Below are 54,772 nucleotides of genomic sequence, written 5' to 3'. Positions count from 1 at the left end.
ACCGACCGCCACTACTGCCCGTGTTGGCCCCGCCGCTGCCGCCCTTGCCGCCGTCGGCGCCCGCCGCATCGACGCCATCTGCGGTGTTGGCGCCCCCGGTGCCACCGGAGCCACCCTGACCACCGACACCGCCCTGGCCACCCTGACCACCACCGACACCGTTGATGCCGGCACCACCGTCACCACCCCGGCCGCCGGCTCCGCCGGAGCCGCCCTGCTTACCTATTTCGGGGGCGTCCCCGGACCCGCCGGCCGACCCGATGCTCCCGTTGCCGCCGGTGCCGCCGGTGCCGCCGGTGCCACCCAGGCCGTTTGCCCCGCTTGACCCGCCATCGGTCCCGGAGCCGCCTGAACCGGCGGCACCACCGCTGCCGCCCTGCCCGCCGGCACCCCCGGTAATGCCGCCCGGTCCGGTGGCGTTACCACCATCACCGCCCATGCCACCTTGGCCGCCGCGCCCGCCATGGCCTCCGGCACCGCCGCCGGTCCCGTCAATGCCCGCGCCCCCGTCGCCTCCTTGCCCTCCCGCGCCTCCGGCGCCGCCCTGTTGGCCGTTGCCGGGCCCGAAAATGCCGCTCGTACCAGCCTTTCCGGTGCCGCCGCCGCCACCATCGCCACCGGCGCCGCCACGTCCGCCCGTACCGTTGGCGCCGGCTCCACCACCGTCGGTTCCGGCGCCGCCCGCGCCGGCCTGACCGCCGGATCCACCTCGGCCACCGTCCGCACCGGTGGCAGTGGCACCAATCCCGGTGTTGCGACCGCCGGCACCGCCGGCGCCGCCTTGACCACCGTCACCGCCGGCGCCGCCCTGGCCGCCACCTACGCCATTGATGCCCGCACCACCGCTGCCGCCCCGTCCGCCGACTCCCCCGTCGCCGCCCTGGCTTCCGTTGGTTGGCACACCACTGGATGCACCGGACTGACCTGCGCCGCCGACACCGCCGCGCCGCCGGCACCCCCGGACGCGCCGGCATTGGTGCTATTGCCACCGCTGCCACCATTGCCGTAGAGAATTCCGCCCGGCTGTCCCGGTTGTCCGATCGGCCCACTGGCCCCGTCAGCGCCGTTACCGATCAAGGCGCGGCCTACCAGCGCCTCGGTGGGCGCGTTGATCACCGCTAGCAAAGCCTGCCCGGCCGATTGCACGGCCGACGCGTTGGTCGCTTCAGCGAAGGCGAAGCTTCCCGCGCTCGCGCCCAGGGACAAGACAAGCCGATGGTGAAACGTCATGGCTTGTGCACTGATCACCTGGTATTGCTGGGCATACGCTCCGAACAACGCCGCGATCGCCTCCGACACCTCGTCGGCAGCCGCAGCGGTCACCCCCGCCGTCGGCACAGCCGCCGCCGCATTGCCTGCGCTCAACGCCTGTTCGATGACCGCAAGATCGCCAGCGGCCGCAGCCAGCAGGTCCGGAACAACGAAAAGTGACATCGACGGACTCCTCGCATCCGGTCATGCCCTTCGCAGAACGGGGCAGAAATTTAGAGACCAAGTCTCAACACACCGTGAGACTATCCCTGAAGCCGTTTCATGGGAAGCTTTCCGGAGAAAATTTTCGACGCGCCTGCCCGGAGCGTTCGCCCTCATGACACATCTCCGCCACGCGGACCGTCAGATGATCGGGCGGGAGTGCACGGGCTTCCCGCTACCGAGCCAGCGAAATGCGAATTACATTCTAGGATAAGCTTTCCCGTAGCAACAGACCTTACCCTGAGCGCACGATGACGGGTCGCTGACACCGCCGTTTTCGGAGCCGCGGTGACCCTCCCGGCCATGCCGTGGGTCTCTGAGTCACGTTCACCAACAACCGCGAGTGCCCTCCGCTGCAACACTGGCGGCCTGCGCGCCCGCGAGGTTCAGCATCCAGCGCGCGAATATGATGAATTTCTCACCGGAAGGAGATACGCCGTGGCGCAGCGGGCTTACTGGAAGAGGACCGGCTTCACCTTCGCCATCTTGGCGCTGGCAGTCACCATCGCGCCGGACCTACTCGTGGTAAGGACGCCATCAGGGACCGCGCTGGCCGATGTGTGCGTCAACGCCGGCCGGCGCATTTCCGTCAGCGGCTGCACCAACATCGCCGACGCCGTCGCCCCCTACGCCCCGCCGCCGACGGACTATGCGCCGTTGCCGGAGGACTATCCGCCTCCCCCGCCGCCGCCGCCAAATATCAACGTGTGCGCGAACGTCGGCCGGCGCGTCAGCGTCAGCGGGTGCGTCTAGGGCCTGCCGTTGCCCCGGCGGATTTCCTGTAGGCACTGCAGCCTGGTTTGCCCGGTCTGCTCCATGCACACCCGAACCGGTGTCTCCTGCTCGGTGGGCGGCGGGGTCTCATTCGGTTCCAGGCTGGCGCTGACGGTGGGGCTGGCCGCCGTGCCCTCGGTCAGCGACCAGATGCTGGTGTTGGTGCCCTGAATCATCGAGCAGTAAGCCGTCGCGCCGGTCTTCGTGGTGCCGAGACTGCCCAAAGGGAAACAGTCGGCACCGATCGCGACGACCGGGATCTCCGGCGCGGGAGTCACCGTCGGGGTGGCCCCTGCCGGGCTCGTGGAAACCGACGTAGGTGCCGGTGTTTGCGGAGCGGGTGTCGCGCGCTCCTCCTTATCGGCGCGCAAATACTCCTGCAACGCGAACACGACAGCGATGACCAGCAGGATCCCCAGCAGCGCCGGCACGATGACGGCCGGTCGCAGCAGGGAGCGCCTTGCCCCTGAAGCGGCCACCGCGGGCAAGGACAGGCTGGTTTCATCCGGGTCGCCCGTGCCGCCACCCAGGTTATGGCTCAGGGCCCGCGCGAAATCGATGCACCGCAGATAGCGATCCTTGGGGTCCTTGGCCAGCGCCTTGGCGAAGACCGGATCGAGGTTGGACAGCTCGGGGCTGCGCTGGCTGATGGCCGGGGGTGAGGCGCTGAGATGCTGGCTGATCACCACCGCGGGATTGGAGTGCTGGAACGGGGGCGCACCGGTGAGCAACTGGTATGCCGAGGCGGCAAGCGCGTACTGATCGGCTCGCCCGTCGAGGTCGCTGCCCATCAGCTGTTCGGGTGCCGCGTAGGCGACGGTGCCTACCGTCATGTTGGTCGCGGTCAATCCCGTCGACTCCCCGACCAGACCGGCGATGCCGAAGTCGGCCAACAGGATCCGCCGCTCCGGCGAATCGGGTTGCGCGATCAAAATGTTGGCGGGCTTGACGTCGCGGTGCAACAGCTTGTTCAGGTGGGCATAGTCGAGCGCCTCCGCAACCGCGGTGATGATCTCGACGACTTCCGGGCCGGGCATGCCGTTGGGGTACCGCTCCTCCAGCAACTCCCCCGCGTCGGTGCCGTCGACGTAGTCCATGTCGATCCACAGCTGGCCGTCGGTCTCGCCGCGGTCGTGCACCGCGACGATGTGCGGGTGCCACAGCGTGGCCGCGGTGTCGGCTTCGCGGTGGAACCGTTCCCGGTACTCCTGGTCGGCCGACACCTCCGCCTTGAGGACCTTGAGCGCGTCCTGGCGCGGCAGTCGAGGGTGCTTGGCCAGATAGACCTCACCCATGCCGCCGGATCCCAACCGCTTGATGACGGTGTATCCGGCAAACGTCGATCCTTCGTCGAGCGCCATGGCCGCATAGTAGCCCGCGGGACGATCGTGGAAACCGACCACGGGCCCGAGCACAGGCATCCTCGGCGTTTTCATCGGCGCACACCGGGTAGTTTGGCGTCCATGCCCCAGCGCGACAACACCTTCCCCGACGACGTGCCCATCGCCGACGCCGCTGAGCAGCTGCGGTCCGCGACCGATCCAACGGAAGCTGACGAGTACGAGGTCGAGCCGGGCGAGTTGCCGCTCGAGACGAGTCCTGCGGACTGGCAGGAGCAGCAGGAAACTGTGGTGATCGACGACGAGTTGGAGAGCTCCGACTAAGTTCCGGCGGCGGCCCCTCGCAGGTCCTGTCAGCTAATAGTGGTGCCGCAATCGCGGCGCGGCGGGTGTCGCCCAGGTGCGGCAAAGTGGTACGGACTGTAAATGGCCAGTCAATCTCTGGTAAATACCGCTCCGCCCGCGTCGCGAACCCGGCGGCATCCGGCATAGATTCGAAGGGGCCGGTCGATCAGAGGGGCGCCCGGGCCAGTCCCACCTTTAGGAGGCGTCATGCCCACAATCGAGACGCTCCGCCAGCAGTTGCGAAATTACGCCGTCGAATTGCGTCAAGTGGCCTACACCCTGCCCAACGGAGTCGGCGAGCACGATCTGCTCCGGTTGTCCGACCAGATGCGTGCCACAGCAGATCAGGCGATCAACACAGGGGTCTAGCCGGCCCGCTTCCGAAATCAGCTGACGGTGACCGGGATTCCGTTGAGAACGCCGTTGCCCGACGGCTCGTCGATCAGGGTCGGAGGCGAGAGCACATTGGTGTTTACGCCAGGCGAGCCGTTGGCCACCGACAAGCGCGTACCCGCCTTGTCGTGACCCCAGCCGTGCGGCATTGACACCACACCGGGACTTATCGCTTCGGTGATCTCGACCGGCACCTTGATTTCGCCGGACTCCGACTTCACCGTGACGATGTCCTCGTCGGAGACACGGTACCGGGCGGCGTCCGCAGGATGCATCAGCAGCGTGCAACGGTCGCGGCCCTTCATCAACGCGGGCACATTGTGCAGCCACGAGTTGTTCGAACGCAGATGCCGTCGATTGACTAGCACCAGGGGGGCGGCGGGACGTTCCAGCCGGGCGGCCAGTCGCGAAAGGTCGTCCAGCAGGTACTGCGGGGCAAGCCGAATCTTCTTGTCCGCGGTCCCGAGGATCCCGGGTAGCTGGGGCACCATCGGCCCGAAGTCGATTCCATTCGGGTGGGCCTTGAGCAGGTCAAGGGTGAGACCGCCCGGGTTGTCGCCGTACCGGTCGCCGAAGGGGCCCGTGCGCAGGGTCAGATCCAGCATTCGCTCCGGGCCGCCGTGCTGGTAGCGCTGCCGAATGGTGGCCCCGTCGAGCCCTCGGGTGAATGCGAGATAGTCGAAGAAGCCGTCGTCGATGGCGTCGACGTCGACATCCTCGGCGGGCGTGCCGGTGCACAGTCCGGTGAGTCGGATCAAGATCTCCCACTCGTGTGGCCGCTCGCCCGGGTCGAACACCGGCGCCGAATAGTTGGCGAAGCTGCGAATCGCGAACTGCAGCACCAGGTCGTCGTGGTGCGGCTGCTCGAGCGGTGACAGCCCGGGCAGGAGCACGTCGGCGTGGCGGGTGGTCTCGTTGAGCCAATTGTCAACGGAGATCATCGCTTCCAGCATCGGAAGAGCCTCGTCGAGCTTGTCGCCGCCGGGCGAGGAGAGCACCGGATTGCCGGCGACGGTGATCAGCGCCTTCAGCTGCCCCTCCCCCGGAGTCGCGATCTCCTCGACCATGCAGGACACCGGAACCTGGCCGAGAACTTCCTTCGCCCCGCGCACCCGGGTGTGCCAACGACCGAATTCCGGCGCGCCGTCCTCCAGGCCCGGCAACGGTTGCGTTGTGATGGACCAGGCCGCCGGCCGCGGGAACATCGCGCCGCCCGGTGTGTCGAAATGCCCGGTGAGGATGTTGACGACGTCGACCAGCCAACTGGCCAGGCTGCCGAATTCCTGGTTACACAGTCCGATTCGGCCGTACACCACGGACTTGGCGGTACCGGCCAGTTCGCGGGCCAGCTCTCGGATGCGCTCTTCGCCGATGCCGGTGACGGCACTCACTCGGCCCGGCGGCCACTGCGCCGCCACCCGGCGCATCGTGTCCACGCCTTCGACGTGCGGCCCGGGCGCCACCAGATCCTCGGCGAACAGGACATGCGCGACGGCAAGCAACAGTGCCGCGTCGGTGCCGGGCACGATCGGTAGCCACTCATCGGCGTGATCGGCGGTGCGGGTCCGCACCGGATCGATCACGATCACCTTGCCGCGCTTGCGAATCGCGTCGATCAGGCCCATCACGTTCGGCGCCGCAAGCAGTGAACCCTGCGACGCGGCAGGGTTAGCGCCCATGATCACCAGCAGGTCCGTGCGTTCGATATCGGGCACCGGGAAGTTCCACCAGCCGCCGTACATCAGATGCGACGAAGGGTTTTTCGGCCACTGGTCGACCGTTCCAGGCGAATAGGTGACCGGGATGCCGGACATGCCCAGCAGCACGCCCGCGTAACGGGCCAGCGAGAACGAGTGCGCCAGTGGGTTGCCGGTGTACGCCGTGACGGCGCCGATCCCATACTTGCGGATCACCGGCGCCAGCAATTCGGTGCAGCGCCGAAATGCGGCGTCCCAGCTGACCTCGTGCCACCGCCCGTCCACTTTGATCAGCGGTTGCCGAATCCGGTCCGGGTCGTCGTGCAACGCGGCCAGCGCGGCGCCCTTGGGGCAGATGTGTCCGCGGCTCCACACATCGTCCCGATTGCCGCGAATGCCGGCGACTTTGCCGCCTTGGACGCGGATATCCAAGCCGCACATGGCTTCACACAATGGGCAGGTATGCAGGTACTTGCCGTCGACAGGGCTGGTCACCTCCCCCACTCTATTCCGCTACCGTCAGTATCGGAAGTGCCTGTCGCGGCGGGGTCGCGGGAGCCGGACCCGGTGACGGCGGCATCCAGGGCTACGTTTTCCGCTCGGATCCGCACCTTGAGCACCAACGCGTTGGCGATACTGAAGGCGATTGCGGTCAGCCAGGCGGAATGAACCAGCGGCAGCGCCGCCACCTCGGCGGTGACCGCCGCGTAGTTGGGGTGACGAAGCCAGCGATAAGGCCCGCCGCTGATCAATGGAGCGCCGGGTATCACGATCAGACGCGGGTTCCAGCGCTTGCCGAGCACCGTGACGCAGCGCCACCGCACCGCTGTGCTGCCGAACACGACGGCGGCCATCGCCCAGCCCAGCCAGGGGATGAACGGGCGGTGGGCGACCCAGGCTTCCCCGATGCAGCTGAGCAGCAACAGCGCGTGCATGCCGGCCATCACCGGGTAGTGGCCCCGGCCGTATTCTCGGCCTCCCTGTGCGAACGACCATGCCGCATTGCGGTTGCCGACGAAGAGTTCCACACCGCGTTCCAGGCCGACGGCGACAATGAACAGCAGGTAGTACGCCACCGTCTCACCAGCCCAACAGCAGCAGTTCGAAGCTGAACCCGGGGCCCATCGCCAGCATGACGCCGAAAGATCCTTCGGGCGGTGGCGCGGCCAGCGTGCGGCCCAGCACATCGAGAACGGAAACCGACGACATGTTGCCGTTCTCTCGCATCGAATTTCGGCTGTGGCGCAATGCTTGCGGTGCAAGCCCGACCGCATTCTGAATAGAGTCGAGTACCTTGGGGCCGCCGGGATGGCAGATCCACGCGGAGATGTCGGCAGCCGAGAGGGCGTGATCGGCGAGGAAGGCGTCCACTTCCCCCCGCAGGTACTCGTCTGCCATCTTCGGCACATCGCGCGACATCACCAGCGCAAAGCCGCTCGAGCCGATGTCCCAGCCCATGACGTCGACGGAGTCCGGAATTACCCGGCTGCGTGTCGCCAAGATGCGTGCATCTGCATATGCGTTGGGGCGGTGCGAGGTTCGGCTTGCTCCGCAGGCGACGATGGCGGCGGCGCCGTCTCCGAACAAGCTAACCCCGATCAGCGCCGGAATCGACGTGTCGTCGCGCTGCAGAGTCAGCGAACACAACTCCACCGACAACAACACGGCGACGTCGCCGGGAAAGCCACGCAGGTAGTCGTGAACGCGCGCCATTCCGGCCGCACCTGCTACACATCCGAGACCGAACAGCGGAACACGCTTGACGTCTGGCCGCAGCCCGATGCGCGACAGCAACCGCGCATCGATGGTGGGCACCGCCACGCCGGTACTCGACACTGTCATGACAGTATCTACTTCGTCTGGTCGAATGCCCGCCGCGGCGAGCGCAGAATGTATGGCCCCCTCGGCCAGATTCGTGGCGATTTCAATGTAGGCGTTGTTGGCTTCGGTAAAGCCGGTCAGCTTCGGGTATCGCGAAAGTGGTAGTGCGAGACTGCGTTCGTCGACGCCGGAGGTCCGGGCGAAGCGCGAGAATTCCGGTGCGCTGACCCCGGCGAGCTCAGATGTTATCTGGTCCTGAGTGTGCCGGTGCGGAGGCAGGGCCAGCGCCGTCCCGACGATACGCGGCGCGCCCCGACTGGCTCGCGCTTGCTTAGCTGATGTGACGTAGCTTGTTTCGGTCATGTCCAGGCAGACGTGTGGCAACAGCCATTCAGTTCAGCCAGACGCGGTGACTTCTAACACAATTCGGCATTACGGCGCGTCTTCAGTACATTGACAGGCTATTGGGAGGGCATCTACAGCGGAGGCAAGGGTAAGCTCGTTGGACGGAAATCCGTTGTGCTGCTTCGTGTTTATTGCGTCAACCTTGACAGTTTCGAGATCTGTTGCAGTGCAGTAAATTACGGACTCTTAGCCGCACCGCGCACCCGTGCGTCATAGCCGGAGCGGGCATCCGTGTCCAGAGTCCGCAACACGCGCGCCCGGGTGAGACTGCCGCGCACGGCGGCTACCAGTCGGTCCGGCACCGTGGCGGCGGCGGCCTCGTATGCCCGCATCCATCGCGGCACCGCAACGGCGGCGCGCCGATGAGCGCAGGCTTGAACCACCGCCTCGGCGATGTCTTCGGGATCGACAGTGGGTAATACGCCACCCAGCTTGACTCCGGCCGTCAACTCGGTGCGCACGGCGCAGGGCAGCACGACCGAGACGGTGACCCCGGTCCCGGCGAGCTCGTCGCGCAGGGCCTCGCTGAACCCGACTACCGCATGTTTGCTCGCGCAGTAGGTCGCCAAGCCGGCTGCGGGGACCTTGCCCAGATAGGAACTGATGTTCGCAATATGGCCGTGGCCGCGCGCGAGCATGCCCGGTAAGGCGAGCTTGGTGCCGATGAGCACACCCCGGGTGTTGATGTCCAGGATCGCGTCGGTGATCGCGTCATCCTCGTCCGCGAAGCGGCCCGCGGGCATGATGCCCGCGTTATTCACGAGCACCGTCAGCGGCGCCCCGGCCCCATCGACCGCAGCAAGAAACGCCTCGAAGGATTCTCGGCGGCGTACGTCCAGACCGTAGCCCTGTCCGCCGACCCGGGCGGCGGCCTCGGCCGCCAGATCAGCGTCGAGATCACCGATGAAGACGCGGCTCCCCCTGGCGGCGAACGCTTTTGCGGTGGCCAGCCCGATGCCTCGCGCACCGCCGGTGATCGCCACGGCAGCACCGGCCAGGTCAATCGGCGGCATGGGTCCTTCTTAGCCGTCGATTGTGCATCTCGCGACGCGACACGCTGGTCGAGCTTCGCCCGTTCACCACTCGGCCGCTAAGGTCTGCGAGGTTTAAACCGGTGTAGAGAGGTAATCCTGCTCACAGGCGCGACCTGTGGGGCTGACGCGTGCCTTCACTCTTCGGTGAACGTATGTTCATTACTTAACTGACTCAACGAGTGTCCAATACCGTTGACAGCAATGGGATATTTTTCAGAATGCTAGTTTCAGCGTACATCTGTATACTGGATGTCTATGGCAGAACGCGGCGCTCAACCACAGGTCCCCCGCGGGCGTAGATTGTTCCTGCGAGCGGTGCGACAGTTGTTCAAGCCGCTGCAGCCAGACGACTACATCGAGATGATTAACCCGCTCTGGACGACCAAAGAGCTTCGCGGCAAGGTCGAGCGGGTCGAGCCGCAGGGCTCGGAAGCGGCCAGTGTGCTGATCCGTCCCGGCTACGAATGGCCCGGCCACAAGCCGGGCCAGTACGTGCGGCTGGGCCTGGTGATCGACGGTGTGTACCACTGGCGCGCCTACTCGCTGACTTCGGATCCGGAGCCCGTCGACGGCCTGATCAGCGTCACCCCCAAGAAGGTCGACAGCGGCGTGGTCTCGCCCTACCTCGTCGAGAGAATTCAGCCCGGGGAGCTGGTCCGGCTCGGCGAGATCGAAGGCGTGTTCACCCTGCCCGAGCCGCTGCCCGCCAAAATGCTCTTCATCAGCGCCGGCAGCGGCATCACCCCGATCATGAGCATGCTGCGCAGCCTCGACCGTCGCGACGAGATGAGCGACGTGCTGGTGATCCACTCGGCCCGCACCCGCGAGCAAATCATGTTTCTCGAGGTCCTCGAGGACCTCGACAACCGCCATGACGGAATGCGGCTGGACCTGCGCCTCACGTCGGATCGCGGGCGGCTCAAGCCCAGCGACCTCGACGAGGTCTGTCCGGACTGGCGCGAGCGCGAGGCGTTCTGCTCGGGGCCTGAGGAGATGCTCGACGCGCTGATCGAGCACTGGGAGAACAACGGTGATCCGGAACGCCTGCACTACGAGCGGTTCCAGCCGAAGATCGGTGGCGACGCCGCGGCCGGTGAGGGCGGCGAGGTGACCTTCCTCAAGAGCGACAAGACCGCCGAATGTGACGGCGGCACATCCATTCTGGAGGCCGGGGAGAATGCTGGGCTGGAGCTCAACTTCGGCTGCCGAATCGGCATCTGCCACACCTGCGTAGGCACGCTCAAATCGGGCAAGCTGCGTGATCTGCGCTCGGGCGACATCACCGAACCCACGGGACAGGACGTCCGCATCTGCATCAACAGTGCCGAAGGCGACGTCGAACTCGAACTGTGACGGAAAGGAACTCGCAGTGACCTCTACTTTGCAACGGCCCGAAAGCCCGTTCGCCCACCTGAGCGAACAAGAACGGGAGAAGATCGGGAAAGAACTCGACGCGATCCACGACGAGGTTTTCGCCGACCTCGGCGAACGTGACCGCAACTACATCAAGACAGTCATCTCCACGCAACGCCAGATCGTGGTGGTCGGGCGGGTCTTACTGCTCGCGTCCAGGTCGAGGACCGCGTGGATTCTCGGAACCGCACTGCTGGGCATGGCCAAGATTCTGGAGAACATGGAAATCGGCCACAACGTCATGCACGGCCAATGGGATTGGATGAACGATCCCGATATTCATTCCTCGGTGTGGGACTGGGACACTGCCTCCACCGCTGAGTCGTGGAAGCACTCGCACAACTACATCCATCACACCTATACCAATATCCGCGGCAAGGACAAGGATCTCGGCTACGAGATCATGCGGATCGATCCGAACCAGAAGTGGCACCCCAGGTATCTGGGCCAGTTCTTCTACAACGCGCTGCTGACCGTTCTGTTCGAGTGGGGCGTGGCCGTGCACGACATGGACATCGACGCCATCCGCGCCCGCGAGAAGCCTTGGTCAGAAGTCCGGAAGGACCTGAAAGGCATTGGCGTCAAGGCCCGCTCGCAAGTCAACAAGGACTACCTGGGCTGGCCGTTGATCAGTGCGGGAGCCTTCGCGCTGGCCCAGCTGGCCCTGCGCGGACGACTCGACCAGCCGGCCGAATCTCGCCTCGGGCGACGACTTCGCAAGATCTCCAACAGGGGCCGGATCGGTTCGATGGCAACGTTTTTCGACAAGGTGCTGCCCGGCGTCGAAAGCACCTACCTGCGCACCCTCGCCGCCGACGCCCTGGCCAATGTCATCCGCAATGTGTGGGCGCACGCCATCATCTTCTGCGGTCACTTCCCGGACCAGACCTACACGTTCAGCCAGGAAGAGGTCGAGGACGAAACCCGCGGGGAGTGGTACCTGCGGCAGCTGGTCGGCGCGGCCAACATCGAGGGCAGCCCGCTGTTCCACGTGATCAGCGGCAATCTCGGTTATCAGGTGGAGCATCACCTGTATCCCGACATGCCGAGCAGCCGGTATTCGGAGATCGCACCGAAGATCAAGGACATCTGCGAACGCTACGAGCTGCCCTACAACTCCGGGCGCTTCGGCAAGCAATGGTTCATGGTGCACCGTACCATCTTTCGGTTGGCCTTCCCGGGGGGTAAGCCGCGGCCGAAGCCCGGTCCGTACCGCGGTGAGAAGCGGTCCGCGGAAAATCCCGGTCCCGGCGAGGCTGCGAAGTACCGCGAGCGGGTCCCGGCCGAACACCCCGACGCCGGACCCGAGCACACGTCAGGCGGCGTCGAGGTCCAGCCTCCGCCACGCGGGAAGGACTGAATCGCCGGGGGTTTCAGCCGAACAGCGACGGGTCGGCGTCGAAAACCGATATCGGCTCGACGATCACTCCGTTGTCCGCGACATAGCGTTCCCACAGCGCGACGAGTTCGGCAAGCTTGTCCGGATGCTCTGCGGCCAGATCGTGGATCTCACCGGGATCGGCCGCGAGGTCATACAGTTGCCAGACCCCGGGGCCATACGGCGCGGGTAGGTGCAATGCCTTCCAGTCGCCCTGCCGAATCGCGCGCCGGCCGAACAACTCCCACCCGGTACCGGTCTGCGCGTCGTGCACGCTGTGCGCTCCGCCCGAGAGATACCCCACCATCGAGCGCCCTTGCATCGGTGCCACCTGGCGGCCGCGATAGCTGGCGCCGGGATGCTCGACGCCGGCCAATTCCAGCACGGTAGGCGCGATGTCCATGGCGGTCGTGAACGCGGTGCCGATCTCCCCTTGCCGCTCGAAGCCCGGCCAGGTGGCGAAGCCGACCACCCGGATACCTCCTTCGGTGGTGAAGGCTTTGTGCAGACGGGACGGCGCGGTGGCGGCCTGCGCCCAGCGCGGGCCGTACCAGATGTAGGAGCTGGGGCGGCCGAGGTTGTCTAGGCTGTTGTCGCAGTACTTTTCGATCTGCGCGGCGATCTGCGGGCCGCGCAGCGGCATCGCCTCCACGATCGCGCCCTCAGCGCCGTTGTCGGACAGGAAGATCACCACCGTGTTGTCCAATTCGCCGGTCTCGGACAGGTAGTCGACGACCCGGCCGATGTTCCAGTCCATCCGGTCCACCATCCCGGCATAGACCTCCATGCTGCGCGCCGAGCGCGCCCGCTCGTCGTCGGACATGTCGTCCCATTCCGGGGCGCCGTCGGCCACCACGGGATGCGCCTCGACATCGGGCGGACAGAGGCCCAGTCGCTTCAGTGCGGCCAGCCGTTCCTCGCGCAACACGTCCGGCCCGGCGTCGTAGCGGCCGCGGTAGGTCGCGATGGATTCGTCGGGTGCCTGCAGCGGCCAGTGTGGCGCCTGAAACGGCAGATAGGCGAAGAACGGTCGCTCGTCGTCGGGGGAACGTTCACCCAGATAACGCAACAAAGTGTCGGTGTAGTAGTCCGACGAGTAGAAGTCCTCGCCGACGGTGACGAAGTGGTCGTCCTCGGTGTATTGGGTTGGCACCGAAAGAAATCCGCCGCCTCCGCCGCCGTAGTGGCTGGCGCCGGCCGGCAGCAGCGCGAAGGAGCGCTCGAAACCACGTGCCCACGGCGACGTTTCAATGGTGGCGCCCAGATGCCATTTGCCCGACATCAGCGTCAGGTAGCCGGCATCGCGCAGCAGTTCCGGCAGCGCGACCACCCGGTCGTTCAAGTAGCCTTCGTAGCCCGGCGCGCCCTGGAAGCCGGGGACGGCCACCTCCAGCATGGTGCCGATGCCCGCGATGTGGTGATCGATGCCGGTGAGCAGCATCGCGCGGGTGGGCGAGCAGGCCGGCGCCGAATGGAAGTCGGTGAACCGGACCCCCTGATAGGCCAGCCGGTCCAGATTGGGGGTATTGATCTCGCCCCCGAAGGCGCCGAGGTCGGAGAAGCCGAGATCGTCGGCCACAATCACCAGAAAGTTGGGTCGCGTCACCTGGAGCATCCTGTCAGCTTCGGCACAAGATATGACCATGGCGCACGCTAATGGGTTGCTGACGGGTCGTGTCGCAGTAGTCACCGGCGGAGGCGGCGGTATCGGTGCGGCGACGTCGCGGCTGTTCGCCGAGCATGGTGCCCGGGTGGTCATCGCCGACATCGACGGCGAGCGCGCGCACCGGACCGCGGCCCAGATCGGCGGCTCGGCGCAGGCGGTGGTGACCGATGTGCGGGAGCCAGATGAGGTCCAGGCGCTGGCCGCCTCGGTGCGCGACGGCTACGGCCGGATCGACGTGCTGGTGAACAACGTCGGGCACTGGGTGCGGCACCCGGGCGGCTTCGCCGGTACCGACCCCGGCCTGTGGGCCGAGCTGTACCGGGTGAACCTGCACCACGTCTTCCTGGTCACCCGGGCTTTCCTGCCGATGATGATCGATCAACGAGCCGGTGCGATCGTCAACGTGTCCTCCGTCGAGGGACTGCGCGGCTACCCGGAAGATCCCGTCTACGCCGCGTTCAAGGCGGCCGTCATCCACTTCACCCGCAGCCTGGCGGTGCAGGTCGGCCGCGATGGCGTGCGCGTCAACGCGATCGGCCCGGACGTCACCGAATCGCTGCAGGTGCCCTACTCCCAGTGGCTCTCCGCCGAGGAACACCAGCAATGGCCCCAGTGGGTGCCGGTCGGGCGCATGGGTCTGCCCGAGGACCAGGCCCGGGTCATTCTGTTCCTGGCCTCAGACCTCTCGTCATTCGTCACTGGCCACACGATTCCGACCGACGGCGGAACGGGAGCCGCGGGCGGATGGTTCCGTTCGTCGCGGCGCGCCGGGCGGGAATGGACGAACCGCCCCATCGACCCTTAACCGAGCCGCTAACCAAGCGACGTGTGCATCAGCATCACGTCGTATGCCGACCACAGCGATAGGTTGAAGTACACGTCCTTGCCCGTCGTCCACGGGTGCATCATCGGCGCGTAGACGCCGCCCGGCATCTGGAAATTCGACACCAGCAGGTGCTCCGGGCCATAAGGTCCCTGCGGGGTGGGCGCGGTGCGAGCCACCACGTCGTTGGCGCCGTTGGTGTACATCACCAGGTACTGCTTGAGGTAGGTGTTGTACTGGGCGGACATCTCGGCAACCGGGCCCGGGATGACCGGGGTCGCCGCCGACGGCTTGTTCGGCACCCAGGAGTTCGAATCGCCGTTCCAGTACTCGTATTTGGTGAGGTCGGGAATGAACCGCGGCTGCACGCGCGACAGGTGTGCCGCGCCGCCGCGCCCGTTGGGTGTGCCGAAGGAGTACAGGTAGCCGTCGCTGCCCTTCAGGTAGGCACCCATCTGAAAATTCTCATTGCCCTCGACATACGGGACCCGCGCGGCGTCCGGCCCGTTGGCGCGGATGGTGCCCGGGTAGACCGACCAGGTCTGGCCGTTGTCGTTGGACATCGCGACGCCGGAGTAGTTCGTCCACCATTCGCCATCGCGACCCCAGTCCTTGATGGACATGAAGTTGATGTACTGGGTCTTGCCGACCGAGATGGCGGCGGTCGGGATGATTCCGGTTTCTTCCCTGGCGTATTTGATGCTGTTGATGACCTGCCGGGAGAAGCCCGGCTGCTGCGTCGGCGAACCGGCGTACCGGTTGTTGGGGTCACCGGCGGCGACGTGTAATCCGTGGGACAGATCTTGGTCGTTACTGCGGAACAACACGTTATAGCGCCACTGGTCGCCCTTGACTGCGCAGTAGCCGAACGTGTCACCGAAGGCCATCAGCACCTGATGGTTGGCGGGATCACCGTTGTCCCAGAGGATTCCGAGGTCGGTTCCGGAGATGCCGAATCGTTCGAGGGTCTTGTTCGGCCCGTCCGGTCCGGTCACCCACTCGACCAGCGAGGTGTTGGAGCCACCGAGCGCGCCGTCGGCTTCCGGCGCCCCGGCCGGCGGCGCCGGAGCCGGATTGGGCGGCGGAACAACGGCACCTTCTGGGGCCGGAGCCAGCTGGCCGGCCGCGGGCTGCTGACCCGCGGCGGGTGGCGCGGGAGCCGGTGGTGCGGGGTTGGCGCCCGGGACGAGCGCTTGTTGTTGCATCGGCGCGGAGTAGCGCTGTCCGGGTTGCAGCACGCGCTGCAGCGGTCCCAGGCGTGGCAGCGGTGCGCGGTCGTTGGCGCCGCGGGGCCGCTTGTTCATGGGCCCGAGCACCTTGCCCCCCGGATTGGTGACCACAGCGTTCGCCGGCGGTGGGACGTTAGCTTCGGGCGCGCTACACGGCAACGCATGCGCCTGCGGAGCGAGGCCGGGAACGAGACTGATTGGAAGGATGAGCCCGACAGCGGCCGTCGCTGCCAGCGATACCGAAACAAAGCGAGGAATCGCCGACATGTCACACCTTTCCAGAGGCCGGACGCCGCATTGACGTCCGCATGGGTTGATGTGACGATAGTGAGCAATGAGGTTTTTGTGACCGCTGAGCGGTCAATAGGTATGTGTCCGTGACCGTGTCGCAACCCTCGCCGGAATTCTGAAACAGACCTTCACGGAGGGTGTTTCGTCCCCCGCGGCAGACTGAGAGCGATCTCATGCTTAACCCGGCCCGGCAGCGGATATACAGAGCGCGACCGCCGGTGTTCCCAGTTCGGTCAAACCGTCAACGTCAGGAGGCACGGTGGTTACCAATGTCAGCCCGGAGCAGAGCGCAGCGCGTGGGGTCGCCGGCGGAACCGGCCAGCCCGAAGAACGCCCCGAAGTGTGGCCGGGCAAGGCTTATCCACTCGGCTCCAGCTATGACGGCTCCGGTACGAATTTCGCGGTGTTCAGCGAGGTGGCCGAGCGGGTCGAACTCTGCCTGTTCGACGACGACGGCTCCGAGACCAGGATTGCGCTGCCGGAAGTCGACGGGTTCGTCTGGCACGCGTTCCTGCCCAGCGTGCAGCCCGGCCAGCGCTACGGCTTCCGGGTCCACGGCCCCTACGATCCCGCCAACGGCCACCGGTGCAACCCGAACAAGTTGCTGGTGGACCCGTATTCGAAGGCGATCGACGGGTCATTCCAGTGGGACCAGTCGTTGTTCAGCTACAACTTCGGCGATCCGGACAGCCGCAATGACGAGGACTCGGCGGCCAACATGCCCAAGTCCGTCGTGATCAACCCCTACTTCGACTGGGGTGTGGACCGGCCGCCCGGCCACGAGTACGCCGACACGGTCATCTACGAGGCCCACGTCAAGGGCCTCACCCAGACCCATCCCGCGATCCCCGAGCGGATGCGGGGCACGTATTCGGCGATCGCGCACCCGGCGATCATCGAGCATCTGACCAGCCTCGGCGTCAATGCCATTGAGCTGATGCCGGTACACCACTTCGCCAACGACTCGACCCTCATCGAGAAGGGGCTGTCAAACTACTGGGGGTACAACACAATCGGGTTCTTTGCCCCCGATTTCAAGTACACCGCCAGCAACACACCCGGTGGCCAGGTCCAGGAGTTCAAGGCCATGGTGCGCACGCTGCACGAGGCGAACATCGAGGTGATCCTCGACGTCGTCTACAACCACACGGCCGAGGGAAACCACATGGGACCCACCTTGTCGATGCGCGGCATCGACAACGCCGCCTATTACCGGTTGGTCGACGACGACAAGCAGTACTACATGGACTACACCGGCACCGGCAACAGCCTCAACGTCGGGCATCCGCACACCCTGCAACTCATCATGGATTCGCTGCGCTACTGGGTGACCGAGATGCATGTGGACGGATTCCGCTTCGACCTGGCCTCCACCCTGGCACGGGAATTCTATGACGTCGATCGGCTGTCGGCGTTCTTCGAACTGGTGCAACAGGATCCGATCGTCAGCCAGGTGAAGTTGATCGCCGAACCGTGGGATGTCGGGCCCGGTGGCTATCAGGTCGGCAATTTTCCGCCTCAGTGGACCGAGTGGAACGGCAAGTTCCGCGACACCATCCGCGACTTCTGGCGCGGTGAAGACGCCATCCTCAGCGAATTCGCTTCCCGGATCAGCGGATCGGCCGACCTTTACGAGCACACCGCACGGCGACCGGTCGCGTCGATCAACTTCGTCACCGCCCATGACGGGTTCACGCTGCGGGACCTGGTGTCCTACAACGAGAAACATAACGAGGCCAATGGCGAAGACAACAACGACGGCGAGTCGCACAACCGGTCCTGGAATTGTGGCGCCGAGGGCCCGACCGACGACCCGGAGATCAACGCGCTGCGGGCCCGGCAGCAGCGCAACTTCCTGGCGACAACCGTTCTGTCGCAAGGCGTTCCGATGATCTGTCACGGCGACGAACTCGGCCGCACCCAGAACGGCAACAACAACGGCTTCTGCCAGGACAGCGAGCTGACCTGGATCGACTGGAACAACGCCGACAACGACCTCATCGAGTTCACCCGGACGGTGGCGTCCATCCGGGCCGCGCACCCGGTCTTCCGGAGGCGGCGTTTCTTCACCGGGGCCCCGGTGCGCATCCGAGGTTCCGAGGGACTACCCGACATCTCGTGGTTCCGACCCGACGGCTCGGAGATGAGCGACGAGGACTGGGATTCCGGTTTCGGCAAGTCGGTTGCCGTCTTCCTGAACGGACTGGGGATCCCGGGCACCGATACACGCGGACAACGCGTCACCGACGACTCCTTCGTGGTGTGTTTCAACGCCCACCACGAGCCAATCGAATTCGTCCTTCCCCCCGACGAATTCGGTCCAGCATGGATCGCCGTGCTGGACACCGCCACCAGCACCGGACAGGTGGACAGCAGCCAAGCACTGCCTCCGAAAGGCAGGATCACGATCGAGGCCCGCGCGGTGGTGCTCTTGCAGCAGACCGAGCGCGAGGAGTAACCAGGCGTTACAAGAACCTGTTCCCCCCGGCGCGAAGCGGCAGTATGCTCAGGCCGCCAACTGCGGCAGGCGCGCCGGGGAGTCGCGGATTGCTTGCACCTTAACGACAAGCAAGAAGGACAGGTTATGCGATCCCTTTCCGCAGCCGCCGCGGTTGCCGCCGCCGGATTATTGGTCGCCGCTTGCGGTGGCGACAACGACAACAGCACCCCGTCCTCTGGGTCGTCGAGTGCGGCAACCAGCTCGTCCAAGCCGCCGGTCGCCCAGGCGGCGCTGGGCAACCTGCTGCTCACCCCGTCGGAGATCGACAGCATCCTGGGCACCATGGGCATGGCGATCAAAGACAAGTCCGACAAGCTGGCCGACGACGGCAACAAGCAGTACCCGCAGGGCTGGAAGTGGCCCGCCGAATGCCTGTTCGCCTACGGTCCGGGCGAGAACCCGGTCTACGCCGGCAGCGGATTCACCGCGGCCCTCGGTCGCGATGACAGCGCCACCCCGGCCACCCCGGGCTCCAAGGACATGGACCCTGAGGCCGTGCAGTACCTGGTGGTGTTTCCCTCCGCGGCCGAGGCGAAGGCGTTCTTCGAGGCCTCGTCCAAGGCCTGGCCGGCCTGCGCGGATCGCCCGCTCGTCGTCCCCGCCGACCCTGGCGGTGCGGAAATCACCTGGAAAGTGGGACAGGTGAATTCGTCAAACGGCGTGCTGACGACCACCATCTCGGTCAGCACCACCGACAACGGCACGCCCGTTGGCGGAGCCTGCCAGCGGGCACTGACGGTGCGCAACAATGTGGTGATCGACGTCAGCGGATGCGGCCCCAAAGACCCCGGCGACGCCGGCGTCAAGCTTGCCACTGCGCTCGCCGGCAAGGTCGAAAAGGCCTGAGCTACCTCAGCAGCGGCCGGATGTCCACGTGGAAGCTGCCGGGGCCCGCGATCGCGGACAGCTGGTCGCCCGCGGCGACCGCGAGGTTGATGACGCCGTTGAACGCCTTGGCCCCGGAGCCATTGGCGGTGACGATGGCGAAGTTGCCGCCCGCCAGTCCCCCGGACTGGTCACCGGCCAGCGCGACGTTGCTGCCGCCAGCGACCACCGCGATGTTGAAGACACCGGCCCCGCCGGCCCAGACATCGTGGTTGCCGTCGCCGACCACCGTGGCGATGTTGGCGAAGTTGACCGGGCCGTGGCCGCTGGCCTCGACGAGGTGATTGCCGTCGCCGACAACCGTGGACACGATCCCGAAGTTCGCAGGTTGGTGGGCACGGACCGCGACGCCGGTGTTCCCGTCGCCGACGGCGGTGGCGACACCGCCAATGCTCAGCCCGGCGACGCTGGCGGCGACCGTGTTGTGGTTGCCGACCGCGGTCGCGGCGACGGCGATGTTGCCGCCGACGCCGCCGGCAGTGGCCGCGACCTGGGTGTTGCCGTCGCCGATCGCCGTGCCCAGTGTCGCGATGTTCGCACCGACGCCCGAGGCGGTGGCTGAGACGCCGTTGCCCGCACCGGCCGCGGTGGCCAGGGTCGCGTAGTTCTGCAGCCCGGTTGCCGACGCGGTGGCCGTGTTGCCGCCGCCGATAAAGGCGGTCGCCGCCGTCGCGATGTTGCCGGCGCCGTTGGCGGTGGCCGAGACGGCGTTGCCGTCGGTGATGGCGGTGCTCAGCGTGGCGATGTTGCCGCCGATCCCCACCGCCCGCGCCACGGCCGCGGTGTTGTTGTCACCGAAGACGGTGGCCAGCGTGGCGATATTGCCTCCGGCACCGCCGGCTTCGACCACTCCGCCGGTATTGCCGTCGCCGTACACCGTGCCCAGGGTCGCGATGTTCTCCAGGCCGAAGGCGCTGACCTTCATCGAGTTTCCGTCGCCGATCACCGTCGAGGCGACCGGCACGTTGCCCACCCCGGTCACGTCGACGGTGGCCGTGTTCCGGTCGCCGATGGCGGTGGCGATCGAGGCGATATTGCCCGAACCGGTCGCGCTGGCTGACACCGCCGCATTGTTGTCACCGATCACGGTGCCGAGTGTGACGATGTTGCCGCCGACACCGATCGCGTGCGCCCCGGTGACGGCGTTGCCGCTACCGAACACCGTGGCCAGGGTGGCGATGTTGCCGCCGGCGCCGCCCGCCTCGGCCGAAACCGCGGTGTTGCCGTCACCGTAGGAAGTGGCCACGGTGGCGATGTTGTCCACGCCGAATGCGGTGGCGACCAGACCGCTGTTGTCGCCGATGCCGGTGGCGATGGTGGCGATGTTGCCCAGGCCGGTCGCACTGACCTTGGCGGTGCTGTTGTTGCCGAACACGGTGGCCAGCGTGGCGATGTTGCTGCCGCCGCCACCGGCCTCGGCGGAGACCTGGGTGTTGCCGTCACCGATCGCGGTGGCAAAAGTCGCGATGTTGGCGCCCACGCCCGGCGCGCCGGCCATGACCCCGTTGTTGTTGCCGATGGCGGTTGCGACCGTGGCGATGTTCTCGACGCCGAACGCGTCGATCTTGGCGGTGTTGTTGTTACCGATCAGGGTGGCGATATTGGCGGTGTTGCCCAGGCCCGTCGAGGTGACCGACGCCGAGTTGCCGTCGCCGATCACGGTGGCCAGCGTCGCGGTGTTCCCGCCGCCGCCGCCGGCCGAGGCGAAGACCTGGGTATTGCCCTCACCGATCGCAGTGGCGAAGGTGGCGACGTTGAGGCCGACACCGGGCGCGCTGGCCGCGACGTTGTTGCCGTTGCCGTACGAAGTGGCCACCGTGGCAATGTTTTCCACGCCCAGGGCGCTCGCCGAGGAAGTGTTGTTGTTGCTGAACAGAACCGTGGACAAGGTGGCGGTGTTGCCCGCCCCCAGCGCACTGGCCTGCGCGGTGTTGTTGTCGCCGAACACCGTCGCCAGCGTGGCGATGTTGCCGCCCGCGATGCCGGCGTCGGCATCAACCTTGGAGTTGCCCTGCCCGATGGCGGTGGCGATGGTGGCGGTGTTCCCGCCGACACCCTTGGCCTCGGCGCTGACATTGTTGTCGTGGCCGTAGGAGGTGGCCAGCGTGGCAATGTTCCCGACCCCGATCGTTTCGGCCGCCGAGTTGTTGTTGTTGCTGAACAACACCGTGGACACGCTGGCGATGTTGCCGGCGCCCAACGCACTGGCTTTGGCGGTGTTGTTGTCGCCCAATGAGGTCGCGACGGTCGCGATGTTGCCGCCGGCCCCACCGGCGTCGGCGCTGACCTGGGTGTTGCCGCTGCCGAACGCGGTGGCGATCTGAGCGGTGTTGGCCCCCACGCCGACGGCGCTGGCGCCCACTCCGTTGTTGTTCCCGCCCGAAGTGGCGACGGTGGCGATGTTGCCGGCACCGATCACCTTCGAGGTCACCGTGCTGCCGTTACCCAACGACGTGGCGACGTTGCCGATGTTCCCGGCACCCAGTGCGCTGGCCGCGACGGTGGGATTGTTGGCGCCGAAGGCCGTGGCCACCGTGCCGATGTTCTCCGAGCCACTCGCGTCGGCCGAGACGGCCGTGTTGCCGCTGCCGCCGACGGTCGCGACCGTAGCGATGTTGTCGAGGCCGAACGAGCTCGCTCTGACGCCGTTGTTGTCGCCGAACAATGCGCTGGCCACGGTGCCGAGATGTCCGCCGCCGGTCGCGTTGGCACTGATCGCGTTGTTGTTGCCGATGACGGAGGCGGCGACGGTACCGATGTTGCCGCCGACGCCGGTCGCGGTTGCCGCGACCGCGTTGTTGTTGCCCAGCGCGGCCGCCACCACTCCTTCGTTGCCGCCCGCGCCACCGGCGGCAGCGAGCACATTGACATTGCCGCTACCGGCGACCGCCGCCACGACGGCGTTGTTCTCGACGCCGAACGCGTCGGCCGACACGGTGGAGTTGTTGCTGCCGAACACCGCGGAGACAATGCCGGTGTTCTCCACGCCGGTCACCTTGGCCGCCACGCCGGTGTTGTTGTTCCCGAAGGCGGCTGCCACGGTGGCGTTGTTCTGCACACCCTCGGCGGTGGCGGAGACGGTGTTGTCGTTTCCGAAGGCGGCCGCGACCGTACCGATGTTGCCGACGCCGACGGCATTGGCGAGGACGGTGTTGTTATTGCCGAACGCCAGCGCACCGGTGCCGATGTTGACCGCACCGGTGGCATTCGCGATCGAGTTGCTGCCTATCACCCCGGCGATGTTGAGCACGCCGCCGGTCGCCGACGCGCTGCTGCCGTCACCGAACGCGAACGCGATATCGGCCAGATCGGCGCTCGCCGAACTGTTGGCGCCGCTGGCAACGGCCAAGCCGCCGAAGGTGGTGTTGGCGTGGGCGGTGCCGGTCTGCAGCAGTTGTAGACCGAACAGCGAGATGCTGAAATCCACTCCGGCGCCGGGCAGAGCCAGCGCCTGCTGCCACGGCGCCAGCGCCTCGGCCACCGCGGAGGCCCCGGCGTGATAGCCCGCCATCACGGACACATCGTGAGCCCACAACTGCTCATAGACAGCCTCGGTGGCGGCGATCGCCGGCGCATTCTGTCCGAAAAGATTCGAAATCACCAGCGCCACAAGATTATTACGGTTGGCCGCGATGAGCGCCGGATGCACGATTGCGGCCTGCGCGGCCTCGAAGACCGCAGCCGCCGCGGCGGCCTGCACCGCGGTGCCCGCGGCCTGCGCCGCCACCGCGCTGAGGTACCTGCCGTAAGGAGCGGCCGCGGCAGCCATGGCCGCCGACGCCGGACCCTGCCATGCTCCCTCCACCAGCCCCGCGGTGACGGTGCTGAACGACGATGCCGCGGACTGTAATTCGCCGGCCAAACCCGCCCAGGCGCTCGCGGCTTCCAGGATCGACCCCGGCCCGGCGCCGGAATACATCAGCAGCGAATTGATCTCGGGTGGCAGCACCGAAAAATTCATCGAACCTGTCCATTCTCAGCGTCTGGGCTCATCCGGCCGACCGCCGCTCCCCAGGCGACCGCCGAACACCACCCCCCCGCCGGCCGCTCACCCGTGACCTGGGTCGATTGCTGCGCACACGACCCACCATGCACGCGCCTCCCGCTAACGAGATCGAGCAACCACCGGAAAACAAACTGAGCAGCCTGGCAAGCAAGAACATATCCGGCAACCGCGGAACATGTTTCACATTTCGCCAAATGAAATCGACTTTTGGCAGAAGCGTTGGAGAACGTGCGGATCCGGGAACCCGGGTAGCAACAACCGCACGAGAAGAGGACCGACATGAGCGCGAAATCGAAAGCCCTTTACCTCCCGCTGTCGATGGCCACCAGTGTCACCGGCGGCCTGCTGGCCGGCGCCGTTTTCAGTCAGGTCTGGAAACGCTTCAGCGACGATGACCAGGCGCCACCGGACCCCAAGGATCTGCGCAACTCCACCCGCAGCGCCCTCATCGGCGCGGGCCTACAAGGGCTGATTTTCGGTGTGGTCAAGGCTGCCGTCGACCGGGCCGGCGCGCGGGGCTATCAAGCCGTCACCCAGGAGTCCCCCGCGGCCTGACGCGGGCCTCGGTCACGCCGCTAGAACGTGTTACAGTTTGGCCGACCGTGGCCGAGCGCCCGGGCTGACCGGGCACTGCGCTGAAGGAGACCCGGATGACGCGCGCTTGCCGGAAAGCGCTGTGGCCGAGATGATTTCGGTTCCATGACGGCGGCGATCAGCAAGCCGCGATCACTGACGCTGGTCACCCTCGCTTACGTGGTGGCAATAGGCGCGGCCACCGCCTGGTTGCTCTGGGGCCCCACTACCGGCCGGCTGTGGCTGGATACCTTCCTCGCCGACGTCCTGGCCACCCTGGTGGTGTTCGTGTTCAGCCGCGTCTACCGCAATTCCAGTTTCTACGACGCGTACTGGAGCGTGATCCCGCCACTGCTGATGTTCTATTGGTGGAGTAAGGCCGGTCCGGGAGTCGACCAGTTGCGGTGCTGGCTGGTGGCGGCGCTGATTGTGGTGTGGGCGGTGCGGCTGACCGCGAACTGGGTCTACGGCTTCCCGGGCCTGCACCATGAGGACTGGCGCTACCCGATGTTCAAGCAACGGGCCGGGCGTTGGGAATTTGTCGTCGACCTCGTCGCCATCCATCTGATCCCGACGTTGCAGGTGTTTGCCGGCATGCTGCCGGTCTACATCGCGGTGACGCATCCCGGCGCGGGCATCCGCTGGCTGACGATCGTCGCGTTCGCGGTGGGACTGGCGGCGGTCAGCCTGGAACTCGTAGCCGACGTGCAGATGCACCGGTTCGTACGCCAGGCCGACGCCGGTGCGGCGATGGACCGCGGCCTGTGGAGTTGGTCGCGGCATCCGAATTACTTCGGCGAGTTCGGTTTCTGGTTCTCCCTCGCCCTGTTCGGAGTGGCGGCTGCTCCGTCGGACGCGTGGTGGCTGTTCCTTGGCGCGGTGGCGATGCTCGCCATGTTCCTGGGCGCCAGCATTCCGATGATGGAGACGCGCAGTCTGCAGCGCCGGCCGCAATACCAGCAGGTGATCGACCGCGTCTCTCGATTCGTACCCCGGCCACCGCGCAAAGTGACGGCATGACCCGCAGGCGGGTGGTGATTGCGGGCCTCGGCGACGTCGGCGTGCTGACCGCCATCCGCCTGGCCCCACACTTCGAGGTGGTCGGCATTTCGGCCAAACCCGGCCTGGTCAGTGGCCAGGAGCTCGGTGTGCGGCTCGCCCGCCCCGACGACTGGGCGCGGGACTACTGGATTCCGTTCGACCGTTTCCGCAAATTGGACCGGGTACGGACGGTGCAGGCCGAACTGACCGGAGTCGACCTCGACGCAAGGACCGTCCTCGGCCGCGGCGAGGACGGCGCGACCGTCGCCGAGCCGTACGACGCGCTGGTCATCTGCACCGGCGTGAGCAACGGGTTTTGGCGGCAACCCGCACTGCAGTCGTCCGCCGAAATCGGTGCCGGGCTGTACGCGGCGCACGAACAGCTGGCCACGGCCAAGTCGGTGATCATCGTCGGCGGCGGCGCGGCTGCGGTCAGCAGCGCCGTCAACCTGGCCACTACCTGGCCCGACAAGCAGATCGAGCTGTACTTCCCCGGGGACCGCCCCCTGCGTGAATACCATCCGCGGACCTGGACACGCGTCGCGCACCGGTTGGCCGAACTCGGCGTGGGCCTGCACCCGGAGCATCGGGCTGTGGTCACCGAGGAATTCACCGGCGAGCAGATCACCAGCGAACCGGTGCGCTGGAGCACCGGTCAGACACCGGCGGTCGCCGATGCCGTGCTGTGGGCGATCGGCCGGGTGCGGCCCAACACCAGCTGGCTGCCACCGGAATTGCTCGACGAGTGCGGGTTTGTCCGGGTGACGCGGCAGCTTCAGGCGCCCGGCCACCCCGAGGTATTCGCGGTCGGGGACGTAGCGGCGACCGATCCGCTGCGCAGTTCGGCTCGCAATCGCGGCGATGGCCTGGTGGCCCGCAACATTCGCGCCACATTCACCGGCCGCCCGTTGCGTCCCTTCAAGGCGCCAGGACGCCGCTGGGGCTCCCTGGTCGGTATCCAGCGGGACGGGTTGGAGGTCTTCTTCCCGACCGGTCACGCCTTGCGGTTCCCGCTCTGGTCGGTCGAGCGCGTGGTGATGCCGTTGATCGTGCGTTGGGGCCTGTACCGCGGCATCCGCGAGAACCGCCCCTTGGGGTGAGCAGCCGCCATGGAGACCTGGGAACTTGTTGCGCGCGAACAGATTCGCGACACGCTGGCCCGCTACACCTGGTCGGGCGACACGGGACGGGCAGACGACCTCGCCGCGACGTTTTGCGCCGACGGCGTGCTGGAGATCCGCGACCGGCCGTCCCTGCGTGGCCGAACCGAGATCGCCCGATTCCTGAGTGACCTCACCGCCGGGGTGGCCGGCAGTGCCCGCGCGGACAGCAAGCCCATCGTCCGGCACATCCTGGCCAACGTGCAGTTCACCGAACTCACTTCGGACCAGGCGCGCGTCCGGTCATATTTCACCGTGGTGACCGACATCGGGCTGGACCATTTTGGTCGCTACCGCGACGTTCTTGTTCCCGCCGAGGGCACGTGGCTGATCAAGCAGCGGTCGGTGTCGACCGACTGGACTGCACCGGCCTCTCGGATGGCCGGCGACTGACGACCCGCGCGACCGCCGCCGCGGCCAGAAAGCCGCCCAGGGCCAACCAACCGTCGGCTCCCGCCAGACCGTTCTTGGCCATCAGAACCAGCGCGACCCCCGCCAGGCAGATCAGCGCGCCGGCGACGACGGACCGGGCGCCTGCGGCCGCGACCGGCGCGTCCCACCACGGCAGGCGGCGGTGCTCAAGCGGTGAGAGCAGTCGGAACATCGCGGCCATGACGGCGGCGAACACCCCGGCCCGCAGTCCGAGCAGCGCCCAGAATCCCGGGGCATGCACGTCATAGGCATCCAGGCCGACGGCATTCAGACCGACGGCGGCGATGGCGATCGCCGGGATGTGCCACAGATACAGGGTCATCGCTCCCCCGTTGCCCACCGCAACGACCCGCCAGACCCGCGGACGCTGCGCCCAGCGGCGGACCGGCCCCGCGGCAGCCACGAACGCACACGACATCCAGGTGCAGTGCAGCGCCAACAGCAGCGTCGGCGGCGATACGTTGGACACCTGCTCGGCGCCGGTCACCACCAGCGAGACCTCGTAAGTCCCGGCGAGCGCGAGTGCTACCTGAGCGGTGAACGCGGATGCCGCGGCAGCCAGCGCCGCGGGCACACCGATCAGCCCGCGGGCATACGCAACGCCGACCACCACCGGGATCAGCCAGACGATCAAGAAGTTGACGACACCGGATTCGGGTGTCCCGACCGCGAAACGAATCCGGTCGACCGCCTCGGCAGCCATCAGCAGCGCCACCACCGTCAGCATCACCCCGCGCCCCGACCGCAATCGGGTCAGCGCCGGGACCAAGGCCAGCGCCACCAGGTAGACGCCGAGGAACCACAGCAGCGCCACACATTCGCGTCCCAGCCCGTCGGCGGACTCGCCGCCTACCGTCACCCGCACCACCAGCAGCGCCACTGTCCACGCCGCCAGGTACCAGAACACCGGCCGGCACAGACGCTGCGCGCGGGTGAAGAGCCAAGTTCCCCAGGAGCTATCGGAATGCCAGCCGTAGGCACCGGCGGCGCCGCCGGCCAGGAAGAACAGCGGCATCACCTGAACCAGCCAGGTCAGCGGCGCAATCGCTGGAATTGCGCCAAGCAGGTTGCCGATCCGCACCCCGGCGGAATCGATGGTGGCCAGCAACAGCGCACAGTGCCCGAACATCACCACGACCAGTGCGGTCAGTCGTGCGACGTCCACCGCGCGATCGCGATCGCGCCCGGCGGAGAGCGCGGCAGGGTGGGGCTTAAAGGTGGCAAGCGGCATTCGTCCAGCATGCCCAGCCGGCCCGACAGCGGGATGAGTAGTACTACGCGTCCCGGTTTACCGCCCGAAGCCGGCGTCGCGCAGCGCCTGAGCCATCGAGTTCCCGGCCGGTTCGGGTGCTCTGCGATCGGAACTTCGCGACTGCCGCGAATTACGTTGCTGCAGTGAGCCTTTGCCCCCGGGTCGGGACGCCGGCGTGCGGTCGGGCCGGTTGTCGCGCTGCGGCTGATCGCCGAGGCGCAGGCTGAGCCCGATGCGCTGGCGTTCCACGTCGACCTCCATCACCTTGACCCGCACGACCTGACCGGACCGGACCACCTCGTGCGGATCCGAGACGTAGCGCTCGGCCATCGCGGAGATGTGCACCAGCCCGTCCTGGTGCACCCCGACATCAACGAAGGCGCCGAATGCGGCCACATTGGTCACCACGCCTTCCAGGATCATGCCCGGCTTGAGATCGGCGACCTTCTCGACACCGGCCGCGAACGTCGCGGAGGTGAAGGCCGGCCTCGGGTCGCGGCCAGGCTTCTCCAGCTCGGCGAGGATGTCGGTCACGGTGGGGATGCCGAACCTGTCGTCGGCGAAGTCGGCGGGCCGGAGCTTCCGCAAGGCTCGTTCGTCGCCGATGATCTCGCCAAGGGTGACTCCGGAGCGGTCCAGGATCCGCCGGACCACCGGGTATGCCTCCGGGTGGACACCCGACGCATCGAGCGGATCGTCACCGCCACGGATGCGCAGAAAACCTGCGCACTGCTCAAATGCCTTGGGCCCCAGGCGCGGGACACCCAGCAGGGCGCGACGGTTGGCGAATGGACCGGTGTTGTCCCGGTAAGCCACGATGGCCTCGGCCAGCGATTCGGAGATGCCCGATACCCGCGCCAACAAGGGCACCGACGCGGTGTTCAGGTCGACGCCCACGGCGTTGACGGCGTCCTCGACCACCGCATTGAGACTCCGGGCGAGAATTCCGGGTGTGACGTCGTGTTGGTACTGCCCGACGCCGATGGACTTCGGTTCGATCTTGACCAGTTCGGCGAGTGGGTCTTGCAGGCGCCTGGCGATCGAGACCGCGCCGCGCAGGGTCACATCCAGATCGGGCAATTCGTGCGCCGCATAAGCCGACGCGGAGTAGACCGACGCGCCGGCTTCGCTGACCATCGCTTTGGCCGGTTCCTTGACGCCGGCTGCCCGCAGGTCGGCGATCAGTTCGCTTGCCAGCGCGTCGGTTTCACGTGAGGCCGTGCCGTTGCCCACCGCGATCAGCTCCACTCCGTGGCGGGCGACCAGCGCGGCGAGAACCGCCTTGGCGGCATCCCATTGTCGTTGCGGTTGGTGCGGATAGACGGCGCAGGTGTCGAGCACCTTTCCGGTGCCGTCGACGACGGCCACCTTGACGCCGGTGCGGAAACCGGGATCCAGGCCCAGCGTGGTGCGGGCGCCGGCAGGCGCGGCGAGCAGGAGATCCTTGAGGTTCTTGGCGAAGACCGCAACCGCTTCCTCTTCGGCCCGCTGACGCAACCGCATGCGGGCATCGACGGTCGCGGAGAACATCAGTCTGGCCCGCCAGGCCAGGCTCACGGTGGTGGCCAACCACCGCTGGGCCGGCTGCGCCGCAGCATTTGCCGACAGACCGACACCGAGGGTGCGCCCGATCATCGCCTCGTAGACTTCGTCGGGCCCGGCGTCGAAGTTGAACGCCAGGGCCTTCTCCTTCTCCCCGCGCAGCACGGCCAGCACCCGATGTGACGGCATGCTTTCCAGGGGCTCGGAGAAGTCGAAATAGTCGCGGAACTTCTGAGCTTCAGCACTTTTCGCCACTTCCTCCGACGCCGGCGTGGTGCGCAGCGCGGCCCGTTTCCAGAACGTCTCACGCACGGCGCCGACCAGTTCGGCGTCCTCGGCCGCTCGCTCGATGAGGATGTGCCGGGCGCCCTCCAACGCGGCGGCGGTATCCGCGACGTCGGGGAAACCATTCCCGACGAAGTCCGCTGCGGCGGTTTCCGGGTCCACGGCCGGGTCGCGGATCAGCCGATCGGCCAGCGGCTCCAGGCCCGCTTCGCGGGCAGCCTGCGCCTTGGTCCGGCGCTTGGGCTTGTACGGCAGATAGATGTCTTCGACCCGCGCCTTGGTGTCGGCGGACAGCAGCGCGGCCTTCAACGCATCGGTCAGCTTGCCCTGTTCGGCGATCGACGCGATCACCGCGGCCCGACGCTCGTCGAGCTCCCGCAGATACCGCAGCCGTTCTTCGAGGGTGCGGAGCTGCCCGTCGTCCAGGCTGCCGGTGACCTCTTTGCGGTAGCGAGCGATGAACGGCACGGTGGCGCCTTCGTCGAGCAGCCTGACCGCGGCGATCACCTGTGGCAGCTCTATCGCCAGTTCCTCAGCGAGACGGGCGTTTACGGATTTGATGGGGGCTGTCGAAGTCACGCGCAGGACCCTACCGAACACCTCCGACAGCGCCCGTCAAGCGGGTCCGGCGCGCCCCCGCACAGTCCGGTCCAGGATGCCCAGCGTCGCCCGCAGCGCGCCCTCGGAGATGACGGGGAAAATGCCGGCATCGCGCCACTGCTGGTCGATGGCCGACCAGTCGTAGAACGAGGTGACCACGGTGGCCGCACCGTCGTCGGTGGGCTCGAGGCGATAGCCGTAGACGTGGCCGATCTGCGGGCGGATCTGACCCAGGATGGTCCAGGCGATCAGCCGGTCGGGCTCGAACTCGGTGATCTCGACCGTGACGTCGTACTTTCCGAGTTGCGGGAAGTCGTTGAGCGACTCGCGGTCCATATGGACGACGAACGTGTCACCGACGGCAGACACCGGGTCGCCCTCGGCATCCTGAAGCATCCCCGACGAGTCGATGGCGACGTGCCCGCGCGGGTCACACAGCAGGGCGAAGATCTGCGCCGGGGGCGCCGAAATGGTGCGTTGAGTTTCGATGCGTTCGGCCATCACCTCATCCGATCAGTTTCGTCAGCCAGTTCGGATTCTGCAGGTCCACTCCGCTGCTGCCGTCCCACACGAACGGCGTGCCATTGGCGTTGAACCCGGCCAGCGAGGCGCTGGCGTTGTTGGCCTTGGTTTGGGCGGTGCCGAGGTCGGCGCCCGACTTGATGCAGTTGGTGGCGGTGCTGTTGGCTCCCACCGTCTGCGCCAGATGCGCCAGCTCCGCGTCGGTGCGATCCGCGGGTGCGTTTTCCTGCGGCTGGAAGTCACTGCCGAACAGGGCGGCGTAGAAGCCGGTGTAGACCTTCGGGTCATTCTGCGCTGCAACACAATACGAGGCTGCGACGGCGCGGGTCGAGTAGTTCTTGGTGTGCGACTGCTCGTCGAGGAAGTTCAGCAGGTGGTAGCGCACCGCGAGTTTCTTGTTGTTCACCGCGGTGTCGATGTCACTGGCGTATGACCTGATGAACGCCCCGCACGGCGGGCAGATCGGTTCGTTGAAGACGTCGATCGTCGCGACGGCAGCGGAGCTGCCGATGAACACGCCGTCATTGAGCACGTTGAGTTGCACCGCGTCGGGGGCCGCTGGCGGCGTCGACGATTTCGACGGTGACGTGGCGTGCTTGGGCTGGGCGAAGCCGACGATCAGCCCGCCCGCGACGGCCACGATCACGGCGATCGCAAAACCTGCCCAGAACCAAGGCTTGCGCAGCAGGCCGGCCGGACGTGGTGGCGGCGGTTGACCCCACGGCGGCGCGCCGCCGGCGCCGGCGGGCGTCGCCGCCCAGCCGTGGGTGCCGGCCCATGGTGTCGGCGCCGCGCCGCCCTGGGCCGCGGGCTGTGTTCCCGGCATCGGAGCCTGCCACTGTGCTCCCGGTGGCACCGGGGGCGGCTGCGTGGCCGCGAAACTTCCGGGTGTCTGATTGGCGAACTGTGGTGGCAGTTCCCCGACCTGACTGCGTTCCAGTATGTCGGCGGCGCGGTCCTGGTCGGGCGTGGCCAGCGCCTCGTAGGCCGCCGCCGACAGGTCCCCGCAGGTGGGATAGCGGTCGGCCGGGTTCTTGGCCATCCCCCGGGCGATCACCTGGTCGAAGGCCGGCGGGATACCCGGGCGCGCGACACTGGGCCGCGGAACCGGCTGGTTGAGATGCGAGCCCATCACGCTGAGCTGGTCACCCCGGTACGGAGGGGAACCGGCCAGGCACTCGTACAACACGCAGGCCAGCGCGTAGATATCGGCCCGATAGGTCACTTCTTCGGCCTCGCCGAACCGCTCCGGCGCCATGTAGTAGAGGGTTCCGACCGTGCTGCCGATCTGGGTGAGCTTCTCGTCGTTACCCGCGCTGGCGATGCCGAAATCGACCAGATAGGCGAAGTCGTCGGCGCTGACCAGAATGTTCTCCGGCTTGACGTCGCGATGTGTCACTCCGGCGGCGTGCGCTGCGTCGAGCGCCGCGCCGATCTGCCGGATGATCGCCACGGCGCGCGGTGGAGTGAGTGGACCATAACGCTTCAAGATGGCGGCCAGGTCTTTGCCGTCGATCAGGCGCATATCCACATACAGCTGACCATCGATCTCGCCGTAGTCGTGGATCGGCACGACGTGCGGTTCCTGTAACCGCCCGGCAGTGCGAGCCTCGCGCTGCATCCGGGTGCGGAAAACCGGGTCCTTCGACAGCGACTGCGACATCAGTTTCAGAGCGACGACGCGCTCCCGCACCGTGTCCTCGGCCTCGTATACGTCACCCATGCCTCCGCGCCCCACCAGGCGCCGCAACCGGTATGGCCCGAACTGCGTCCCCACCCGCGAACCCTCGGACGTGTCACCCATCGCCGACTCCTCACCCACCTTTCGCGCAGCCTAGATCCGAGGTGCCGTCGCGCCCCCGACCATGACCTGCGCCGGACATGAGTACGCGGTGGCGTGCCAGGCATAAGGCTAATGGTTTCGGCTACGACGAGGCGCGCTTTGCCAACCGGCGGGCGGCGCGCCTAAGCACTTCCTGTGAAAGCTGGAAAGGTAACCCTAAGCTAAGTTAGGTTACCCAATACTAACTTTCGCCCGAGGAATGCTTCGACCGAGGAGGTACCCGATGACGGCGTGGATGGCGGCGCCCCCGGAAGTTCACTCGCAGCTGTTGAGCGCTGGTCCGGGAACGGGGTCTTTGCTGGCAGCCGCATCGGGGTGGCAGGCTCTCAGCGCCGAGTTCGCCGCGGTCGCGGCGGAACTCTCGGCGGCGATCGCAGCGCTGCACGGTGGGGCGTGGGACGGCGCGACGGCGGAGCGTTACGCGGCCGCACACCTGCCGTATCTGGATTGGCTGATGCAGACCAGCGCCAAGAGCGCCGGCGCCGCCGCCCAGCATGAGGTGGCTGCGGCCGCGTATACCGCGGCGGTGGAGGCGATGCCGGCCCTGGCCGAACTGGCGGCCAACCATGCGGTGCACGGCGTGCTGGTGGCGACGAACTTCTTCGGCATCAATACGATCCCGATCGCGCTGAACGAAGCGGACTATGCCCGCATGTGGGTACAGGCCGCCACCATAATGACGGTCTATCAAGCGCTTTCGGATTCCGCTCGGGCGGCGGTGGCACCAACCCAACCGGCGCCCCCGGTGCTGGCGGCAGAGGCCGCGAAGATTCCGCCCACCGATCCCGTCGAAGCAGCGCTGGCCTGGTCCGAGCATTTCTCGAGCATGTACCGGGTACTCAAGGCGCTGGTCACCAATCCGTTCGGCACGCTGGTGCAGATCGTCGCGGACTTCGCCACGAATCCGGCGACGGCGTTGACCACCTGGCTTCCCCTGATCTATGTGTTCGCCTACGCCGCCACGTTTGCCCTATTGGGCTCGCCGATTTACACCGTCGTCTCGGCGCCCGGTTTCGCCGCCATTCCGCTGGCACTCGGGCTGTCGGCGCTGTGCGTCCTTCCCGAAACAGTGGCCGCAGGTGCCGCTGAGGTGCCTGCCGTTGTCGCCGACAGCGTGATACCCGTCAGCGGCCTTGGCGCCGCACCGGTCACGGCGACGGCCGGTGCCGCCCCGGCACCCGGGCCGGTCCAGCAGGTGCCGGCAAGCGGCACCGCGAGTGCGCCCCCGTCGATCCCGGCGCACGCGCACGCCTACCTTGTCGGTGGACCGGGACCCGGCCCGACATCCGGCCCTGCGCAGCACAATCGGGCGACGGCAAGCGCACCGGCGTCGCGGCCGGCCGCGGCGCACGCCGCGGCCCCCGCCAATACGGTCACGGCCGGCAGACGCCGGCGCGCCCAACTCGACAGCCGTGGCTACCGCGACGAGTTCCTGACTCTCGATGACGCTTGCCCCCCGGACGAAGCGTGGGCATCGCACTCGCACACCGGTGCCGGACCGCTGGGATTCACCGGCACCGCAAGGACATCCAGCATCGACGCCGCCGGTGGGCTGACCAGACTTGCCGGCGGATCGTTCACCGACGCGCCGGCGGTCCCGATGATGCCGGCCACCTGGAAGGACGGAAGTCGCCGGACGTGAGGGCCGGGAATCACCGGTCCGCTGTTGCGGCCGGCCCCCACGCCCGACGACGGTCTCTCAGAGGATGTAGAGCATCTCCTGGTAGGTGGGTAACGGCCACAGGTCGTCGGCCACGACGCCTTCCAGCGCGTCCGCCGCGGCCCGCACCGCTTCCATCGCCGGCAGCAGTTCCTTCTGAGCGTGTGTCGCCTCATCCAGCGCCGAGCTCGCCGAGTGGTTGGACAATGCGGCCTTCAGCATCGCCAGCGCGGCGGTCAAGTCGGCTAGCGGAGCCGAAACAGCTTCCAGCGCAACGGTGCTCGCTTCCACACCGGCGGCCTTGAGGGTGGCGACATTCTGGGCGAGCTCCGTCTGGTAGCGCACGGCGGCCGGCAGGATGACCGTGGTGCCGATCTCCAGCGCCAGCTTCGCCTCGACCGCAATGGTCAGTGCGTACTGCTCCAGGCGTACCTCGTAACGGCTGTGCAATTCGCGCTCGTTGAAGACGCCGTACTTCTCGAAGACCGCCACCGCTTCCGGCTTGATCAGCTCCGGGATGGCATCCAAGGTGGTCTTGAGATTCGGCAGCCCGCGCTCGGCGGCCTCGATCTGCCAGTTCTCGGAATAGCCGTCGCCGTTGAACACCACCGCGCCGTGCTCGGTGATGACGTCGGTGAGCAGTTTCTGCACCGCGGCATCGAAATCCTCACCGTCGGCGACAGCCTGCTCGAGGATCGTTGCCATGTAGTCGAACGAGTCGGCCATGATCGTGTTCAGCACGATCATCGGCACCGCGACCGTCTGCCCGGACCCCGGCGCCCGGAACTCGAACCGGTTGCCCGTGAACGCGAACGGGCTGGTGCGGTTGCGGTCCCCCGCGTCAGTCGGCAGGTGGGGCAGTGTGTCGACACCAATGATCATGGTGCCCTTGCCCTTTGACGACGTCGCCGCGCCTTTGGCGATTTGCTCGAACACGTCGGCAAGCTGTTCGCCGAGGAAGATCGAGATGATCGCCGGCGGGGCCTCGTTGGCGCCCAGCCGATGGTCGTTGGTGGCCGAGGCGACCGACACCCGAAGCAGACCGGCGAACTTGTGCACGGCGCGGATCACCGCCGCGCAGAACACCAGAAACTGCGCGTTCTCGTGCGGGGTGTCACCCGGCACCAGCAGCGACCCCAGCTCGGAGTTGCCCACCGAGAAGTTCACGTGCTTGCCGGAACCGTTCACGCCGGCGAACGGCTTCTCGTGGAAGAGGCACTCCATGCCGTGCTTCTTGGCGATCGTCTTGAAGATCGTCATCAGCAGTTGCTGATGGTCGGAGGCGATGTTGGCCCGCTCGAACATGGGCGCCACCTCGAACTGGCCGGGGGCCACCTCGTTGTGCCGGGTCTTGGCCGGAATGCCGAGTTTGAACAGCTCCCGCTCGGTGTCCATCATGAAGCCCAGGACACGCTCGGGAACCGCGCCGAAGTAGTGGTCGTCGAACTCCTGGCCCTTGGGTGGCTTGGCGCCGAACACCGTGCGCCCGGCGTTGATCAGGTCGGGCCGCGCCAGGAAGAAGTGCCGGTCGACCAGGAAGTACTCCTGCTCGGGCCCGCAGAAGGACACGACCTTGTTCAGGTCCTGATGCCCGAACAGGGTCAGGATGCGCTCGGCGTGAATGCCCATGGCCTGCTGGCTGCGCAGCAGCGGAGTCTTGTAGTCCAGCGCCTCACCGGTCATGGAGACGAATACCGTTGGGATGCAGAGCGTATTGCCGTTCGGATTCTCCAGGATGTAGGCCGGGCTGGTCACATCCCAGCCGGTGTAGCCCCGCGCTTCGAAGGTGCTGCGCAGTCCGCCGGACGGGAAGCTGGACGCATCGGGCTCGCCCTGGATCAATGTCTTGCCGGCGAACTCGGCCAGTGTCGCGCCGTCGGAGACCGGCTCCAGGAAACTGTCGTGCTTCTCCGCGGTCAGGCCGGTCATCGGGTAGAAGACGTGAGCGTAGTGGGTGGCGCCCTTCTCCAGCGCCCAGTCCTTCATCGCCACCGCGACCGTGTCGGCGACCGCGGGGTCGAGCGGCGCGCCCTTCTCGATGGTGGCCACGATGGACTTGAATACCGATTTCGGCAGCCGCGCCTGCATCTCGGCCTTGGTGAAGACGTTGGAGCCGAAGATCTCGCCCGGCGCTTCACCCGGTACAAAACTGATCGCCGGGGGTACATAAGCCTCGACATTGTTGATCGCCTGCAGGCGGACCGCGTTTCCGCTCAATTGAGTTCCTATCGCTATCTAACTTTGAGGGGGTCCGTGGCTCATCGCCTGACGGACGCTAGACCGCCTCACCGTAGGTAGGTTCGATGGCAATCTTGTTACGCCGGCGTCAACGGTGGCGCAGCGTTGGTTGCGAACGTGAGACGGGACGCCCGAAGGGGGCTTGACGTGCAGCAGCTGAGCTGGAGTGACGACATGTGCCTGGACGGGCACCGCGAACTTCCGCCGGACTCGCTCGTCGCGGCGTGCCGGATCTCCCTGCGCAATACATGGAAAACGCCTTTGCGGACCTGCTCGCCGCGGCGGGCTAGCCGGTAGCGTGATCGGGTGACAACCGGCGGCCAGCCCTCAAAGCAACTGCGACGAACCCTCGGCGTCGGCGACGCGGTGGTGATCGGCCTGAGCTCCATGATCGGCGCCGGCATCTTTGCGGCGCTGGCGCCCGCCGCGCGGGCCGCCGGGGCCGGCTTGTTGATCGGCTTGGCGGCCGCCGGTGTGCTGGCGTACTGCAACGCCAGCTCATCGGCGCGGTTGGCGGCGCTATATCCCGCGTCCGGCGGTACCTACGTCTACGGCCGGGAGCGGTTGGGCGAGTTCTGGGGATATCTCGCCGGCTGGGGTTTTGTCGTCGGCAAGACCGCGTCCTGCGCCGCGATGGCCCTGACCGTCGGGACGTACGCGTGGCCGGCCCACGCGCATGTCGTGGCGGTGACCTCGGTGCTGGCCCTGACCGTCGTCAACTACCTCGGCGTACAGAAGTCGACGTGGCTGGCGCGGAGCATCGTCGCGGCGGTGTTACTCGTGCTGACCGCCGTGGTGGTAGCCGCGTTCGTGTTCGGCGCGCCCGACCTCGCCGCGAATCTCACCACATGGCATGGCATTTCGGCAGGCGGCGTGTTGCAGTCCGCCGGGCTGCTGTTCTTCGCGTTCGCCGGCTACGCCCGCATCGCCACCCTGGGCGAGGAGGTTCGCGACCCGGCCCGCACCATCCCGCGGGCGATCCTGATCGCCCTGGCGGTGACGCTGGCGGTGTATGCCGGTGTCGCGGTCGCCGTGCTGGGTGTGCTCGGACCGCGGCGCGTCGCCTCGACCGCCACCCCCTTGGTGGATGCGGTGCGGATAGCAGGTGCGGGTTGGCTGGTGCCGATCGTCGCTGTCGGTGCGGTACTCGCGGCGCTGGGTTCCCTGCTGTCGCTGCTGCTGGGAGTGTCCCGGACCGCGTTGGCCATGGCGCGCGACCGCCATCTTCCCCGTCAACTCGACGCCGTGCACCCCCGTTTTGCGGTGCCGCACCGGGCCGAGCTTGCGGTTGGGCTGGTGGCCGCCTCGTTGGCGGCCACGGTCGATCTGCGCGGTGCGATCGGATTCTCGTCGTTCGCGGTGCTGGTCTACTACGCAGTCGCCAACGCGTCCGCCTTCACGCTGCGGCCCGAGGAAGGTTCGCTGCCGAAGATCATTCCGGTGTTCGGCGCACTGGGCTGCGTCGTCGTGGCATTTGCACTCCCTCTGACCTCGGTGATCGCGGGCGCCGCGTTCCTGGTCCTGGGCGCGGCGGTGTACTGGTCACGGCGCTTGTTGCGACGGTGAGGCTGCGCTTGCTGGCGGGACGGCCGCCGGTGCGGTTGGCTTTAGCCCGTGGTTGACGAACAACAGAGCCGACAGGGACTTCATCCGTCCGAGCCGCACCGCAAAGGCGCCTCCGGCAGGTTGAACTGGCTGCGGGCCGCGGTGCTCGGCGCCAACGACGGCGTGGTCTCCGTCGCCGGCATCGTGGTCGGTGTGGCCGGAGCGACCGCCGCCCGCGGCCCGATCTTCACCGCCGGGTTGGCCGGCCTGGTGGCCGGCGCGGTGTCGATGGCGCTGGGCGAGTACGTTTCGGTGTCCAGTCAGCGCGACAGTGAACGAGCCCTGCTGCACAAGGAACGTCACGAACTTCGCGATACCCCCGAGGCGGAACTGGCTGAGCTCACCGCAATCTACGAGGCCAAAGGCCTGTCGCCCACGACCGCCGCGCGGGTGGCCAAGGAACTCACCGCGCATGACGCGTTCGCCGCGCATGCCGAGGCTGAATTGCAGATCAATCCGGAGGAACTGACCAATCCGTGGCATGCCGCGGCGGCGTCAGCCGGCTCTTTCATCGCCGGAGCGCTGCTTCCGCTGGCGGCGATACTGTTACCGCCCGCAACCTGGCGGGTGCCCGTGACGTTCGTCGCGGTGTTGATCGCGTTGGCACTGGCGGGCGCGCTCAGCGCGCGGATCGGTGGCAGCAGCGTGCGGCGCGCGGTGCTGCGCGTCACCATCGGCGGCGCCGCGGGACTGGCGTTTACCTACGGCGTGGGCCACCTTTTCGGCACGGCGGTCACCTGAGGCGGATACTGCTTTGGTCCCGCACAGGAGAGGACCTTTGGCAGGCGCGACGACCGGCCGTCGTTCAATAATCTGGTGCCATGACGTACGGAAGCCACGACCACGTGGGCGCCAGCATCCTGTCCGCGCACGAATGCTGGCAACTGCTGGCGAGTATGACGTTGGGCCGATTGGTGACCGCCGTCGACGGCCGCCCCGAGATCTTCCCGGTGAACTACGTCGTGCAACGGAAAACCATTCTGTTCCGGACCGCCGGGGGCACTAAGTTGGTCAGCACCGCGATCAACAACAACGTGGTGTTCGAAGTGGACGATCACAACGTCGCCGAAGGCTGGAGCGTGATCATCAAAGGCACCGCCCGTTCAGTGCGCAGCGACGACGACATCGCCGAGGCCGAACGCGCTCACCTGCTGCCCTGGACCGACTCCGAGAAATCGCACTATGTCCGGGTCATTCCCGAGTCGGTGACTGGCCGGCGATTCCAGTTCAGCCCGCGGGCGCACCAGCACATCGCGGCGACGGAAACCCGCTGACCGGTTGCCCGCTCAATCGCCGGTGCGGGTCAAGGTCACCTGCACGTCAGTGCTCGGGCATCCGCCCGTGAGTTCCTCGTGCCCATTTCCGGTCAGCGTCGTGATCGGGTCTTGTAGCGGCTGCGGAAGAGCAAACGGCACAACAATTCTCACGTGCGTCTGCCGGCCCCGCCCACAAGTGCCGTCGAATTCCCGGTCATAGTTCCAATTCCCGTCGGCGTAGAGCAACACCATTGCGGTGGCCGGCGCGGTGTGCAGCAGGCTCACGCACCGATCACCGGTTCGCAGGCAGTCGGTCCGGACAACGTAGTCGCCCTGATCTTTGAAACCGTTTGGCTGCACCGACAATTGGTGGTACCGGCCGTGCAGCGCCGCCGCCGGCGACTTCACCCGTGGGGGCAGGGCGGCCGGATCCGGCAGGCTGTTCACGTCGGTGTCTCCCGTGCGGGTGAAGGTCACCGTCCGCTTGTTCGCGCAACCCTTGGCCATCGTCTGGGTCGCTTCACCGGCCAGCGTGCCATCCGGCCGCGCCCGCAGCGCAAACGTCTCCCAAACTTCACCTTCGGCATTACCGCAAGTGGTCGAGCCGACGCTGACCGCCACCCACGTCCCATCCACCTGGTCGAACACGATCTCCGGCACCTGCATGGTGTCACCGCCGTACCGGGTCGCGGTTGCCACGCATCCGGCGGAACCGCATACCGATCGCACTGACCATGTTTCGCTGGTCGGCGGCACCGGCTTCTCAGCACGCTGGCCGTCGACGCCGGTCACCACGCCGTACTCCACCTGAAACGACCCGGTGAACGGCCCTGTATTGGGTGCGGGAGTGGTGGTGGTAGGCAGGACAACCGGGGTCTTGGCGGCCGCGCTCGAGCGGTAGTGGGAGATCAGCTTCTCCCCCGCGATGATCCCACCGCCGATGAGCAGTGCGATGCAGAACAGAGCGGCGACCACGACGCGCATCCGTCTGCTGCGACCGTCGGTGGTTCGCGGCAGAGCGGGCAGCGTGTCGCTCAGCGACGGGTGCGTCGGGTACTGCAGGACCGGACCGTCCGGAATCTCACCGGCGTACGCGAAACCCGGACCCGCATGCCGGGCCAGCTGATCGGCGAACTCACCGCAGCTGCCGAACCGGTGCGCCGGGTCCTTGGCCATTGCGGTGGCGAAAACCCCGTCCAGCCCGGCCAATTCGGGACGCAGCGCCCCGATCGAGGGCGGTGGGGCACCGACGTGATGCGCGATCACCACCGCCGAATTCGAGTCGTCGTAGGGTGGTGCACCCGTCAGCAGATGAAATGCGGTGCAGGCCAACGCGTACTGATCGGCACGCCCGTCGACCGGATCGCCGCGCAGTTGCTCGGGGGCGGAGTAGTTGACCGTCCCTACCGTCATGTTCGTGGAGGTCAGGCCGACCGCGTCGTCGATGCGCCGCGCGATGCCGAAGTCGGCAAGGAAAACGCCCCGCGGTTGCGGGCCGTCGTCTTCCAGCAGAATGTTGGCGGGCTTGACGTCGCGGTGCAGCAGGCCCCGCTGATGGGCATGGTCCAGCGCCGAGGCCACCGCCCCGATGACCCGGACCACCTCATCCACCGGCATTCCGCCGGAGAATCTTTCGCGCAACAACCGCGCGGCGTCGGTTCCGGGCACATAGTCCATGGAGAGCCAGAACCGCCCGTCCTGCTCGCCGCGGTCGTGGACCTGGACGATGTGCGGGTGCGAAAGACCCGCAGCCAATTCGGCTTCCCGCTCGAACCGGGCGCGATACACCGGATCGGCACTCCATTGCTCCGGCAACACCTTCAGCGCGTTCTCGCGTGGCAATCGCGGGTGTGTCGCCAGGTACACGGTGCCCATCCCGCCGGCGCCCAGCACCCGGACAATCCGGAACCCGGCGAAGATCTGCCCGGTCGTCAACGTCAGCGGGTGAGTGGTGTCCACGATGTATTTCCTCCTGCGTTGCGGTGAAACCCGGCCGGGCCGCCCGAGCGGCCGACACACCTACCCTGCACCGCGACGCTTGCCGCATCTTGTCGCAATTCTTGCGAAATTCTTGCGGCCGAACAGCCTTAGCGAGGGTGGCTGAGCTCCTCCCGCAGGCCGAACCGCTCATGCAGACGGGTCAACGGCTTTGGCGCCCACCAGTTGACCCGGCCGAGCACATGCATGAACGCCGGGACCAGCAACATACGGACCAGTGTGGCGTCGGCAACCACCGCCACCGTCAGGCCGAATCCGAACAACCGCATGAACGAAACCTGGGCGGCCATCAAAGCCGAGAACGAGATCGCCATGATGAGCGCCGCGGCAGTGATCACCCGGGCGGTGTGTGCCACCCCGAGGGCGACGCTCTCGTCATTGGCGGCCGGCCCTTGATCGGAGGCCAGCCAGTACTCGCGGATCCGCGAGATCAAGAACACCTCGTAATCCATGGACAATCCGAAAGCGATGCAGAACAACAGAACCGGCAGTTGGACGCCCAGTGTGCCGGTGGCGGCCGTGCCCAGTCCCCCCAGGTGGCCTTCCTGGAAAATCCATACCAGCGCACCGAATGCCGCGGTCAGCGACAACGTGTTCATGAACAGGGCTTTGACGGGCAGCACCACACTTCCGGTCAGCAGGAACACCAGGGTGAGGGTGATGACGGCGATCAGCGTCAGGACGACCGGTAGCCGGGATGCGATCGCGTGCACGCTATCCCGGTTGCTTTGCGCCACACCGGTCAGCCACACAGCCCTGTTCCTCGGCGTGGGGACGGCGTGCAGTCGGTCCAGCTGGGTGGTCGACGCGGAGGTGTAGAGCGGCGCGGTGGTGCCGACGGTCAGGAAGGCGCTGCCGTCCCGCAGTCCGTACGGCGCCGAGGGGGGCCCGAACCGTTGACCGTCGACGAACGTGCCGCCCAGCCAGGCCGCCCATTTGACCTCCGGCACCCGGGACAGCGCGGCGGCATACGAATCCAGTTCAGCTGCGCTGAGATTGGTCGCGTCCGGCAGTACGACCGTGATGTCGGGCACTCCGCGGTCCGGGAAGTCGTTGCGTAACATATCACCCACTTGGCGCGCCGATGCCGAGGTCGGCAGGATCCGGTCGTCCGCGAAGCCCCACCGCACCCGGGTGAACGGGGAACCCAGTAGCAGTAGGAGCGCGATGATCGCGATTCCGATGGGCAGCGCGTGGCGCATCACCGCTTTCGTCCACAGATACCAGGACCGCCGCTGCAGTGAACGGCTCGGACCCGCTGAGCCCCAGAAGATTCGCCGCAGCAACGGGCGCACATCCAAGGAATCCAGCCGGCTGTCCAGCAGCACGATCGCTGCGGGGGTCACGGTGATTGCCGCCGCCGCGGCAAGCACCACCACCGCCGTTCCGGCATAGGCGAAGGACTTCAAAAAGTAGGGCGGGAAAAGCACCATGGTCGCCATGGACAGGGCGACCGTCAGCGCGGAGAACAACACGGTGCGGCCGGCGGTGGCGATCGTGCGAACCAGCGCCGCCTCGCGGGTCTGCCCGTCGGCCAGTTCATCTCGGAACCGGTTCAGGATCAGCAGCGTGTAGTCCACCGCCAGCGCCATGCCCATCGCGACGGAAAGATTGAGCGCGAAGATCGACACATCGGTGAACAACGCGATGGCGCGCAGCGAGGCCAGCGAACCCACGATCGCGAACATGCCGACTGCCACCGGCAGCGCCGCGGCGACCAAACCGCCGAACACCCAGACCAGCACCACAAAGCTCAGCGGCAACGCCACCGCCTCCATGAGGAACAAGTCTTTCTGTGTCTGGGCATTCACCTGCCACGAAACTGCTGCGTCCCCACCCGCGCGCACGGTGACTCCGTCGCGGTCGTGGACGAGTTCGTCTGACAGTCGCATGGCGTTTCGCTGGGCGTCGCGCTCTCCGCCGGAGATGGCGGCAACGATCAACCCGGTCTTGCCGTCCTGGCTGAAGAACGCCGGCGCCGCTTCCGGCGGAGCCGTCCACCCCGATTTCACCTCGCGGACATCCGGCGAATCCTTGAGTCGCCGAACGAGATCGGTGCCGACGGCGGTGGCTTGCGGTCGGTGCGCACCGTCCGGGGAGGTCACCGCGATCACCAGGGTCATGTCGCCCTGGTCGAATTTCTGCGAAAGCAAGGCGGTGGCCTTGGACGATTCGGAACCGGGGTCGGTCCCTCCGCCCCCCGAAAGGTGCTGGATCACCGGGACACCGAAGATCACCGCAGCGATCATGGCCAGGATTGCCACGGCGATCACCCGGCGGGGGAACTCGACGGCAAGGCGAGCGATCCGGTACAGCAACGTATTCCCCTCTAGTGACGCACCAGTTCGTGTTCGATCAATTCGCGATAGAGGGACGTGCGCATCAGCTCCGTATGAGTTCCGGTGGCTTGGATGCGGCCCGCCTGCAGAACCAGGATCTGGTCGGCGTTGGTCACGGTGGACAGCCGGTGCGCCACGACGAGCAGGCTGCGCTGGCCGCGGGCGTGCAGCAGATTCGTCATGACGTCGTACTCGTTGGCGCGGTCGAGATGCGAGGTCGGTTCGTCCATCAGGATCAGCTGGGACCGCGACAAGAACGCCCTCGCCAGCGCCAGTCGCTGACGTTGGCCGCCGGAGAGGCTACGGCCGCGCTCGAGCACGGGGCTGTCCAGTCCGGCTGGCAGGCGGCGGATCTCGTCGGCGATGTTCGATTGTTGGAGCACCCGCCATAAGTCGGCGTCGGTGGCGTCGGGATCGGCGATGAGCAGGTTGTCGCGGATCGTGCCGTGCAGCACCGGCGCGTCCTGTTCCAGCAATCCGAGCCGGCCGCGGAGGTCCCGCAGCGGCAGCGTTCGGATGTCGCGGCCCTCCCAACGAACCGTTCCGGCATCGGGGTCGTGAAAGCGGCACAGCAGCGCGAGGATGGTGGACTTTCCCGCCCCGGACGGTCCGATCAGAGCGGTGATCTGATCTCGCCGCAAGGTGAAGGAAACGTCTTCGAGGACAGGGCCTTCGGAGCCGTACGCGAATGACACGTGGTCGAATTCCACCAGTGCGGCGGCGGTGTCCGCCGGTCGTGCGGTCGGCTGGGCACCCTCCGAGCGCGATAGTGGATCGTCTTCGGGCAGCTCGCGCATCGTGGCGATCAGATGCTGGTAAGCGCCCGCGGCGGTGCGGAAGGTGGCGAGCGCGGCGAAACCGGCGGTGATCGGGAAAACCGCGTACATGGCGAACGCGAACAGGCTGACGAATTGCCCCACGGACAGGCCACCGTCGGCCACCCGCCGCCCGTCCATCAGCATGATGGCCAGGAAGGATACGGTGACACCGAGGCGGATAGCCAGGATGTTGATGGCCGTCGACGACGCAACCCGAACCCCGGCTCGGTAAGCGTCCCGTGCGCTGACACCGATGAACTTCACTTCGCGGTCTTCGGCGCCGAACAACTTGACCGTGCGGGCCGCGGCCAGCACCCGGTCCAACCCGGCCGTGTAATCTCCGAGTGCCGATTGGCGGTTCACCGAATCGCGTTGGATCCGGGACAGGAACGGGCTGCCGGCGCCGAACGCGACCGCCATGACAGCGACCACCACCACCAGCGTGATGGCGTCGATCGACAGCATGAACGCGCCCGCGCCGAGCAGCGTCAGCATCCCGAACCCGATGTCGCCCACCGCGCGAGGCATGTCACGCAGCTGGCCGGCGTCGCTCGTTCCGCGGGCCAGCAGGTCACCCGTGCGGCCCCGATCCAGCAGTCCGATCGGTAGACGCACCACGTGATCGGTGAAGTCGGCGCGCAACCGCAACACGATCTGTTCACCGGTACGGTCCAGCCGGAAGTGTCCCAGGGCCTCCAGCGAGAGTTGACCCAGCAGGACAGCGAACAACATCACCGCGGCACCGACGTTCAGCGCACCACCAGTTGCCCGGTCGACGAGGCCGCCGACGAGCAGCGGTTGCCACAGGATGAGGACGGTCGCGGCGCACAGCAACGACATACTCATCGTCATCGAAACCCAGTGCGGGCGAAGCAGACTCAGCATGCCGGCATTTCAGGACCGAGGAGTCCGAGCAACTGCAGGTCGGTCACGTACTTGACGATGATCGGCGCCGAGATCCGGGGAATGTCCGGATTGTTCTTGTCGGGGCCGATCTTGGCTTCGCGCACCGCGGCGCGGAACCGATCCGTCGGTGCATAGGACCCGTGCGTCGGTTGAAGTGGTTTGACAGAACCGGGATTGCGCGTCAGCAGCATCGGCAGCATGGAATGCCGGCGCAGCCTCTCCGGCAGCGCGCGCAGAGCCGTCTCGAATTGCCGCAGCCACTCGGTGAAATCGGTGATACGCCGGAGCGGGTAGCCGGCCTCGATCAGCCAGTCGACGTACTCATCGAGTCCGATGCCGTCGTCGTGCGGATTCATCACGTGGTAGGTCCGAAACGCGCTCCCTCCGGAACTGACGACTTGTGCGCCCAGGGTGGTGATCGCCTCGGCGACGAATGTGACTGGCAATCCGTCGAAGTGGGCGCGTTGCCGGTTACCGCCGGGATCGGTCGGGTAGAAGGAGGCCGGCGCGATGCCGGTCGACATCAGGCTCAACACCATCCGGCTGAACGTGTCCGACAGGTTGAGCTGGCCCGCATACATGGTGCCCGCCAGGATCATGCCGCAGCGGAACACCGCGACCGGAAGCCCACAGAGGTCGTTGGCCTCACGCAGCAGCACCTCGCCGGCCCACTTGCTGTTGCCGTAGCCGTTGGCCGGTTCGGCGGAAATGACACGGCTGGGACTGACAGCGCGGATGTCGGCGTCTTCGGTGAACTGCGACGGTTCGATCTGTCTTCCCACGTCGGCGGTGGACACGAAGGCGTAGGCCTTGAGCTTGGTCGTGACCGCCAGCCGGATGAGTTCGGCGGTACCCACCACATTGGGTCCGAACAGCTCGCTGTAGGGCAGGGCCGCGCTCACCACCGCCGCCGAATCCACGATCAGGTCGACGGTATCGGCCAGACGCTGCCAGGTGGGCCGGTCCAGCCCGAAGTCGATCTGGGCCTTGTCCGCCGCGACGACCTCCAGGTGATCGGCCGCCAACTCCTGGTAGAGCCGCAGCAGATGGGGATCACCGCTGTCGAAGACCTCGTCCAGCCGGCGTCGCGCGTCCTGGTCGGACTCACCCCGCACCAGGCAGATCAGTTTGCCGTCTTTGAGCTCCAGCTGCTGGAGCCACTCCAGCACAAGGTGGCGGCCGACGAAGCCGGTCGCGCCGGTCAGCAGGACGGTCCGCACTTCGGCGCTCGGACCCGGCAGGCCTGGCGCCGAGTCCAGCGTCGCGGCGTCGATGAACTTGTCCAGGGTCAGATCCCGCGCGTATACCTCGCTGCGCGCCTGCCCGTGCACGGCCGCATAGGCTGTGTCGCCGACAGTGTCGTCACCGACCAGTCGGCTCAACCCTTCGACGGTCGGCGCATCGAACAGGCTGCGCACCGCAAGCCGGACACCGAGGGCGTTGTTGACGGCCGCAATCAACCGCATTGCCGAGATGCTGTCCCCGCCCAGGTCGAAGAATGACTCGTCGACACCAACCCGTTGCAGGCCAAGCACTTCGGCGTAGCTGTCCGCCAGGATCTGTTCGACGGGGGTCGCCGGGGCGCGGTACCGCGCCGTGTCGTGGTAGTCCGGCGCCGGCAGGGCACCGGTGTCGAGCTTCCCGTTGACCGTCAACGGGATTGCGTCGACGGTCACCACGGCGGCCGGCACCAGATACGGCGGCAGGTGGGCGGCCAGCTGTGCGCGCGCCTGGCCTGGGTCCGCCGCCCCGGTGACATAGCCCACCAGACGCCGGTCCCCGGGACGGTCTTCGCGTACGGTCACCGCGGCGTGGACAACTCCGTCGAGCGCGGCCAGCGCGGCCTGCACCTCGCCGAGTTCGATGCGGTAACCGCGGATTTTGACCTGTTCGTCGGCGCGCCCGACGTACCGCAACTGCCCGTCGGTACCCCAGTAGGCGAGGTCCCCGGTGCGGTACATCCGGGTTCCGGCCCCGCCGAAGGGGCATGCCACGAACCGCGACGCGGTCAACGGCGGGCGGCGCCAATAGCCGACGCCGACACCGTGTCCGGCGATGTAGAGCTCGCCCACCACGCCGGCGGGCACCGGACGCATGCGCTCGTCCAGCACGAACAGCGCCGCGCCCGGCACCGGAGAACCGATGGGCGGCGCGCCCGCTCGCAGCGGCGCGCTCCTCGCGGCGTCGACTGTGGTCTCGGTCGGGCCGTAGGCGTTGATCAGCAACCGGCCGTCGGCAGCCCACCGGTCCACCACCGTGGCCGGGCAGACTTCGCCCCCGACCACCAGCGCCATGTCCTCCAGACCCTGCGGTGAAAGTACCTGCGCCGCGGACGGACTCAGGTCGAGCACGCTGACCCGCTCGGCAACGAGTAGATCGTGGAAGTCGGCCGGCGAGGCCATCACATCCTCGGGTACCACCACCAACCGGGCGCCGCGCAACAACGCGCCCCAGATCTCCCACACCGAAACGTCGAAGGCGTATGAATGGCACTGGGCCCATACCCCGGCGTGCGGCAACGCCTCGTCCAGCGACGCCGCCAGTCGCACGACGTTGTGGTGAGTGACTGCAACGCCTTTGGGAACCCCGGTGGTGCCAGAGGTGTAGATGAGGTACGCGACATCCTGCGCCGAGGGCGCCGGCACAGCGCTGACCGGAGCGGCCGCAACCTCGGGCCCGTCGACATCGAGGATCGTCAGATCGTAGGCGCTCAGTCTGCCGGCCAGCGCATTGGTGGTGATGGCCGCGACCGGTTCGGCATCATCGATCATGAACGCGACCCGCGAATCCGGCACCGCCGGGTCGATCGGCAGATACGCCGCGCCGGTCTTGAGCACCGCCGCTATCGCCACAATCGCTTCGGTGCAGCGGCCGAACAGCAGCGCCACGCAGGCGCCCGGTCTCGCGCCGTTTCGGATCAGCACCTGCGCCAACCGGTTCGACGCCTCGTCGAACTGCCGGTACGTCATCGCCCGCCCGTTGCAGGTCACCGCCTCGGCGTCCGGCGTGCGCGCGACCTGCGCGGCCAGGGCGGCCGGGATCGACGTCTGGGCGGCTGCGGGCTGGGTCAGCGCCGAGTGGTGACCCCACTCGCCCAGCCGGCTGCGCTCGACGGCGTCGAGCAGAGATACCGACGACACCCGTGCGCCGGGCCCGGCGGTCATGGCCTCGAGGACACGCTGCAACCGCTGGACCAGGATTTCGATGCCGGCCGGGTCGAACACGTCGGTGCGGAATTCCACTGACCCGCCGATCCCGGCCGGCTCACCCCCGTCGGTGAATCGTTCGGCGAGCGAGAAAGCCAGATCCATACGCGCGGTGTGGGTTTCGATCGGCATCGGCTCGACCCGCAGATCGCCCAGGGTGGCGGGCGGGAGCACATTGTTCTGCCAGGCCATCAGCACCTGGATCAGCGGGTGGTGGTTCAGCGATCGAATCGGGTTGAGCCGCTCCACGAGCAGCTCGAAAGGCACGTCCTGGTGTTCGTAGGCGGCCAGGCTGCGCTCGCGCACCTGGCTCAGCAGTTCGCCGATCGTCGGGTCCCCATCGAGGTCGACCCGCAGTACCAGCGTATTGACGAAGCACCCCACCAGGTCGTCCAGCGCTGGATCACTGCGGCCGGCGATCGGAAACCCGATCGCCACATCGGAACTCGCGCTGAGCTTGGCCAGCAGCAGCGCCAAGGCCGCCTGCACCACCATGAAGCCGGTCGCGCCGTGCGCCGTGGCCACCTCGCGTACCCGCCGGTGCAGCTGCGCCGGCCAGTCGATCTCTACACTGGCGCCGCGATAATCGGCGACCACCGGGTAGGGGCGGTCGGTGGGCAGCGCAAGGCGTTCGGGCAGGCCGGCCAGCATGCCTTCCCAGAATTTCAGCTGCCCGGCCAGCCGACTGCCCGGGTCCGCCGGGTCACCCAGGCAATCCCGTTGCCACAGCGTGTAATCGGCGTACTGCACCGGTAGCTCCGCCCACTGCGGCGGCTGCCCGGCGCGGCGGGCGGCGTAGGCCAGCCCGAGGTCGCGCGCCAGCGGGGCCAGCGACCAGCCGTCCCCCGCGATGTGGTGCACCGCGATCGCCAGCACGTGCTCGTCCGCTGTCAGCGTGAAAAGCTCGGCGCGCAGCGGGATCTCGGTGGTCAGGTCGAACGGGTGCCGTCCCACCGCTTCGATGGCCTCGGTGAGCTGCCGGGCCGACCATGCTGTCGCATCGACGGTGCGCCAGCCGAGGCCGGCGTTCTCGGCCGGCACGATCACCTGCCGCGGTGTCCCGTCCGGCATGGCGAACACCGTGCGCAGGCTCTCGTGCCGGGTGAGCACGTCGGCGAACGCGGCGCCCAACGCATCGGCGTCCAGCTGCCCGCGCAGCCGCAACGCCACCGGAATGTTGTATGTCGCTGACGGACCATGGAATTGGTGCAGGAACCACAGCCGGCTCTGCGCGAAGGACAACGGGATCATCGCGGGCCGCCGGCCGGGGACGAGTGGCTGCCGGCCGGCGCCGGCCGACCCGATACGCGCGGCCAGCAAGGCAACCGTCGGCGCCTCGAACACCGCACGCACCGACAGCCCGGCATGAAGAGCGGCGTTGACCGCGGCGACCAGACGCATCGCCGACAGCGAATCCCCGCCCAGATCGAAGAACGACTCCTCCACACCTACCCGCTCCAGCCCGAGTACCCGGGCATGGATACCGGCCAGGATCTCCTCGAGTGGACTGGCTGCGGCACGAGAGACACCGGCGCCGTAGTCCGGCGTCGGCAGGGCGCGCGCGTCGAGTTTGCCGTTGACCGTCAACGGCATCGCCTCGACCACCATCAGCGCGGCCGGCACCATGTAGGCAGGCAACTGCTGGCCCAGCGCATGCCGCGCCTCGGCCACATCGACCACGCCGGGGGTCGACTCGATGAGGTATCCGACGAGTCGTCTGTCACCGGGACGGTCCTCGCGGGCGATGACGACCGCCTGCTCGACTCCGTCCAGCCCTCCCAGAGCTGCCCGGATCTCCCCGAGTTCGATGCGGTAGCCGCGGATCTTGACCTGATGATCGACCCGGCCCGCGTATACCAGCTGCCCGTCGGTGTCCCACGACACCAGGTCACCGGTGCGATACATGCGCGCCCCGGCAGCGCCGAACGGGCACGCGACGAATCGCGAAGCCGTCAGCCCGGGTCGTCCCACATATCCGGTCCCCAGCCCCGCACCGGCGACATACAGCTCCCCCACCACGCCCGCCGGCACCGGGCGCAGCCAACCGTCCAGCACGAAGAAGCCCACATGGTCCAGCGGCGCTCCGATCGGGCTGCCGCCGCGTCGGATGTCGTCGGCCACGATCTCCCGGATCGAGGCGTGCACCGTCGTCTCAGTGATGCCATAAAGGTTGAGCAGTTGCGGTGCGCCGTGGTCCAACCAGCTCGAAAGCAGCTGTGGGTCAAGGGCTTCACCGCCGAACACCACCGTGTGCAGGTTCGGCCGAAGTCTTGACTCGGGGCTGAGTGCGGCAGCGGTTATCAGCGCATAGAACGCCGACGGGGTCTGGCTCAACACGCTTACCTTTTCAGCGACCAGCATGGCATGCAGGTCCTGCGCCGAACGGACCACCGAGTCGGGCACCACCACCAGCCGCCCACCACTGAGCAGCGCACCGAAGATCTCCCACACCGAGAAGTCGAACGCCAGTGAGTGGCACTGCGACCACACTGCCTGGTGGGGCAGGCGGTCATCCAGCGACCTCAGCATCCGGACCACGTTGTGCTGGGGTATGGCAACCCCTTTGGGAACTCCGGTGGTGCCGGAGGTGTAGATGAGGTAGGCGATGTCGTCGGGCTTCGGCATCTGCATCGCCACCGGCAGCACCGCGCCGGGGTGTGCATCGAGGCGCGCTTCCTCGACGTCGATCACCACGCCGGTGAACCCCTCGAGCCGGTCAGCCAGTGCACTGGTGGTGATCGCGGCCATCGGCGCGGCGTCGTCCAGTAGGAACCCGATCCGCGCCGCCGGCAGACCCGGGTCGATCGGCAGGTAGGCTGCACGCGCTTTCAACACCGCCAAAATCGCCGCGACCGCCGGTGCTGATCTCGGAAGCAACAGGGCGACAACCGTTCCCGGGCCGATACCGTGTCCGGCCAGGAGCCGTGCCATCCTGGTAGCGATGTCGTCGAGTTCGCGATAGGTCATCGAGTCGCCGTCGGCGCACACCGCGATCGCGTCAGGGGTACGCCCCACCTGGGCGTCCCACAACGCCGGAATCGAAGCTGTCGCGGACTCCGGTTGACGGAGCACCGCCCGGTTACCCCACTCGGCGAGCCGGGCATGCTCGGCGCCGTCGAGCGAATCGACCGAGAACAACCGGCGCGTCGGGTCGGCGGTCATCGCCGCCAGCACACGTTCGAACCGCCTGATCAGCGTCGTGACGTACTCATTGTCGAACAATTCGGCGTCGTATTGCACAAGGAGGCCCAACTCGGCGCCCGGCAGCACCCGAACGGTCAAGGGGTAGTGGGTGATATCGCGGGTAGCGCCTTGCGTGATGCCCAAGTCGTGGGCATCGGTCAGCGCCCCGGTGTCGATTGGGTAATTCTGGTAGACAAAAAGCGTGTCGAACAGCTGATGCTGACCAGCCAGGGGGTGAATGTCGTTGAGCGCCAGGTGCTGATGCTCCAGCGTGTCGTTGTAGGCGCGTTGCAGCGCGTCGACGAGTTCGACGGTGGTGGTGGCCGGGGTGAAGGTCGCACGCACCGGCACCGTGTTGATCAAGAGCCCCACGATCGTCTCGGCGCCGGCCAACTCCGACGGCCTTCCGGAGACCGTGGTCCCGAAGACGACATCGTTGCTGCCGGTGAGCCACATCAGTAGCTGCGCCCACGCGCCCTGCAATACGACATTGGTGGTGGTGTGGCACGAGCGCGCCAAATCGCTTATCTGCCCGGTTAGTTCGGCTGGCAGAGTGAACGAGGCAGCACCTCGCCGCCCTGACCGCAACTGGTTTCCGGGAGCCAGGAGTGTCGGGACCTCTAGCCCGGCCAGCATCTGCTGCCATACCGCCCGGGCGGCGGGGATATCGCGTTCGGCCAGCCAGGTCACAAAACGCCGGTATGACACCGGAGCAGCCAGCGGTTGCCCGTGATAACTGGCGAAGATCTCCTGCAGCAGGATCGGCAGCGACCAGCCGTCGACCACGATGTGGTGATTGGTGAGCAGGAACCTGTGCCGGTTCTCGGCGGTACGGATCAGGACCGCCCGGAACGCCGGCGGACTGCCCAAGTCACAGACGGCAGCACGTTCGGCGGCACACACGGGCTCGATCTGGCCGGCCTCGAGTTCCAGGTACTGCCAAGGCACTTCCGGATCGGCAGGGATTATCTGGACCGGTTCGTCGAACTCCTCGCTGAACCGGGCGCAGAGGTGGGGATGGCGCGCAACCACCGCCTGAACCGCCGCGTGCAACCTCTCGGGATCGAGCGAACCACGCACGGTGAAATCCAGTTGCACCGCGTAGACGTCGTCCTGTGCCGTGTCGGCATGAAAGAGCAGCCCGCGCTGCAGAGGGGTCAGCGGCAACACATCCGCGACGCGGTATTGCCGCTGCAGACCGTCGATCTGGCGCTGGCTCAACCGGGCGGGGGCGATGTCCGACGGCGTCAAACCGCCTCCCCCGCCTTGCACATGCGCGCACATTCCCGCCAGGGCCTCGAACCACAACCGGCTCAGCCGGGTCACCTGCGCCTCATCGAGGACTGACGTGGCCCAAGTCCAGTCGACCTGCAGGCACGGCCCGTCCTCGGTGTCGAGGGTGCCGGCGTTGATCTCCAGGGTGTGCAGCATCGGCATGCACACACCGGTGGACGGCAACGTACGCCGCACCGGGCGCCAGCCGCCGCTGGCGGCGTCGGACGCCGCATTTCCGAACCGCCCCAGGTAATTGAAGCCGATGGACGGATCGGGCCCGGACAGTTCGACGTCAGCGTTGAGGTAGCGCAGCACACCGAAGGTCACGGGATGCGGCAGGGCGCGCAACTGTTCCTTGGCGTCCTTGAGCACCGCACCCAGGGCCGCCTGGCCGGCGGTCACCTGCGCCCAGTCCAGCTCGCCCAACGCCAACGCGACCGGGTACTTGGTGGTGAACCAACCGACCGTACGTGACAGGTCGATATCCGCGGCAAGCTCCTCGTGGCGCCCGTGGCCCTCGACGTCGATCCCGATCGGCGCACCGGTGGAGCCGGAGAACTCCGCCCACGCCAGCCCGAACGCGATCAACAGGACGTCCTGTACGCCGGCATGAAACGCAGCCGGTACCGCACCGAGGAGCATCCGGGTGTGCTCGGCGTCCAGCGACACCGAGAGGTGACCGGCAGTGGCGACGGTGTCCTCCTGGTGCACCGGTGGCAACGCGGCGGGAGCGGCAAGCACCCGCCGCCAGGCGGCCGCCTGGGCAACCACGTCGGACCGGCTCGCGTAGTCGCTCAGCAGCGCCGCCCACCGCCGAAACGACGTACCCTCCTCGGGCAACGCCACCGGCTGGCCGCGGGTGTGCTGAGCCCATGCGGTGATCAGGTCGCTCAGCAGGATTCGCCATGACACCCCGTCCACGGCCAGGTGGTGGATGATCAACACCAGCTGTCGGGCGCCGACGACCCACAGCGCGCTCAGCATCGTCCCCGCGGCCGGCTGCAGCCGCGACCGTGCGGCCACCAGCGCGTCATCGGACCACTCGGCCACGGCCCGCAGGCAACTCGTCGCCTGCACCGAACCCGGGTCGGGGACCGTCAAGGACCAGCGGCCGGCGTCGTCGACGACGAGCCGGGACCGCAGCATGGGATGCCGGTCCAGCAGCGCCTGTAACGCCACCGCCACGTCCGCCTCGGTGACACCGGCAGGGCCCTGCAGCACGATGGCCTGGCTGAACTGGTCGACGCAGCCGTCAACGCTGGCCAGCGAGAACATGATCGGGGTGGCCGGAACGTTCCCGACACCGTTGTCGGAAACGACGCTCCCGCCGTCGGTCAAGGTGACCACCCTGGCCACACCGGCAACGGTCTGCTCGGTGAATATGTCACGGGGCTTGCAGACCAGCCCCGCCGCGCGCGCCCTGGCGACCACCTGCATCGACAAGATGCTGTCACCGCCCAATTCGAAGAACGATTCGTCCACCCCGACCCGCTGCAGCCCGAGCACCTCGGCGTAAATGCAGGCCAGGACTTCTTCGACCGCGTCAGTCGGGGGGCGGTAGCGTT

33 protein-coding genes and 1 pseudogene (1 of these 34 running past the window's edge) are annotated in these 54,772 nt (G+C 67.1%); 16 read left to right on the top strand and 18 right to left on the bottom strand.

The genetic code is table 11. From position 1 onward, the window contains the following. Positions 1-1,434 (bottom strand): annotated as a pseudogene (locus AWC08_RS39800) (PE family protein); the annotation flags it as partial. A 477-nt stretch (positions 1,435-1,911) separates the two neighbouring features. On the opposite strand from AWC08_RS39800, the gene AWC08_RS30890 reads away from it, so the two are divergent. Next, positions 1,912-2,226, top strand: a complete 315-nt coding sequence (locus tag AWC08_RS30890) for a hypothetical protein (protein ID WP_069434594.1) — start codon at positions 1,912-1,914, stop codon at positions 2,224-2,226. On the opposite strand, the gene AWC08_RS30885 is transcribed toward AWC08_RS30890, so the two are convergent. Further along, complete coding sequence (locus AWC08_RS30885; RefSeq protein WP_069434598.1) at positions 2,223-3,608, bottom strand: serine/threonine-protein kinase; 1,386 nt, start codon at positions 3,606-3,608, stop codon at positions 2,223-2,225. The genes AWC08_RS30890 and AWC08_RS30885 overlap by 4 nt on opposite strands. A gap of 102 nt (positions 3,609-3,710) precedes the next feature. On the opposite strand from AWC08_RS30885, the gene AWC08_RS30880 reads away from it, so the two are divergent. Both AWC08_RS30880 and AWC08_RS37245 read left to right on the top strand, forming a co-directional pair. Further along, a complete protein-coding gene (locus AWC08_RS30880) occupies positions 3,711-3,911 on the top strand; it encodes a hypothetical protein (RefSeq protein ID WP_065137183.1) in 201 nt (66 codons plus the stop codon). A 228-nt stretch (positions 3,912-4,139) separates the two neighbouring features. Further along, entirely contained in the window at positions 4,140-4,301 is a 162-nt protein-coding gene (locus AWC08_RS37245; RefSeq protein ID WP_167545006.1) for a hypothetical protein, read from the top strand. A gap of 17 nt (positions 4,302-4,318) precedes the next feature. Here AWC08_RS37245 and AWC08_RS30875 read toward each other — a convergent pair whose 3' ends face one another. The 4 genes from AWC08_RS30875 to AWC08_RS30860 all read right to left on the bottom strand — a co-directional run bounded on the left by AWC08_RS30875 (position 4,319) and on the right by AWC08_RS30860 (position 9,261). Then, a complete protein-coding gene (locus AWC08_RS30875; protein WP_083271288.1) occupies positions 4,319-6,517 on the bottom strand; it encodes a molybdopterin-dependent oxidoreductase in 2,199 nt (732 codons plus the stop codon). After that, a complete protein-coding gene (locus tag AWC08_RS30870) occupies positions 6,514-7,098 on the bottom strand; it encodes an isoprenylcysteine carboxyl methyltransferase family protein (RefSeq protein ID WP_232008028.1) in 585 nt (194 codons plus the stop codon). Before AWC08_RS30870 ends, AWC08_RS30875 begins: the two co-directional genes overlap by 4 nt. Positions 7,099-7,102: 4 nt before the next feature. Beyond that, positions 7,103-8,206, bottom strand: a complete 1,104-nt coding sequence (locus tag AWC08_RS30865; RefSeq protein ID WP_083271286.1) for a type III polyketide synthase — start codon at positions 8,204-8,206, stop codon at positions 7,103-7,105. A 218-nt stretch (positions 8,207-8,424) separates the two neighbouring features. Further along, positions 8,425-9,261 carry an SDR family oxidoreductase gene (locus tag AWC08_RS30860; RefSeq protein ID WP_069434593.1) on the bottom strand — a complete coding sequence of 279 codons (837 nt, stop codon included), beginning with the start codon at positions 9,259-9,261 and terminating at the stop codon, positions 8,425-8,427. 276 nt (positions 9,262-9,537) lie between these two features. Here AWC08_RS30860 and AWC08_RS30855 point away from each other — a divergent pair, with 276 nt between their 5' ends. Further along, positions 9,538-10,635 (top strand): ferredoxin reductase, encoded by a 1,098-nt coding sequence (locus AWC08_RS30855; protein ID WP_069434592.1) that lies wholly within the window; start codon positions 9,538-9,540, stop codon positions 10,633-10,635. Positions 10,636-10,651: 16 nt separating this feature from the next. Further along, on the top strand, positions 10,652-12,055 hold the full coding sequence (locus AWC08_RS30850; RefSeq protein ID WP_069434591.1) for a fatty acid desaturase family protein: 1,404 nt from the start codon (positions 10,652-10,654) through the stop codon (positions 12,053-12,055). 13 nt (positions 12,056-12,068) lie between these two features. Here AWC08_RS30850 and AWC08_RS30845 read toward each other — a convergent pair whose 3' ends face one another. Next, positions 12,069-13,679 carry an arylsulfatase gene (locus tag AWC08_RS30845; protein WP_069434595.1) on the bottom strand — a complete coding sequence of 537 codons (1,611 nt, stop codon included), beginning with the start codon at positions 13,677-13,679 and terminating at the stop codon, positions 12,069-12,071. Positions 13,680-13,710: 31 nt separating this feature from the next. On the opposite strand from AWC08_RS30845, the gene AWC08_RS30840 reads away from it, so the two are divergent. Continuing rightward, a complete protein-coding gene (locus AWC08_RS30840) occupies positions 13,711-14,544 on the top strand; it encodes an SDR family NAD(P)-dependent oxidoreductase (protein WP_069434590.1) in 834 nt (277 codons plus the stop codon). Positions 14,545-14,552: 8 nt separating this feature from the next. Here the strand turns inward: AWC08_RS30840 and AWC08_RS30835 are convergent, their stop codons facing one another. Continuing rightward, complete coding sequence (locus tag AWC08_RS30835) at positions 14,553-16,058, bottom strand: DUF4185 domain-containing protein (RefSeq protein ID WP_065137177.1); 1,506 nt, start codon at positions 16,056-16,058, stop codon at positions 14,553-14,555. Between the two features lie 364 nt (positions 16,059-16,422). On the opposite strand from AWC08_RS30835, the gene glgX reads away from it, so the two are divergent. Both glgX and AWC08_RS30825 read left to right on the top strand, forming a co-directional pair. Beyond that, complete coding sequence (glgX, locus tag AWC08_RS30830; RefSeq protein ID WP_065137187.1) at positions 16,423-18,540, top strand: glycogen debranching protein GlgX; 2,118 nt, start codon at positions 16,423-16,425, stop codon at positions 18,538-18,540. Positions 18,541-18,666: 126 nt separating this feature from the next. Continuing rightward, on the top strand, positions 18,667-19,428 hold the full coding sequence (locus AWC08_RS30825; protein ID WP_065137176.1) for a sensor domain-containing protein: 762 nt from the start codon (positions 18,667-18,669) through the stop codon (positions 19,426-19,428). Between the two features lies 1 nt (position 19,429). Here the strand turns inward: AWC08_RS30825 and AWC08_RS30820 are convergent, their stop codons facing one another. Then, positions 19,430-23,428, bottom strand: a complete 3,999-nt coding sequence (locus AWC08_RS30820) for a PPE domain-containing protein (RefSeq protein ID WP_065137175.1) — start codon at positions 23,426-23,428, stop codon at positions 19,430-19,432. A 324-nt stretch (positions 23,429-23,752) separates the two neighbouring features. On the opposite strand from AWC08_RS30820, the gene AWC08_RS30815 reads away from it, so the two are divergent. The 4 genes from AWC08_RS30815 (at position 23,753) to AWC08_RS30800 (ending at position 26,640) form a co-directional block, all read left to right on the top strand. Beyond that, positions 23,753-24,028, top strand: coding sequence for a DUF4235 domain-containing protein (locus AWC08_RS30815; RefSeq protein WP_065137174.1), 276 nt, complete (start codon positions 23,753-23,755; stop codon positions 24,026-24,028). A gap of 144 nt (positions 24,029-24,172) precedes the next feature. Continuing rightward, a complete protein-coding gene (locus tag AWC08_RS30810; RefSeq protein WP_082986760.1) occupies positions 24,173-25,066 on the top strand; it encodes a DUF1295 domain-containing protein in 894 nt (297 codons plus the stop codon). Then, positions 25,063-26,187, top strand: coding sequence for an FAD-dependent oxidoreductase (locus AWC08_RS30805; protein WP_085088672.1), 1,125 nt, complete (start codon positions 25,063-25,065; stop codon positions 26,185-26,187). Before AWC08_RS30810 ends, AWC08_RS30805 begins: the two co-directional genes overlap by 4 nt. 9 nt (positions 26,188-26,196) lie before the next feature. Then, positions 26,197-26,640: a nuclear transport factor 2 family protein gene (locus tag AWC08_RS30800; RefSeq protein WP_065137173.1), complete on the top strand. Its 444-nt coding sequence runs from the start codon at positions 26,197-26,199 to the stop codon at positions 26,638-26,640. Here the strand turns inward: AWC08_RS30800 and AWC08_RS30795 are convergent. The 4 genes from AWC08_RS30795 to AWC08_RS30780 are packed head-to-tail and all read right to left on the bottom strand — an operon-like array spanning position 26,579 to position 32,684. Continuing rightward, a complete protein-coding gene (locus tag AWC08_RS30795) occupies positions 26,579-27,910 on the bottom strand; it encodes an acyltransferase family protein (RefSeq protein WP_065137172.1) in 1,332 nt (443 codons plus the stop codon). The genes AWC08_RS30800 and AWC08_RS30795 overlap by 62 nt on opposite strands. 57 nt (positions 27,911-27,967) lie before the next feature. Then, entirely contained in the window at positions 27,968-30,319 is a 2,352-nt protein-coding gene (locus AWC08_RS30790; protein WP_372511505.1) for a Tex family protein, read from the bottom strand. 54 nt (positions 30,320-30,373) lie between these two features. Continuing rightward, positions 30,374-30,859: an SRPBCC family protein gene (locus AWC08_RS30785; protein ID WP_069432875.1), complete on the bottom strand. Its 486-nt coding sequence runs from the start codon at positions 30,857-30,859 to the stop codon at positions 30,374-30,376. Positions 30,860-30,863: 4 nt separating this feature from the next. Beyond that, positions 30,864-32,684: a serine/threonine protein kinase PknE gene (locus AWC08_RS30780; RefSeq protein ID WP_069432870.1), complete on the bottom strand. Its 1,821-nt coding sequence runs from the start codon at positions 32,682-32,684 to the stop codon at positions 30,864-30,866. A gap of 262 nt (positions 32,685-32,946) precedes the next feature. Between AWC08_RS30780 and AWC08_RS30775 the strand changes: the two genes are divergently transcribed. Further along, positions 32,947-34,365, top strand: coding sequence for a PPE family protein (locus AWC08_RS30775; protein ID WP_069432869.1), 1,419 nt, complete (start codon positions 32,947-32,949; stop codon positions 34,363-34,365). 57 nt (positions 34,366-34,422) lie between these two features. Here the strand turns inward: AWC08_RS30775 and AWC08_RS30770 are convergent, their stop codons facing one another. Further along, positions 34,423-36,600: a glutamine synthetase III family protein gene (locus tag AWC08_RS30770; protein WP_069432868.1), complete on the bottom strand. Its 2,178-nt coding sequence runs from the start codon at positions 36,598-36,600 to the stop codon at positions 34,423-34,425. A gap of 327 nt (positions 36,601-36,927) precedes the next feature. Between AWC08_RS30770 and AWC08_RS30765 the strand changes: the two genes are divergently transcribed. The 3 genes from AWC08_RS30765 (at position 36,928) to AWC08_RS30755 (ending at position 39,500) form a co-directional block, all read left to right on the top strand. Further along, positions 36,928-38,187, top strand: a complete 1,260-nt coding sequence (locus AWC08_RS30765; RefSeq protein WP_069432867.1) for an APC family permease — start codon at positions 36,928-36,930, stop codon at positions 38,185-38,187. 48 nt (positions 38,188-38,235) lie between these two features. Continuing rightward, entirely contained in the window at positions 38,236-38,967 is a 732-nt protein-coding gene (locus tag AWC08_RS30760; RefSeq protein ID WP_065137166.1) for a VIT1/CCC1 transporter family protein, read from the top strand. 80 nt (positions 38,968-39,047) lie between these two features. After that, entirely contained in the window at positions 39,048-39,500 is a 453-nt protein-coding gene (locus AWC08_RS30755; protein ID WP_065137165.1) for a pyridoxamine 5'-phosphate oxidase family protein, read from the top strand. 12 nt (positions 39,501-39,512) lie between these two features. Here the strand turns inward: AWC08_RS30755 and AWC08_RS30750 are convergent, their stop codons facing one another. From AWC08_RS30750 to AWC08_RS30735, 4 genes are all read right to left on the bottom strand, one after another. Continuing rightward, entirely contained in the window at positions 39,513-41,441 is a 1,929-nt protein-coding gene (locus tag AWC08_RS30750) for a serine/threonine-protein kinase (RefSeq protein WP_069432866.1), read from the bottom strand. Between the two features lie 128 nt (positions 41,442-41,569). Beyond that, entirely contained in the window at positions 41,570-43,798 is a 2,229-nt protein-coding gene (locus AWC08_RS30745; RefSeq protein ID WP_069432865.1) for an MMPL family transporter, read from the bottom strand. Between the two features lie 11 nt (positions 43,799-43,809). Further along, positions 43,810-45,522, bottom strand: a complete 1,713-nt coding sequence (locus AWC08_RS30740) for an ABC transporter ATP-binding protein (RefSeq protein WP_065137162.1) — start codon at positions 45,520-45,522, stop codon at positions 43,810-43,812. Further along, positions 45,516-54,772, bottom strand: partial view of a non-ribosomal peptide synthetase gene (locus AWC08_RS30735; RefSeq protein ID WP_069432864.1) — the 3' portion only. It continues 12,061 nt past the right edge of the window; only the last 9,257 of its 21,318 coding nucleotides appear in the window; its start codon lies beyond the right edge, outside the window — the gene reads right to left on this strand; its stop codon occupies positions 45,516-45,518. Before AWC08_RS30735 ends, AWC08_RS30740 begins: the two co-directional genes overlap by 7 nt.

Source organism: Mycobacterium gordonae, assembly GCF_002101675.1.
Classification (GTDB): Bacteria; Actinomycetota; Actinomycetes; order Mycobacteriales; family Mycobacteriaceae; genus Mycobacterium; species Mycobacterium gordonae.
The sequence above is the reverse complement of the archived record's forward strand: the minus strand, read 5'-3'. Positions and strand labels throughout refer to the sequence as shown.

Excerpts from the sequence above, each read along its gene's own strand:
- AWC08_RS30755 (WP_065137165.1), top strand. The coding sequence starts at position 39,048 with ATGACGTACGGAAGCCACGACCACGTGGGCGCCAGCATCCTGTCCGCG.
- AWC08_RS30800 (WP_065137173.1), top strand. The coding sequence starts at position 26,197 with ATGGAGACCTGGGAACTTGTTGCGCGCGAACAGATTCGCGACACGCTG.
- AWC08_RS30880 (WP_065137183.1), top strand. The coding sequence starts at position 3,711 with ATGCCCCAGCGCGACAACACCTTCCCCGACGACGTGCCCATCGCCGAC.
- AWC08_RS30835 (WP_065137177.1), bottom strand. The coding sequence starts at position 16,058 with ATGTCGGCGATTCCTCGCTTTGTTTCGGTATCGCTGGCAGCGACGGCC.
- AWC08_RS30865 (WP_083271286.1), bottom strand. The coding sequence starts at position 8,206 with ATGACCGAAACAAGCTACGTCACATCAGCTAAGCAAGCGCGAGCCAGT.
- AWC08_RS30805 (WP_085088672.1), top strand. The coding sequence starts at position 25,063 with ATGACCCGCAGGCGGGTGGTGATTGCGGGCCTCGGCGACGTCGGCGTG.
- AWC08_RS30815 (WP_065137174.1), top strand. The coding sequence starts at position 23,753 with ATGAGCGCGAAATCGAAAGCCCTTTACCTCCCGCTGTCGATGGCCACC.
- AWC08_RS30795 (WP_065137172.1), bottom strand. The coding sequence starts at position 27,910 with ATGCCGCTTGCCACCTTTAAGCCCCACCCTGCCGCGCTCTCCGCCGGG.
- AWC08_RS30740 (WP_065137162.1), bottom strand. The coding sequence starts at position 45,522 with ATGCTGAGTCTGCTTCGCCCGCACTGGGTTTCGATGACGATGAGTATG.
- AWC08_RS30780 (WP_069432870.1), bottom strand. The coding sequence starts at position 32,684 with ATGGGTGACACGTCCGAGGGTTCGCGGGTGGGGACGCAGTTCGGGCCA.
- AWC08_RS30825 (WP_065137176.1), top strand. The coding sequence starts at position 18,667 with ATGCGATCCCTTTCCGCAGCCGCCGCGGTTGCCGCCGCCGGATTATTG.
- AWC08_RS30840 (WP_069434590.1), top strand. The coding sequence starts at position 13,711 with ATGACCATGGCGCACGCTAATGGGTTGCTGACGGGTCGTGTCGCAGTA.
- AWC08_RS37245 (WP_167545006.1), top strand. The coding sequence starts at position 4,140 with ATGCCCACAATCGAGACGCTCCGCCAGCAGTTGCGAAATTACGCCGTC.
- AWC08_RS30860 (WP_069434593.1), bottom strand. The coding sequence starts at position 9,261 with ATGCCGCCGATTGACCTGGCCGGTGCTGCCGTGGCGATCACCGGCGGT.
- AWC08_RS30775 (WP_069432869.1), top strand. The coding sequence starts at position 32,947 with ATGACGGCGTGGATGGCGGCGCCCCCGGAAGTTCACTCGCAGCTGTTG.
- AWC08_RS30810 (WP_082986760.1), top strand. The coding sequence starts at position 24,173 with ATGACGGCGGCGATCAGCAAGCCGCGATCACTGACGCTGGTCACCCTC.
- AWC08_RS30855 (WP_069434592.1), top strand. The coding sequence starts at position 9,538 with ATGGCAGAACGCGGCGCTCAACCACAGGTCCCCCGCGGGCGTAGATTG.
- AWC08_RS30820 (WP_065137175.1), bottom strand. The coding sequence starts at position 23,428 with ATGAATTTTTCGGTGCTGCCACCCGAGATCAATTCGCTGCTGATGTAT.
- AWC08_RS30885 (WP_069434598.1), bottom strand. The coding sequence starts at position 3,608 with ATGGCGCTCGACGAAGGATCGACGTTTGCCGGATACACCGTCATCAAG.
- AWC08_RS30785 (WP_069432875.1), bottom strand. The coding sequence starts at position 30,859 with ATGGCCGAACGCATCGAAACTCAACGCACCATTTCGGCGCCCCCGGCG.